36 protein-coding genes and 1 pseudogene are annotated in these 44084 nt (G+C 43.3%); 10 read left to right on the forward strand and 27 right to left on the reverse strand.

Translation table 11 applies throughout. The features are described 5' to 3' along the window. The 8 genes and pseudogenes from ABFY09_RS14325 to ABFY09_RS14360 all read right to left on the reverse strand — a co-directional run. A pseudogene (locus tag ABFY09_RS14325) lies at positions 1 to 504 on the reverse strand (energy transducer TonB); the annotation flags it as partial. Next, the gene (locus ABFY09_RS14330) at positions 501 to 932 is read right to left on the reverse strand and encodes a biopolymer transporter ExbD (RefSeq protein ID WP_347984960.1); all 432 of its coding nucleotides are present in this window, start codon (positions 930 to 932) and stop codon (positions 501 to 503) included. The gene ABFY09_RS14330 and the pseudogene ABFY09_RS14325, both read right to left, overlap by 4 nt. Continuing rightward, complete coding sequence (locus tag ABFY09_RS14335) at positions 929 to 1351, reverse strand: biopolymer transporter ExbD (RefSeq protein ID WP_347984961.1); 423 nt, start codon at positions 1349 to 1351, stop codon at positions 929 to 931. Before ABFY09_RS14335 ends, ABFY09_RS14330 begins: the two co-directional genes overlap by 4 nt. Then, positions 1341 to 2018, reverse strand: a complete 678-nt coding sequence (locus ABFY09_RS14340) for a MotA/TolQ/ExbB proton channel family protein (RefSeq protein WP_347984962.1) — start codon at positions 2016 to 2018, stop codon at positions 1341 to 1343. Before ABFY09_RS14340 ends, ABFY09_RS14335 begins: the two co-directional genes overlap by 11 nt. A gap of 180 nt (positions 2019 to 2198) precedes the next feature. Further along, on the reverse strand, positions 2199 to 3758 hold the full coding sequence (locus ABFY09_RS14345) for a hypothetical protein (RefSeq protein WP_347984963.1): 1560 nt from the start codon (positions 3756 to 3758) through the stop codon (positions 2199 to 2201). A gap of 43 nt (positions 3759 to 3801) precedes the next feature. Next, on the reverse strand, positions 3802 to 4683 hold the full coding sequence (locus ABFY09_RS14350) for a carbohydrate ABC transporter permease (protein ID WP_347984964.1): 882 nt from the start codon (positions 4681 to 4683) through the stop codon (positions 3802 to 3804). A gap of 11 nt (positions 4684 to 4694) precedes the next feature. Then, the gene (locus tag ABFY09_RS14355) at positions 4695 to 5609 is read right to left on the reverse strand and encodes an ABC transporter permease subunit (protein ID WP_347984965.1); all 915 of its coding nucleotides are present in this window, start codon (positions 5607 to 5609) and stop codon (positions 4695 to 4697) included. A gap of 395 nt (positions 5610 to 6004) precedes the next feature. Then, positions 6005 to 7330, reverse strand: a complete 1326-nt coding sequence (locus tag ABFY09_RS14360) for an MATE family efflux transporter (RefSeq protein ID WP_347984966.1) — start codon at positions 7328 to 7330, stop codon at positions 6005 to 6007. 255 nt (positions 7331 to 7585) lie between these two features. Between ABFY09_RS14360 and ABFY09_RS14365 the strand changes: the two genes are divergently transcribed. Further along, positions 7586 to 9160 (forward strand): cation:proton antiporter family protein, encoded by a 1575-nt coding sequence (locus ABFY09_RS14365; protein WP_347984967.1) that lies wholly within the window; start codon positions 7586 to 7588, stop codon positions 9158 to 9160. A gap of 53 nt (positions 9161 to 9213) precedes the next feature. Here ABFY09_RS14365 and ABFY09_RS14370 read toward each other — a convergent pair whose 3' ends face one another. The 9 genes from ABFY09_RS14370 to ABFY09_RS14410 form a co-directional block, all read right to left on the reverse strand. Beyond that, positions 9214 to 9390: a DUF6435 family protein gene (locus ABFY09_RS14370; protein ID WP_317005327.1), complete on the reverse strand. Its 177-nt coding sequence runs from the start codon at positions 9388 to 9390 to the stop codon at positions 9214 to 9216. 161 nt (positions 9391 to 9551) lie between these two features. Then, positions 9552 to 10973, reverse strand: coding sequence for an FAD-dependent oxidoreductase (locus ABFY09_RS14375; protein ID WP_347984968.1), 1422 nt, complete (start codon positions 10971 to 10973; stop codon positions 9552 to 9554). A gap of 108 nt (positions 10974 to 11081) precedes the next feature. After that, complete coding sequence (gene gltB, locus ABFY09_RS14380; protein ID WP_347984969.1) at positions 11082 to 15533, reverse strand: glutamate synthase large subunit; 4452 nt, start codon at positions 15531 to 15533, stop codon at positions 11082 to 11084. A gap of 436 nt (positions 15534 to 15969) precedes the next feature. After that, positions 15970 to 17505 (reverse strand): AAA family ATPase, encoded by a 1536-nt coding sequence (locus tag ABFY09_RS14385; protein ID WP_347984970.1) that lies wholly within the window; start codon positions 17503 to 17505, stop codon positions 15970 to 15972. Positions 17506 to 17552: 47 nt separating this feature from the next. Further along, positions 17553 to 18644 (reverse strand): 3-dehydroquinate synthase, encoded by a 1092-nt coding sequence (gene aroB / locus ABFY09_RS14390; protein ID WP_347984971.1) that lies wholly within the window; start codon positions 18642 to 18644, stop codon positions 17553 to 17555. After that, on the reverse strand, positions 18644 to 19192 hold the full coding sequence (locus ABFY09_RS14395; protein ID WP_347984972.1) for a shikimate kinase: 549 nt from the start codon (positions 19190 to 19192) through the stop codon (positions 18644 to 18646). The genes aroB and ABFY09_RS14395 overlap by 1 nt, the downstream gene beginning before the upstream one ends. Positions 19193 to 19234: 42 nt before the next feature. After that, positions 19235 to 20431 carry a type II and III secretion system protein gene (locus ABFY09_RS14400; protein ID WP_347984973.1) on the reverse strand — a complete coding sequence of 399 codons (1197 nt, stop codon included), beginning with the start codon at positions 20429 to 20431 and terminating at the stop codon, positions 19235 to 19237. After that, positions 20428 to 21132 carry a hypothetical protein gene (locus ABFY09_RS14405; protein ID WP_347984974.1) on the reverse strand — a complete coding sequence of 235 codons (705 nt, stop codon included), beginning with the start codon at positions 21130 to 21132 and terminating at the stop codon, positions 20428 to 20430. Before ABFY09_RS14405 ends, ABFY09_RS14400 begins: the two co-directional genes overlap by 4 nt. After that, positions 21101 to 22090 carry a hypothetical protein gene (locus ABFY09_RS14410; RefSeq protein ID WP_347984975.1) on the reverse strand — a complete coding sequence of 330 codons (990 nt, stop codon included), beginning with the start codon at positions 22088 to 22090 and terminating at the stop codon, positions 21101 to 21103. Before ABFY09_RS14410 ends, ABFY09_RS14405 begins: the two co-directional genes overlap by 32 nt. A 153-nt stretch (positions 22091 to 22243) precedes the next feature. Between ABFY09_RS14410 and ABFY09_RS14415 the strand changes: the two genes are divergently transcribed. Beyond that, positions 22244 to 24688: a penicillin-binding protein 1A gene (locus ABFY09_RS14415; RefSeq protein ID WP_347984976.1), complete on the forward strand. Its 2445-nt coding sequence runs from the start codon at positions 22244 to 22246 to the stop codon at positions 24686 to 24688. 63 nt (positions 24689 to 24751) lie between these two features. Here ABFY09_RS14415 and ABFY09_RS14420 read toward each other — a convergent pair whose 3' ends face one another. The 6 genes from ABFY09_RS14420 to rpmE all read right to left on the reverse strand — a co-directional run bounded on the left by ABFY09_RS14420 (position 24752) and on the right by rpmE (position 30118). Beyond that, a complete protein-coding gene (locus ABFY09_RS14420) occupies positions 24752 to 25183 on the reverse strand; it encodes a hypothetical protein (protein WP_347984977.1) in 432 nt (143 codons plus the stop codon). A 24-nt stretch (positions 25184 to 25207) separates the two neighbouring features. Beyond that, a complete protein-coding gene (locus tag ABFY09_RS14425) occupies positions 25208 to 26821 on the reverse strand; it encodes a CRTAC1 family protein (RefSeq protein WP_347984978.1) in 1614 nt (537 codons plus the stop codon). After that, positions 26821 to 27492, reverse strand: coding sequence for a DUF6796 family protein (locus tag ABFY09_RS14430; protein WP_347984979.1), 672 nt, complete (start codon positions 27490 to 27492; stop codon positions 26821 to 26823). The genes ABFY09_RS14425 and ABFY09_RS14430 overlap by 1 nt, the downstream gene beginning before the upstream one ends. Positions 27493 to 27668: 176 nt before the next feature. Continuing rightward, complete coding sequence (locus tag ABFY09_RS14435) at positions 27669 to 28937, reverse strand: malic enzyme-like NAD(P)-binding protein (RefSeq protein WP_347984980.1); 1269 nt, start codon at positions 28935 to 28937, stop codon at positions 27669 to 27671. A 183-nt stretch (positions 28938 to 29120) separates the two neighbouring features. Further along, complete coding sequence (locus tag ABFY09_RS14440) at positions 29121 to 29894, reverse strand: thermonuclease family protein (protein ID WP_347984981.1); 774 nt, start codon at positions 29892 to 29894, stop codon at positions 29121 to 29123. An 8-nt stretch (positions 29895 to 29902) separates the two neighbouring features. After that, positions 29903 to 30118, reverse strand: coding sequence for a 50S ribosomal protein L31 (gene rpmE / locus ABFY09_RS14445; RefSeq protein ID WP_347984982.1), 216 nt, complete (start codon positions 30116 to 30118; stop codon positions 29903 to 29905). 268 nt (positions 30119 to 30386) lie between these two features. Here rpmE and ABFY09_RS14450 point away from each other — a divergent pair, with 268 nt between their 5' ends. From ABFY09_RS14450 to ABFY09_RS14475, 6 genes are all read left to right on the forward strand, one after another. After that, entirely contained in the window at positions 30387 to 32618 is a 2232-nt protein-coding gene (locus ABFY09_RS14450) for a primosomal protein N' (RefSeq protein ID WP_347984983.1), read from the forward strand. A gap of 67 nt (positions 32619 to 32685) precedes the next feature. Beyond that, a complete protein-coding gene (locus ABFY09_RS14455; RefSeq protein ID WP_347984984.1) occupies positions 32686 to 33291 on the forward strand; it encodes an SPOR domain-containing protein in 606 nt (201 codons plus the stop codon). A gap of 111 nt (positions 33292 to 33402) precedes the next feature. Continuing rightward, positions 33403 to 33954 carry an ATP-dependent protease subunit HslV gene (hslV, locus tag ABFY09_RS14460; RefSeq protein WP_347984985.1) on the forward strand — a complete coding sequence of 184 codons (552 nt, stop codon included), beginning with the start codon at positions 33403 to 33405 and terminating at the stop codon, positions 33952 to 33954. 55 nt (positions 33955 to 34009) lie between these two features. Beyond that, a complete protein-coding gene (hslU, locus tag ABFY09_RS14465) occupies positions 34010 to 35332 on the forward strand; it encodes an HslU--HslV peptidase ATPase subunit (RefSeq protein WP_347984986.1) in 1323 nt (440 codons plus the stop codon). Between the two features lie 9 nt (positions 35333 to 35341). Beyond that, a complete protein-coding gene (locus tag ABFY09_RS14470) occupies positions 35342 to 35725 on the forward strand; it encodes a DUF971 domain-containing protein (protein WP_347984993.1) in 384 nt (127 codons plus the stop codon). Positions 35726 to 35754: 29 nt separating this feature from the next. Next, positions 35755 to 36381 carry an SCP2 sterol-binding domain-containing protein gene (locus ABFY09_RS14475; RefSeq protein WP_347984987.1) on the forward strand — a complete coding sequence of 209 codons (627 nt, stop codon included), beginning with the start codon at positions 35755 to 35757 and terminating at the stop codon, positions 36379 to 36381. Here the strand turns inward: ABFY09_RS14475 and ABFY09_RS14480 are convergent. The 4 genes from ABFY09_RS14480 to ilvA form a co-directional block, all read right to left on the reverse strand. Continuing rightward, a complete protein-coding gene (locus ABFY09_RS14480; RefSeq protein ID WP_347984988.1) occupies positions 36374 to 37240 on the reverse strand; it encodes a DMT family transporter in 867 nt (288 codons plus the stop codon). The genes ABFY09_RS14475 and ABFY09_RS14480 overlap by 8 nt on opposite strands. Before the next feature lie 38 nt (positions 37241 to 37278). Then, on the reverse strand, positions 37279 to 38262 hold the full coding sequence (locus ABFY09_RS14485; protein WP_347984989.1) for an asparaginase: 984 nt from the start codon (positions 38260 to 38262) through the stop codon (positions 37279 to 37281). Between the two features lie 122 nt (positions 38263 to 38384). Next, on the reverse strand, positions 38385 to 40118 hold the full coding sequence (argS, locus tag ABFY09_RS14490; RefSeq protein ID WP_347984990.1) for an arginine--tRNA ligase: 1734 nt from the start codon (positions 40116 to 40118) through the stop codon (positions 38385 to 38387). Between the two features lie 134 nt (positions 40119 to 40252). Beyond that, the gene (gene ilvA / locus ABFY09_RS14495; protein ID WP_347984994.1) at positions 40253 to 41758 is read right to left on the reverse strand and encodes a threonine ammonia-lyase, biosynthetic; all 1506 of its coding nucleotides are present in this window, start codon (positions 41756 to 41758) and stop codon (positions 40253 to 40255) included. 242 nt (positions 41759 to 42000) lie between these two features. Here ilvA and rpiA point away from each other — a divergent pair, with 242 nt between their 5' ends. Together rpiA and ABFY09_RS14505 are read left to right on the forward strand one after the other, a co-directional pair. Continuing rightward, positions 42001 to 42672: a ribose-5-phosphate isomerase RpiA gene (gene rpiA / locus ABFY09_RS14500; RefSeq protein ID WP_347984991.1), complete on the forward strand. Its 672-nt coding sequence runs from the start codon at positions 42001 to 42003 to the stop codon at positions 42670 to 42672. Between the two features lie 222 nt (positions 42673 to 42894). Next, positions 42895 to 43854, forward strand: coding sequence for a class 1 fructose-bisphosphatase (locus ABFY09_RS14505; RefSeq protein WP_347984992.1), 960 nt, complete (start codon positions 42895 to 42897; stop codon positions 43852 to 43854). Positions 43855 to 44084: the final 230 nt, after the last annotated feature.

Here is a 44084-nt window from a genome sequence, read left to right on the forward strand (position 1 = left end):
CTCTGGCTCTGGCTCTGGCTCTGGCTCTGGCTCTGGCTCTGGCTCTGGCTCTGGCTCTGGCTCTGGCTCTGGCTCTGGCTCTGGCTCTGGCTCAACAATAGGCTCTACTTTTTCAATTTCAATAGGCGACTCTTGCTTCACTTCAACCGGCTCTGGCTCAATCACAGGTTCAGGCTCTACAATTGGCTCTGGCTCGGGCTCTGGTTCAATAATAGGCTCAGGCTCGACGACTGGTTCAGGTTCCGGTTCAACAACTAGCTCTGGCTCCACAATAGGATCCTGTTCAACAATTTCTGTCTCTTCGACTTCTTGCACTTCTTCTTGAGCAACACTCGTATCCGAAGCAGCACCTAAGTCACCAACCATCCCAAGACCGAACTCGATCCCTTGGTAACCGACATTCTCGCTGCCTTCTGGAACAGAATAAAAGGCAGCATAAAATGCGCCCGCATGAACAGAAACAGCCAAGCCGCCAGCGATAATCCAATGACGTTTCGAAATCATTCATGACCTCGCGCATGCTGTGTTGCCAAACTGACTTTTGTCAGTCCAGCTAAGCGAACTTGGTTAAAGATTGGACTAAGCTCTTCCAGTGGAATGTCGCCATCCGCTTTAACTTGAACCCAGAAACCATCTTTATCAGCAGAAGCTTCAAAGGCTTCTTCTAAATAGGCTTGTACATTTTCAACGGTTTTCAACTCGTCATCAACATACAGAACGCTGTCTGCACCAACGACAATTTCAACATTCGGATCAGTCGCTGCTCGAGTATCATTCACTGAGTTAGGAGGTACAACCGCAATAGGGTCTGCTTTTTTGATTTGCCCTGCTACCATGAAAAAGACCAACATCAAGAACACAACGTTGATTAAAGGCACCATGTTGTCATCATTGCTCGCCGCTCTCGCTGCGTACTTTTGACCTATCTTCATTGTGACTCCGGCATAGAGAAGGCATTAGCAATTGAGACATTTTCAGCACCGTTCAGTTTTAAACGGTCTGCCAAGTTCATCAGGGTTTGGAGTGTGACACCTTCTTCCGCTTTGATAACAAAAGTTCCTTCATTGTAATCTGCGATAAGTGTTTGGAAATATGTTTGATCCGCAAGATTCACAGCGTGATCTTCAACCCACACTTGATCATCATTCTGCTTTAACGTCAGGATGATGTTTTCTTTCTCTTCTGCCGGTTTTTCATCAGCAGAAGGAACAGATAAAGGTGTGTCTACTATGCGCCAAGGAACAAAACTTGAGGTCAACATAAAGAACAACAATAGAATGAACACCACATCAATAAGTGGTGTCAGACTGATCGCATTCTTGCGTTTGGGTTGAGATAGATTAAGCGGCATGCAGCATCTCTTTTGCTGCTTTTTCGACAAGTTCTTTGGCTTCTTTGCTAGTAAAAACTTGAGTCACTGCGTCATTCATATTATGAGCAATACGTTCTATTTTTCGCTCAAGCCAGCTTTGCAACGTTACGACAGGAATCGCAACAGCCAAACCAACCGCTGTGGTTAAAAGAGCCTGCCAAATACCACCAGATAATACCGAAGGATCTACTTGACTGCCTGCGCCTTCCATTTGTTGGAACGCAGTAATCATACCCAATACGGTACCCAGCAAACCCAGCAATGGACTCAAAGTAGCGATAATTTCTAATGGACGGAGGAAAGAGCGAAACTGGCTAAGTTGGTTCATCGCACGACGTTCAACTTCTTCACGAATCAATTCGACATTGCTTTTTGCTTCTAATACAGCACGCATTGAATAACCAACAAGTGCATCAATTGGACGTTTTTCATCTAATTTTTGCAGGGATTCTTCACGAGCGCCATTGCGCCAATCATCCAGCGCAAATTTCGAGGTTTTCAAGCTTTCTGCGCGCAATGATGAGAACTGCCATAGTTTCAAGAGTACGATGGTTAAGGCAACAACAGAAAAAACCATTAGTATCCATACAACTGGGCCTCCTACTTGCAAAAAATCAATTATTTTTTGCTGTACTGAATCTTCCACAACTCTCTCCAAAATAATAAAAAACAGTGCACAAATGATATTCATTATCAGAAAGATTTTCAATGGATATTTAATGAGTTCATTATTTGAAGAAATATATGAAAATTTAATCTGGATATAAAAATTCAGGCATAAAAAAGCGCCTCACAATGGAGACGCTTTTTAATTTATTATCTGTTATTACTTATATTGACGATCATAAGCAGACTGATAAGCTTTCAGCACTTTGTCGTAACCTAGCTTCTTAATACGTGCGATGTAGTTATCCCACTCTTCATCAACATCGGCACTGCCTAGAATCCAGCGTTGTTGCGCTTCTAACATGTAAGTTAAGATGCCTGGCCAGTACTTGTCATACACTAGACGCTCTGCAACCGTCATAGAGACACCATTGAACTGCTCAATGATGTAATTATTATCGGTGTAAAGCTCAATGCCTTTGGCAGCGATTTCATTCGTCCATTGCCATTCGTAGTTGTAATCCTGGCGGAAGCCGATTGGAATCTGCGCACCTATACTCCACATTTGAGAATTAACAGGTTGAGAATCAGTTAATACTTCTTGTGTATAAGTTGGCTTGCCATCAACCATATTCCAATGAACACCTTCTACACCAAAGTTGGCAATGTTGCGGCCTTTTTCAGTAAAGATGAAGTCCATATATTTGATACTAGCAATCGGATCTTTGTTTGAATAAGTTAACGCCCAGCCATCAGGTTTAACGGTTGTACGGCCGTTTTCTTCCATTCTCACACCAGACGGTGACGCAGGTGGTGCCATTGGAATCCAATCAAAGCCTGGAATGGTTTCTTTCAAACTGTCGTTGTAGCCCGCTGTACTGGCAAACCAGTCATGAGTCATACCGCCAAGATTGTTGCCCAATAAATATTCTCTAGCTTTAGAGCCTCGAGTGAATACTTCTTTATCGATCAGACCTTCTTTGTACCATTTCGCTAGGTTACGAATACCTGTGCGGTAAGTCTCATCAACGTAACCGTGTTTCACTTTATCATGACCTTCAATGTAGAACTGGTGGTAGCTGTCTGTACCTGTTGTACGAGCATCCCAAAGCGTAACCATACGAATCATTTCTTCCCAATGACGGAAGAAAGCAGGCACTTCATCTTGCTTGCCGTTGCCATTTGGGTCACGGTCACGGAAAGCTTTTAACACTTCATACAACTCATCAACGGTTTCTGGTTGCTCAAGGCCTAATTTACTCAACCAATCTTGACGAATATAGTATGCTCGAGCGGCCTGACCATCTGGGAAATAAGCCATGTGGTAAATGTTTCCATCTGGCGCGGTAATGGCTTTCTTAATATCAGGGTTCTTTTCAAAATACGCTTTGATATTTGGCGCGTAGGTATCGATCATGTCATTTAAAGGTAAAAATGCGCCTTCCATACCATATTGGATAAAGCTGTCTTTTAGACTGTTACCGCCAACGATGTCAGGCAAGTTGCCAGAAACCAACATTAGATTGAACAGCTCTTGACTGTTGGTACCAATTTTAGACGCCACACCTTTCAGGCGAACCCCCGTATACTTCTCATATTCTTCCGCAACAGGCCAGTTTTCGTCCCATGCATACTTGTTACGGAAGTGCATATGAATACTCAATTCTAACGGTTTATCTGTCACTTTATATTTGTCATCATCACCCGCAGCAACAGATGCTCCTGACGTCGCAGCCAAAGCTAGCGCGATTGCAGTAGACGGTAGTATTTTATTTATCATTTTTTTCTCCATTTATTATATTTATATTTTGAAAAAACAAACCTTACTCTTTAACCCCACCCATCATAATACCTTTATTGAAATGCTTCTGAAGGTATGGATAAACCAGAAGAACTGGAATGATGGAAACTACAATAATCGCAGCAACAATTGTTTCAAAAGAATAACTACTTGATAACAAAGTACTAGCGAATTCATCGTCCATGTTAGCTTCGATAATGATACGCTTTAAATATACCTGTAGAGGAATTTTATCTTCCTCACGAAGCAAAATCATGGCCCAAAAATATCCATTCCAACGAGCAACAATACAAAATAGTGCAACAGTTACAATGGCTGGTTTTGAAAGTGGAATAAACACCTTCCACAGCAAACTAAAATCACCTGCGCCGTCCATTCTTGCTGCTTCTTCAAAAGATTTAGGAATCGCTTCAAAGAAGTTTCTTAAAAGAATGATATTAAATGCCGTACAAGCAAACGCAATTAATATACCGAACCTCGAATCTAATAAATCCAAATCTCTTAAGTTCAAGAAGAAAGGAATCATTCCTGCGTTGAACCACATAGTAAAAGCGATGAAGAAGTTAAAATATCTTCTGCCAATTAATTGAGGTCGGGATAACGCATAAGATCCAGGAATAATAATCGCCAAACTCACCAATGTACCAAAGATGGTATAGAAGAAAGTGTTCGCATAAGACTTCCAAAAAACCACATCGCTCAACACTTTATCGTAGGCTGCAAAGGTAATATCTTTCGGAAAAAACACCACCTGTCCAGACGACACAGCGAAGCCAGAACTAATAGAAGCAGCAGCAATGTAAATAAATGGGTAAAGCGTACTAAGTACAAATAATGCAATAAGGAACATATTGGCATAGCCAAAAATCTTATCGCCTCGTGAATATAAATTAAAATCTGACATTTATTTTACCTCTACCACAAAGAAGACGATGAGTATTTACGGCTTAACCAGTTCGCCGCATATACCATTACGAAAGCAACAACAGCGTTAAATAAGCCAGCAGCAGTTGCAACATCATATTGGCTACCCTGTAAACCTACTCGATAGATATAGGTACTAATGACATCTGCCGTTTCAAAAGTAGATGGTTGGTACAAAAGAATAATATATTCGAAACCTACCTCGACCATGTTGCCTATTTTAATAATAAGCATGATCAAGATCGTTGGTAGAATAGTTGGCAAGGTAATCTTGTACATCATTTGGAAACGCGTCGCGCCATCTACTTTTGCTGATTCATATAAAGATGGGTTAACACTTGCAATGGCTGCAAGATAAACGATGGAGTCAAAGCCAGCTTCTTTCCATATATTACTTCCGATGAAAATAGCTCGAAAATATTCAGGATTTGTTAAGAAATAGATCTTATCAAAGCCTAAAGCGTCCAATGTCAGGTTAACAATACCTGTTGTTGGAGATAGGAAGCTAATTACCAAGCCTGCCACGATAACCACAGAGATAAAGTGAGGTAAATAAGCGATAGTCTGAGCTACTCGTTTGAATACGAAATGATGAATTTCGTTAAACATCAAAGCGAGCATGATCGGAATAGGAAAACCGAAGATTAGCCCATAAAAACTAATCACGAACGTATTTTGGATTGCTCGTAAAAAGTTTTCGTCTTCGAACAGGGTGTAAAAGTGTTCAAAACCCACCCAACTACTGCCCGATATTCCACGGAACAAACTGAAGTCTTTAAACGCTATTTGTAACCCCCCCATTGGGACATATAAAAACACGATGAACCAAATGACCATTGGCGCCAGCAACACATATACTTGCCAATCTGCTTTTATTTTTCCTAATAAAGCAGAGAGAGGACTCATCGAAGAGGGCGCTCCCTGCTTGTTAGTATCTAATTTATTCATATTGAACCTATTATTAGTATATTGAGTTTTCTGTTACGCCATCAAAAATGTGTAATAAATGCGTTTTTTCTTCCTCCATAATCAGATTCTGTCTCTCTAATCACTACCACTAAAAGCAAACTCTTGTTTTGTATGACAAATATAGAAAGACTCAGAATGAAAAATAATTCGATACATCAACTCATCTCGTATTTTTGGTATAAGCACTAAGAAGTGGATTTATATACTGTTACAAAAGAAGCGATCTTTACAGGTCGCTTGATAAGAATTGGAAAAAGAAAATCAGGGATTAAAGAACTGAAAAGTCAATCAAAAGCTTATTTTATATAAGTAAATTCAATATATATTTTCGCTTAATCATTTTTTTCAAGCTTCTCTATAATACGTTGATACATCCACCAAGCAGATATTCCTGCTAGCAAGTTCCCGACTAATACACCAACAAAAAGCCCTTTCAGACCTGCTAACTCTGCTCCTATCCACAAACAAGGAATAAAAAAAGCAAATAAACGCAGTGCAGAAATAGCCAGTGCGGAGTATGAACGCCCCAAAGCATTTGATACAGACACCATCAGCATGCAAACACCTAGCGCGCCTAAACTGATCGGCACCAGCATTAAATGCCAATTTAAGATATTTGATACGGCTTCATCACTCACCATTAGGTGGGATAAAAAACCAGACGCCAAAAGTGTTCCAATCGCAACGAGACACTGAAAAAACAGTATGAAGCGGCAAGCGAGTGTTACGAGCTGGCGAATGCCTCTTATTTCCTTCGCGCCAAGAAGTCGCCCAACCATAGGAGGCATAGACATAGTAAGCGCTAACACCACAACAATCGAAAAGAATTCAAACCTTGACCCTAACGCCCAAGCCGCTACTGCTGCCGTACCAAAGCCAGCAATCAGTTTGGTCGCAAGCATGGAGGAAACCGGCGGCAACAATTGGCTTATCATCGCAGGCCCCATTATATGACCGATCGATAACAGACTCTCTTTTATGTTCAAATCTTCCCAGGAAAAGGTCACCCAATCTCTTCGCTTTACAAGAGGAGCCATAACCAAAACGCCAACACTAAATGCGACTGTGGTCGCCATTGCTGCGCCGTTCAAACCAAGGTCAAACGTAAAAATAAAAATTGGATCGAGCAGTAAATTCAACACACTGGTCAGCACCATCATAATGCCGGGCAATAAGGTGTTTCCATTGGCTCGACATAAGCTGTAATAAAAATATATGAAAGCCCCAATCCAAGCGCTCAATAACCAATGAGGCCAATAAGACTCAACCACAGGAAACACTGCCTCAGGCGCACTTAGCAGAAATAAAATGGGCTCACGCAAAAGCCAAATCAGCACACAAAATAATGCGATACCAACACCGCCAATCATAAGAACCAATCCACCCAACTGCCGACTATAGCGAATATCCCCAGCACCAAGTGCACGCGCGATAATTGCTGTCGTGGCAATCCCCAAACCTACTTGCAACCCAATCACCACCATTTGAATAGGTAAAGTAAAACCTTGAGCAGCAAGCGGCAGAACACCCAACTGACCAATAAAAGCACTATCGACTAGCTGAAAACTCATCATAGACAAAATGCCAAAAAGCATTGGCCAAGTCATGGAGAATAATTGCTTCCCTAAAGAAGCAGATGAAGACACTTGGGAGGACATAAGAAACTCTAGCGGTAAAAATTAGCGGTAATTTTACTCTATTTAAAAAGACTTGGATAAATAAAGTCTATTTCGATTTGATGACGAAAGGAGCGCATCTTCAGCGATAATTGTGTGTATGCAACAGAGAAAAAATACGATGCGAGCTGTATTTTAGTGGCGCTATAAGATATTGAGATAACAAGCTGCACGGCTTGAGTAAATTTCGTATGATAATCTTTCCCCTTGGCCACCTCATTGATTTAGAAGGACAGCATGGAATTTACTTGGATTTTATTTGCGTTTGTCTGCGGCTTAGCAGTCAAAATGATCAATCTGCCACCGCTCATCGGTTTTCTATTAGCTGGCTTCTTACTACATTATCTAGGGTTTGAAGCAAGCAGCACTCTAGATTCTCTTGCAAATATAGGCATTACCTTAATGCTTTTCAGTATTGGCTTAAAGCTGCACGTTAAAGATCTACTCAAACGAGAAGTCTGGGCTTCAACCCTGACTCACATGAGTATTTGGACTCTACTTTTTGGCGGCATCGCACTCACCCTCGGCACACTGAGCTTACCTTATTTCGGTATTTTAGATATCACATCCGCAGCCTTAATCGGTTTTGCTTTGAGCTTCTCAAGTACCGTTTGTGTGATGAAACTGCTGGAAGAAAGTGGTGAGTTAAAAACTCGTCATGGGCAATTATCCCTTGGCATATTAGTTATGCAGGACATAATTGCAGTAATCTTTCTCGTCGCGGCGACAGGTAAAATCCCTTCGATTTGGGCTCTCGGTTTATTCGGTTTGTTACTGGTTCGTCCGCTTATCAACAAAATGGTCGATCGTGTCGGACATGGAGAAATGTTGCCTTTAACTGGAATATTTCTTGCTCTAGGCGGCTACGAGCTATTTTATCTAGTTGGAGTCAAAGGCGATTTAGGCGCATTGATTTTTGGCATTCTCTTAGCGTCTCATCCAAAATCATCAGAAATGAATAAATCCCTAATGAACTTCAAAGACTTATTTTTAATCGGCTTCTTTCTTTCGATCGGCTTTACGGCTCTACCCACGTTTGAAATGATTGGTATGAGCTTAATTATTACACTTGTTATTTTGGCAAAGTTCGCCCTTTTCTTCTTCCTATTAACCAAGTTCAAACTTCGTGGCAGGACATCTTTTTTATCCTCCCTTATCCTCTCCAACTACAGTGAGTTTGGCCTCATTGTCGTAGCACTGAGCGTTGCCAACGGTTGGCTAGAAAAAGAATGGTTAGTCATTCTAGCGCTTGGTGTCTCTTTCTCCTTTGTCATTACCAGCATGATTTATCGTCAGTCTCACAAACTATATCGACAAAACAAAGAAAGCATTCGTCAATTTGAAAGCCCACAATGCTTGCCTGAAGATGTTTTTACTCAACCAAAAGACGCGGAAGTGCTAATTGTCGGTTTAGGTCGAGTTGGGCGAGGTGCTTTCGAGTCAATCAAAAACATCATTGGCAATAACCTTGCTGGAATGGATGCTGACAGAAGTCGAATCAAGCTCATGCAAGAAGCAGGAGAAAACGTCTTTTATGGTGATGGTGAAGATGCCGACCTTTGGGAGCGCTTAGACACAAACGGCATACGCCTAATTATGTTGGCTTTGCCAATCGCAGAAGACAGCACCAACATTGCGATACAACTGCGTAAAGCCAACTATCAAGGTCATATCGCTGCGATTGCACGCTATCAAGATGAGCGAGAAACCTTGTTAGCCGCAGGTATCGACAATGTCTTCAACTTCTACACAGAAGCAGGTACAGGTTTCGCAGAAGAAAGTTTGACCCTCATCCGACCTACAAACGCATAACCCCTTCATCAAAATACAGCATTCAGCCGTATTTTGAAGGCAAAGCTATCAGACTAATTATTTGATAGCTTTGCCTCATCTATCTTAGCTTTCACAGCTTCTGCTTGTTCCGTTAACTCTGAATACCCTTTAATGTCACCGCTACGTTGAGCTTGCATGGCTTTTTCCAATAACGCACCGTATTCTTTATCGAGTTTCTTGATCGGGTCAGATTTCAAAAAATTGAACATATTTAGCCTGCTTTAATGAGTGAATATTGCTTATACGTTAGAAGTAAGTACTTAGATCCTTTCCAAGATAAATAATGCGAACAAAGCATGATTAGGCACAAAAAAAACGCTGATCAGATGTCTCTGACCAGCGTTTTTTATAAAGCGAAGTAAGCTAAGACTTAAACGTCTAAGAAATCCATGATACCTTCAGCCGCTTTGCGGCCTTCATCAATGGCGGTTACCACCAAATCAGAACCACGCACCATGTCACCACCAGCAAAGATTTTTTCGTTCGTAGTTTGGAACATGAATTTACCTTTCTTCGGTGCAATCACGCGACCACGAGAGTCGGTTTCAATACCAAATTTCTCGAACCAAGGCGCTGGACTGGCCTGGAAACCAAAGGCCACCAAGATAGCGTCAGCAGGAATAATCTGCTCGCTGCCTTCAATCACTTCTGCACTGCGGCGGCCATTTTCGTCAGGCTCGCCCATTTGAGTCTCAACCACTTTAATGCCTTCTACTTTGCCATCACCAACAATTTCCACAGGTTGACGGTTGAAGAGGAATTGCACGCCTTCTTCTTTGGCATTCTGTACTTCTTTACGAGAGCCTGGCATATTTTCTTGGTCACGACGGTATACACAAGACACGCTTTTCGCTCCTTGACGAATCGCAGTACGGTTACAGTCCATCGCAGTATCACCACCGCCCAGCACAACCACTTTTTTACCTTTCAGGTTAACGTAATCCGCTTCATCTTCTTCAAAATCTAAACAATGATTTACGTTAGACACAAGATAATCCAAGGCATCATGAACACCAGGAAGATCTTCACCTGGAAAACCGCCTTTCATGTACTTGTAAGTGCCCATACCTAAGAAAACAGCGTCATATTCTTCGAGCACATGCTCAAAAGGAACATCGTCACCAACAGAAGTGCCTAAAACAAATTCAACACCCATTTCTTCAAAAATTTCACGGCGGCGTGTCATCACACTTTTTTCCAATTTGAATTCAGGAATACCAAATGTGAGCAATCCGCCAATCTCAGGATATTTATCAAACACAACAGGCTTAATACCGTTACGAACTAAAACGTCTGCACACGCAAGGCCAGCAGGGCCCGCGCCTACGATTGCGACAGTTTTGTTCACTGGCACAACATTAGACATGTCCGGACGCCAGCCTAAAGCAAATGCAGTGTCAGTAATGTACTTCTCAACAGAACCAATTGTTACTGCACCAAAACCACCTTCACCCAGCGTACAAGCGCCTTCACAAAGTCTGTCTTGTGGACAAACTCGGCCACATACTTCAGGCAAAGAGTTAGTGCGGTGGCTCAACTCCGCCGCTTCTAAAATACTGCCTTCGCTGACAAGTTTCAGCCAATTTGGGATGTAGTTGTGAACAGGACATTTCCATTCACAATATGGATTACCACATTCCAAACAACGGTGTGCTTGGCTCTTTGCACCCGTTTCTTCAAAAGGTCGGTATATTTCGACAAATTGACCTTTACGTGTAATTAAAGGTTTTTTCTTAGGATCCTTACGATCCACTTCAACAAATTGAAATACGTTGTTCAAGCGCTCAGACATAAGCTGCTATCTCCTTGGCTGCTTGTTCACAAGCAGCGCTTCTCTCAAATGGATCAGACTGATTCGTACATGGCACTGAGTGCAAGCTCAGCGCCACAACAGCGTGTTTTATTCCGGACGTTGACGAGTATTAGCCAATAGCGCGCCTATGCTTGCTGCTTTTGGTTTTACTAGCCAGAACTTGCCAATGTAGTCATAGAAATTTTCTAAGAGTTCATGGCCCCATTCGCTGTCAGTTTCTCGTACGTACTCTTCCAGTACAGAGCGAAGGTGTGAACGATATTCTTCTGTTAACTCTGTACCGATACGGTGAATTTCAACCAACTCATGATTGTATTTATCAACAAAGGTACGGTCCAAATCAAGAACGTAAGCAAAGCCACCCGTCATACCAGCACCGAAGTTATAACCCGTATTACCCAGTACCGTTACCATCCCGCCAGTCATATATTCACAGCAGTGATCGCCTGCGCCTTCTATAACCGTATGCGTGCCTGAGTTACGTACTGCAAAACGCTCACCTGCTGTACCTGCTGCAAACAACTTACCGCCAGTCGCACCATACAAACAGGTGTTACCAATAATGGCCGAGTTTTGAGATTTGAAAGATGAGTTTTTCGGTGGACGAACAACCAACTTACCACCTGTCATACCTTTACCGACGTAATCATTCGCATCGCCTTCTAGGTACATATTCAAACCGCCCGCGTTCCAAACACCAAAACTTTGTCCTGCGGTTCCTTTCAGCTTCAAAGTTAAAGGCATATCAGACATACCTTGGTTACCGTAACGTTTAGCGATTTCACCTGATAGACGAGCACCGATAGAGCGGTCGCAGTTGGTAACATTGAATTCGAACTCTCCGCCTTCTTTTTCTTCTACTGCATTTTTCACTGCGTCCCACATACGAATAGCATGCTCACCTTTATCGTGAGGAGGGTTAAAAGGTAAGTCGCAATATTGCGGTTTATCAGCAGGAATCGCGTCATTATTCAAAATCGGGGACAAGTCCAAGTTGCGCTGCTTATCTGTTTCACCCGGTAACGTCTTCAACAAATCCGTGCGGCCAATCAGGTCTTGTAGACGAGACACACCCAATTTCGCTAACCACAGGCGAGTATCTTCCGCCATGAATAGGAAGAAGTTTTTGATCATCTCAACTGTGCCGATAAAGTGATCGTCACGTAGACCTTGATCCTGAGTTGCAACACCTGTCGCACAATTATTTAAGTGACAGATACGTAAGAACTTACAACCCATTGCAACCATTGGCGTCGTACCGAAGCCAAAACTTTCAGCGCCTAGAATTGCGGCTTTCACAACGTCTAGACCAGTTTTTAAACCACCGTCGGTTTGCAGGCGAATCTTGCCACGCAAATCGTTTGAACGAAGTGCTTGTTGCGCTTCTGCCAAACCAAGTTCCCAAGGAGAACCAGCGTGGCGAATAGAAGTAATCGGCGATGCCGCTGTACCACCGTCATAACCAGAAATAGTGATTAAGTCTGCATAGGCTTTCGCTACACCTGCCGCGATCGTGCCTACACCTGGCTCAGAAACCAGCTTCACAGACACCAATGCCTCTGGGTTTACTTGTTTCAAATCGAAGATAAGCTGAGCCAAATCTTCAATCGAATAAATATCATGATGCGGTGGTGGTGAAATCAAAGTCACACCAGGAACTGCGTAACGTAGACGAGCAATCAGACCGTTTACCTTACCACCTGGAAGCTGACCACCTTCACCTGGTTTCGCACCTTGAGCAACCTTGATCTGCAACACTTCTGCGTTAACCAAGTATTCAGGCGTTACACCAAATCGACCAGAAGCGATCTGTTTGATCTTAGAACGACGTTCTGTGCCATGGCGAGCTGGGTCTTCACCACCTTCACCTGAGTTTGAACGGCAACCTAATTCGTTCATTGCTTGAGCAAGTGCTTCATGAGCTTCAGGAGACAATGCACCTAAAGACATACCTGCAGAATCAAAGCGAGGAAGAATGTGCTCAATAGATTCCACGTCATCAATCGAAATTGGCTTAGCTTTGTCAGACAAAGTGAACAAGTCACGAATCATAGAAGCCGGACGCGTGTTCACTAACTCCGCGTATTTTGTGAAGTCTTCGAACTTACCAGAACCCACTGCGGTTTGAAGGTTGCGGACCACATCTGGGTTAAATGCATGGTATTCCGCATCATGTACGTATTTTAAGTAACCACCATGTTGAATCGGTTTACGTAATTTCCAAGCATTGTTTGCAACAGATGCTTGCTCGCGTTGGAAATCTTCAAATCTAGCGCCTTTGATACGGCTAGAAACACCACGGAAACAAAGATCAATAACAGCAGTATCCAAACCAATGGCTTCAAACAATTGAGCACCACGGTAAGACGCCATTGTAGAGATGCCCATTTTAGACAAGATCTTCATCAAGCCTTTGTTGATACCTTTACGATATTTCGCATGGCAAGAAATAGGGTCGCCCATCACTTCGCCTTTATCAACCATATCGTTAATTAAGCGATAAGAAAGATAAGGGTAAACCGCCGTCGCACCAAAGCCTAATAGAACAGCAAATTGGTGAGGGTCACGGGCAAAGCCCGTGTCCGCGATGATGTTAGAATCACAACGTAAACCGGCTCTAGTTAAATGATGATGAACAGCACCAACCGCCATAGGCGCAGGAATTGGCAAGTGCCCTTTCTGCAAATCGCGATCTGTAAGAACCAAGATTACAGCACCATTACGCACTTCGTCTTCAGCCTTAGCTTGCAATGCTTTAATCGATTCTTCTAGAGACATTTCAGCAGGGTTGTAGTTTGTATCCAAACGAACCAAGCGAAATCTATGGTCATTCATTGCTAATAGGCGAGTAAATTTACGTGCCGAAATGATAGGCGAAGATAAGATAATACGATTCGCGTGTTTAGGCGTTTCTTCAAATAAGTTGCGCTCTGAACCAATACAAGTCTCTAAAGACATGACGACAGATTCACGCAATGGGTCGATTGGTGGATTTGTCACCTGCGCAAACTTCTGACGGAAGTAATCACTTATCGGACGAGTTTGGCTGGACATAACCGCCATCGGCGTATCATCTCCCATAGAACCCACTGCTTCATGACCACTTTCTGCAAGTGGACGGAAGATTTGCTCACGCTCTTCAAAAGACACTTGGAACATCTTTTGGTAAGTAGACATTTCTTCTGGCGTGAAGGCAACAAACTCTTGGCTAGATTCAACAAGGATTGTTTCGATACGAATCGCTTCTTGCTTCAACCACTTTTTGTATGGGTGCATCGATTTCAAACGCTTGTCGATATCATCCGTATGAAGAACTTCACCTGTCTGAGTATCAACAACCAACATTTGACCTGGACCAACACGACCTTTAGCCACAACATCTTCAGGTTTGTAATCGTAAGTACCAATTTCAGACGCTAACGTGATGAAACCATTTTTCGTTACAACCCAACGAGAAGGACGCAAACCGTTACGGTCTAACATACAAATCGCATGACGACCATCAGTCATTACCAAGCCTGCGGGGCCATCCCATGGTTCCATATGCATAGAGTTGTATTCATAAAATGCACGCAACTCTGGATCCATGTTTTCTACGTTTTGCCATGCAGGTGGAATGATCAAACGCGCAGCACGGAAAATGTCCATACCACCCGTTACAAGGATTTCCAGCATGTTATCCATAGAAGAGGAATCTGAACCGGTTAAGTTAACCAATGGTTGCAAATCTTGTAATTCAGGAATCAAAGGTGAACGCAATTTGTTGGCACGAGCAAGTGCCCAGTTACGATTACCTTCAATGGTGTTGATCTCACCGTTATGCGCCAACATGCGGAATGGCTGAGCCAATGGCCATCTCGGCAATGTATTGGTAGAGAAACGTTGGTGGAATACACAAATAGCCGTTTCTAGTTTCTCATTGCCTAAGTCTTTATAAAAAGAAGGCAAATCCACTGGCATCATTAAGCCTTTGTAAGACAACACCTTGTCAGACAAAGAACAAATATAGAAGTTTTCATAATGAGCCAATGCCATTTCAGTTTTACGACGAGCAACGAACAAGCGAGTCGCAAAAGTACGAGCATCCATTCGGTTGCTGTCGATGAAAATTTGTTCGATGCGAGGTAAGCATTCTTCAGCAATTCGACCTAAGCAAGAAGAGTCTGTTGGCACATCGCGCCAACCTACAACGTTTACACCTTGGCCTTCTAACTGCTTTGTTAATTCGTCACGTTGTTCTGTTGCCAACGCTTCGTCTTGATCCAAGAAGACCATACCAATACCGTATAAATCCGATAAGGTATGCTTAAACAGTGATTTTGCCTCTGCGCGTAAAAAAGCGTCTGGCTTCTGTATCAAAAGACCACAACCGTCTCCGGTTTTTCCATCGGCCGCGATACCACCGCGGTGCGTCATACATGTCAAAGATTGAATCGCTGTTTTCAACAATTCGTGGCTTGTATTGCCTTCCATATGAGCAATTAGACCAAAGCCACAGTTGTCTTTGAACTCGCCAGGACGATAAAGGCCTGCATTCATACACCAACTCCCAAAGTTGTAACCTAAATAAAATAAGTAAAGATAAAATCAAAATTTTGATGGCGGAATTAAGAAGCTGTACATATTGTTAAATTCGCTTCGAGAATGACTATCATTTATCCAAAGGGCCATCTAAATGGAAGGACATACTACCTCGCAGAAGGGGACTACTCAAATTTACATAAGCCCACTTTCTGTTATTTTGGCGGCTTTTATAGGGTATTTAGCGGTGAATAATCGGAAGTTAGAGAATTATCTATGGCTGGAGTTTTTTGAAACAGAAAATTCCACTGTTCATTCACGTTTTTCAGTGAATTACAGTTAATTTTACTAAATTGTATGTTTTTTTATACGAAAGCCTCACAAAATGAGGCTCTCACAGTCTAATAAAGCACTCTCCACAGTGGATTGACCTAAAAATAATCTACAACGGAGGCTATTGCACTTTCTTTATATCGTCTTGGATGCCACGAGCACTTCTCGCCCATGGATTAAGGTCTCTTATGTCTCGAGGCAAGGTCTCCGATGCCGCAATAGCTTCGCTGCGATTTTGATATAAACCGTATACAACAACATACCAATCTCGACCGTTATGTGTCGATTTAAAGTAACCAAACGCATCAACGCTGCCTTGATCTCGGATGAAGCTTTTGACTGTATTGATATTGTGCGTACCCAAAAGTTGTAAGGTGTAACGATTCGGATTTTGTAATTGCCACCACTGAGTCTTATCGAACGGATCTGGTGCCACAGTCACTGGCTCTGTTTTTGGCTGAACGACTTCAGGAGCAACAGGTGCAGGCTCAGCGGCTGGCACCTGTGTTCGTATCGGCGCCGTTGGCACAACTGGCTGCGAGCTAGGCTCTGCATCTGGCAATGTTTCTGTGTTACCCAATGAACTAGACATACTAATCGCTGGCAAAGAGGTTTCTGTCGTCAGCGCAGGCAAAACAAGTTCACCTTCTTGGCCAATTTTACGCTGCATTGCATCAATACGAGCAATGGTTTCCGCGGAAGACTGCCCTTGTCTAGGGCTCAAAGGAATCACATTACTGGTTCTATCCGCCACCGTATTTTCCTCTGGCTGACCAGAGAAAAGAACCGCCATCAAAATCCCCAACATAACGAGCGAAAGCAGAGCCATGTGCGCAAGAGGAAATCCCATCGCCAAGTTAAAGCGCATCTTTGCTTTCCCTGACTTGCCTTTTCCCATCATGGTTTGAGCAATCGAATTAATGCGCCCTGGGTAACCACCAGACTCAAGATGAATTTGGGTAATTTGTTTTTCGTTAAACGGTAAGTTGATTCCGCCACCTACCGCACGAACTCGATGCAATAAATAGGCACGAGTTTGCTCTAATGAATATGGAGCTAAGGTAAATGAATGACTCAACTGTTCATATCGAGAGCTTTGGAAAGAATCTAAGTTTCGCGCCAGTGAATGCTCACTAAACAGCACGACATGAGGAACGGTTTGGTTCTCCGTTGCCAAAGACATCATGTCTAACAACATGGTCACAGCATCGGTGTTTAACTCTTGTGCATTATCGACCAAAACTAATGCCGCTTGGCCTTTATCTTCCAAGTCATGGGAAAACTTAAGCAGAGGGCCAAAGGTTGTTTCATTGGGAGGCTGAGAAAAGTGACCAGCAAAACCAACGTATATAGCTTGCAGTAGCTGACCAGCCGTCATCAACATAGAAGCTTTAACGTGACTGACAATTGTGGATTCGTCTTGATGGCGAGCAAATTCCATCAAGAATCGACTTTTGCCGCTACCTTGTGGACCTTGTACAACAGAAAGCAAGCTACTGTATCGGCTTAAATGCTCTAGCAAAGCAAGTTGTTGATTACCTTCTTCAGAAGCAAAGTAAACGGACGCATCCTTCGAGCCAAAAGGATCCCTCAGTGTCGATTTTGAGGGCTGATCAAGCGCATCCTCTAGGTCAAACTGAAAATCAGGCTTAGGCATAGTCGTCCTTCCACAATAGTCACTAAGAATAATTAAGTAAAAATCGCCTACTTACTTACTTCGAGTGCATCCAAAATACATGCATTAAAATCGTCCATCGGGAAATCCGATGTCACCATAGCGTCGCCCAAAGCATTCAAAAGCACCAGGCGCAAGCTGCCATCTAACACTTTTTTATCTAAGGCCATTCGCTCTATAAAGCTTTCTAGCGTCATATTTTTAGGGGGTAAAATTGGCAAGTTGGCCGCTTCAAATAAAGCAATAGAACGACTCAAATCGTCATCCGTTACTTTACCCATACGCCATGAAAGATCCAGTGCAAGAATACTACCTGCTGCCACCGCTTCACCGTGCAACCAATTTCCATATCCCATTTCGGTTTCTATAGCGTGACCAAAAGTATGTCCAAGATTGAGAATCGCGCGAATCCCTCCTTCTCTTTCATCTTGGGCAACAACGTTAGCTTTTGCCAAGCAAGAGCGATAAATCGCTTCGCTTATTTTATTATTGTCTAGCGCCATTAATGGCGTCATCTCTTGCTCTAACCAATCAAAGAAAGGCTCATCACAAATCAAACCGTATTTAATGACTTCCGCCATGCCTGCTGACAACTCTCGTTGCGGCAAACTGTCTAGAGTTTCCGTATCAATAATAACGGCCTGTGGCTGATAAAATGCCCCTATCATATTCTTGCCTAGAGGATGGTTTACACCGGTTTTACCACCCACGGAAGAATCTACCTGCGACAACAAGGTTGTAGGCACCTGAATGAAAGGTACGCCACGTTGATAGGTTGCCGCTGCAAAACCAGCCATGTCACCGACAACACCACCGCCTAATGCGATCACAGTCGTTGTTCTGTTGTGTTTTGCTTCTAGTAACGAGGTCATAATCTGACCATATGTTTCTAATGTTTTGTAAACTTCGCCATCCGGTAAAACACAAGTATCCACTTTATAGTCTGCGGACAACATGGACATCATAGACTCCAGATACAAAGGAGCAATGGTCTCATTTGTTACTATCATGACCTGTTTACCATGAATCGCATCATCAAACAGCGCTTTTTGCTGGCGAATACCATGGCCAATATAAATAGGGTAACTACGATCGCCAAGATCAACGGTTAACGTACGCATTAAGATACAGAGGTCTCCATGTCGAGATGTCGCTTGATTGCATCCAGCACCTTATTGGCGACAGATTTTGGATGACGCGAATCAGTTTCTACTACAAGTGTCGCCACTTCTCTATAAAGAGGGTCACGCACTTCAAAAAGTTTTCTTAAGGTTGCCCTTGGATCGCCGGTTTGCAAAAGAGGACGATGAGTACTTTTAGACGTTCGGTAAAGTTGCTGAGCAACAGAAGCGTATAAATATACCACCAAAGCATCATCGCGAAGAATGTTACGATTTTCCTCTCGCATTACAATACCACCACCTGTTGCGACAACAGAATCACTTGTGTCTGATTGAACAATCGACGTAAGCGCCTGTGTTTCTCGCTTACGAAAACCGTCTTCACCTTCCTTTTCAAAAATCCAAGGAATATCAGCACCAGCATTATCTTCTATAACTTTATCAAGATCATAGAACTCTTTGCTCATCGATTGTGAGATCAAACGACCTATCGTGGTTTTTCCTGCGCCCATTGGGCCTACTAAAATAATATTGGGGGCTTTTGTCATTGTATTCAGTTACATCGGAATTAAGCAGAATCAAACTGCGGCCTAGTTATCTGACATTTGTAGCAGCTTTGGAGTAATAAATACAAGTAATTCAACCTTTTCTTGCTGTTCTGAGCGTCTTTTGAACAATGTACCCAGCAAAGGGATGTCACTAAAGAAAGGCACTCGACTTTCAGTTTCGAAGCTTTCCTCTCTGAAAATCCCACCTAAAATAAGCGTTTCTTCATTTTTCACTACCACCTGTGTTTTCAAACGATTCGTTTCAAGGCTCGGAACACCATTGACCAAATCATCAACCGAGTCTTGATGTATTGTTAATTTCAATAAAATACGATTGCCATCTTTCACAAAAGGCGTTACTTCCAGCATTAATGATGCTTGACGAAACTCCACCGTTACCGTTTCATCACTGATGGTTTGATAAGGCACTTCTGTGCCAGATTCTATTTTTGCTACCAAGCCTTCTGAGGTTACTATTTTCGGCTTAGAGATAACTTCTGCAACGCCTTCGCTCTCCATCAGCTCCAATGTAAAATCCAATAACCCAATACTCCCTGAACTGGCAACATTTAAACTTGTGGTGGATACTAATGCGCCTAAGTCGACCGCACCACCAACAGATGACCGAACATTGTCAGACAGTTTAGTTTGCCAATTCACACCGAATTGCGATTGCGCTGTTCGGCTAACTTGTGCAATTTGAGCACTGATTTCGATTTGCCTTAATGGCGCATCTAACCAAGCAAGAGTCTCTTGTAAGCCTTCTGGCAACTCACAGATATGCGCCACAATTGAATTTGTTCGTTCATCAACCACCATAGAAATAGAAGGATACAAAGTTTGTAAGTGCCTACCAACTGAGTCAGCCTTGGCATGCTTGATTAGCCAATAAAACCTTTCGCATTGCGCTCTGCCCTTTTCGTGCTCAGTGACATCCACCGAAATCTCGGGCATTAATACGGCTACTCGGCCTTGCCATTCAAGACGAATACCCGGCTGCTGAGCGACAGCTTCCATAACATCTGCCCAATTAGCATCTTTGACAGATAACGTCAGAAAACCTTCGATATCTGGGCTAATTACCACACTCTCATTCATCTGTGATGCAAGCCACGGCAAAACCTCTTGCAAGGGGCGAGACTCAAAATACACATCCATTGCCGAAGAAGGACGAGACAACAGACATCCCACAAGAACACAAATCGGTATAAAAAACTTATTCATTGTTGGCGTCATCATTGCTCTCTCCTTTCCCTGAATTGCAGCGCAACTTGGTCACCGTCTTTACCTATCAAAGTCACTCGATCAAAGACGACAAGATCGACAGTCAGTCCTGCCGCTGGCAACCAACTCCCTTGACGAACCCAGTGTTGACTGTCCTTATGCTTCAATAAGGCAGAAGCACTCTCACCAATGCGCATAGTCGAAACTAGAGTCCAGTCTTCCTCGATAAAGCGCCCAGCTTTTAGATTCGTCGGCAACCAGTCTTCATAAGCTCGATTTCTTTTCGGTTCTTGGATATCAAACAACAATTGACCATGCCAAGCGCCATCTTGCTCACTTTCCCAAGAGGCAGAGACAAGCCTTAACGCAATTTTTTCCTGAACTTTTTCAAGCAAGACTTGCCACTCTTTTATCAAGGTACGGCCTTCTACCTGCCAAGTCGTGGCAGCACCCTGAACTTTATCCCCCACAGAGTAAGTAGCCCAATCTACTTTGAGAAAATCCTTTTCTTCCATCATTCGAGATTGCGTCTGTATTTTCTGCCAAGATGCACTAAGCTGCGCTTTACGTTTTATCTGACGCTCCACATCAAGATATTTTTCAGACAAAACGGGATACCAAGCCAATGCCTGCACAAAAATCAGCAAGCACACTCTAGAACAGCTCACAGTAAACAAAAAAGCTCTATTCGCTTTCAAAAACTGAGATAAAAACATCCAACACCTCCTTACTAGATTCCGAAAGAGACAACACATCGCTAGATGTTTGATGTAATTCAGAGACTTGCCAACGCCAATTCGGGAAACGCTGTTGCCAGCTTATAAGCAAGGGTTCAAACTCTTCCTGCGTTAAGGTCAATTGGAAATCGGCTTGCTGGTTTTGCCCGTCAAAAGAGACCAAACGAACTGACGTAGGCAGCGCTTGCATCAATCGTAAAGTTGATAATACAAAATCATTTGGCTCTTGATATGACGCCCAAGCTGACTGCCTTTCTAATAGGCTTTGCCGTTCTGTTAAAGACTGATGGATACGCTGTTCTAGCGATAAAAAATATCCATAAGCGATGCTGTGAATCGAGACACTGAAAAGCAACAAACAGAGCCAAAGCCGTTTCATCTGTTGACTCTTTTTATAGTCAGGTTGATAAGAAGAAAGCGCATATTTCGACAGAGCCGACCATGATCGCAAGCTCGGCTTTGTGCTTTGCCAGAGACTAATCGGTACAATCAGGCAGGACACATTCTTCGACTGAAAAGGAGAGACGAGCTGCTTATTCCATTCTGCAGAGCAAGCAAATACGGACAGCTGAATTTGCTTATCTTCTACCAAGGCTTTTCGGAAACTAAACAACACAGTTTCCGGGGCCGAAAAGGTACTTTCCACTGCGTATGATAAAGCCGCTAAAGGCAGTAACGACGATGGTGTTAAAGGCTCTAAAACATGCTTAGAAACAGATAACCAATGATCTGGGACCAGAATCACGGCACGAGATTTCACTTTGCAATCATTAATGAAAAGAGTCTTCTGCATCGCAAAGAGTTGGGAAGAATCAGGAATGAAATCGGATGATTGCAGCGAAGTATCAATCCGTTTTTCTATCTCATTTCTGTCATAGAAAGTGCATTTGTCAGCGCTATACAAAGCGACCGAATAGGGCTTAATTAGCTTCATCATTCATCCTTGAAATAGTAAGCAGAGATACAAGTTTTACTAATTGACTTCCATGCCAATTTTTTAACAAGATAACACGAATTCGTGCAAAGTTAAGCGCCAATTCCATTCGGATTTTAGGTATACTAAACTTTTATCTGCATTCATTGGATTCATATGGGCAAGGCATTCAAGATATTGTTTTTTCTAGGTCTCTTCGGTGCAATTAGCGCTGCAGCAATTACCTATGGAATTTATCACAGTGTGAAGGACCGCATTCCCACCGTAGAGGAACTGAAAGACATAGAACTAAAGATCCCTTTACGTATTTATACCGCTGACAATCAACTTATTGGTGAATTTGGTGACCAACGCCGTACACCAATAAAATATGCCGATATTCCACAAGGCTTAGAACATGCCATCTTGGCCGCTGAAGACACCAATTTTTATACCCATCCTGGCGTTGATATTATGGGCTTGGGACGAGCTGTTTTCCAGTTGGTTACAACAGGGGAAAAGCAAGGCGGTGGCAGTACCATCACCATGCAGGTTTCTAGAAACTATTTCTTATCTTTTGAGCAAACCTTCACTCGTAAATTTACTGAGATCTTCATCTCTTTAAAAATGGAAAAAGAGCTAACGAAGCATGAAATACTCGAGCTTTACGTCAATAAAATTTATCTTGGCAACCGTGCTTACGGCTTTGAAGCCGCCGCTCAAGTCTATTATGGCAAAAGCCTTCCTGAGTTAAATTTAGCTCAATTAGCCATGATTGCAGGCTTACCGAAAGCCCCTTCTCGATACAACCCTGTCGTTAATCCATCACGTGCTTTAATCCGCCGAAACTGGATTCTACAACGCATGCTTTCCCTTGGCATGATAGATAAAACCGAGTACCAAACCGCAGTCGAAGCCCCAATCACTTCTAAGAATCATGGTGTCACACCGGATATCGAAGCTGGCTATATCGCTGAAATGGTTCGAGCTGAGCTCTACAACACCTTTGGTGATGACCTTTACAGCACAGGTATGTCGGTTTACACCACTATAGATTCAGGCCATCAGAAAGCCGCCAATTCCGCTGTTTTTAATGGCGTTTTGAATTATGACATGCGCCACGGCTACCGAGGTTCTATTGAAACTCGCGTGGACCTTGTTGAAGCGCCATTAGAAGAGCAAGAGCAAGCTCTCCAAGACATAGGCCGATTTAAAGACTGGCAGACAGCATTGGTTTTAGAAACAACAGACACAACAGCTGACGTTCGTTTATCTAACGGTGAGCGCACAACACTTTCTTGGGATGCTCTAAAATGGGCAAGACCTTACATTGACGAAAACTATCAAGGCGCTCAACCAAAAGTTGTTGGCGATATACTTGTTCCTGGGGACATCATTCGCTTACGTCCAGACAATAAGCTTAGTTGGATATTAACTCAAAAGCCAACTGTTCAAACCGCTCTGATTTCATTAAACAGCAAAGATGGCGCGGTTCAAGCATTAGTCGGTGGATTCAATTTCTATGAGAATAAATTCAACCGCATTACTCAATCCAAACGTCAACCTGGATCAAACTTTAAACCCTTTGTTTACGCAAGCGCACTGAGCAGCGGTTACACAGCAGCCAGTATTATTAATGATGCACCTGTGGTTTTTAATGATTCAAACTTAGCTTCTGCATGGCGCCCAACCAATGATGGCGGTCGATTCTATGGACCAACGCGATTACGTCAGGCGCTTTATCGTTCACAGAATGTTGTTTCTGTCCGTTTACTTGATGAGCTAGGTATTCGCCCTACTCTAAACTTCTTACGCCGCTTTGGATTTGATCCAAATGAGCTGCCGCATAACTTATCACTGTCACTGGGTAGTGCTAACTTATCACCTTTACAAATTGCGACTGGCTATGCAGTGTTCTCGAATGGCGGCTATCAAGTTCAGCCTTACTTGATTAATAAAGTCATTGATCGAAACAACCAGACCTTATTCCAAGCCAACCCTGTTACCGTTTGTACCACTTGTACTGCGCTCGAAAAAACGAATGATGACGAACCTCAAATAGGGTTGTTCGATACGCCTAACGGCATTCGCAGTTTGCCGATTGCACCGCAAGTACTTGACCCTGAAGTAAACTACATCATTTACGACATGATGCGAGATGTCATTAAGTACGGTACTGGACGTCGTGCATTGGTGTTAAAACGTGATGATATTGCAGGCAAAACAGGTACCACCAATGATGGCCGTGATGCTTGGTTCTCTGGCTTCAATGGCGACATAGTTACTTCGGTATGGAGTGGCTTTGATAACTCTTCGCCACTAGGTCGAGGCGAATGGGGTGGATCAGTTTCTCTACCACCGTGGATAGACTATATGCGTTATGCGTTGAACGGCACACAATCATCGTTTGTCACCAAGCCTTCATCTTTGGTCACTGTCCGTATTGATCCAAAAACAGGTGAACGCGCTTTGCCAGGTCAATCAGATGCCATTTTTGAAATATTCAGACAAAGTAATGTGCCACCTGAACGTGAAACTACCAGCACCTCAGTTCAAAACAGTACGACAAGTGAAACTCAGGAAGCGAAACAAGAAGACAATGCTTTAGAAAACTTGTTCTAAGAAAGAAAGGATAAAAGTGAATACCGATAATGAAAAGCATGATCGGTATTCATAATTTCTAAACTAGCTTGGTAGATTGCATATCTTCTTGTACGGCCCTTTAATAAATAAACCTAGAATCACAATCAATAACGCCAAAGAAATATAACAAGTCGGAATTACCACGCTCAAATCAGAACCGCCTCTCATACCTGCTTGAGCTGTTGGGCATACAGCACCTGCCGAAAAGAACTCCGCAATCGACGCCAACAAAGCAATAATAAAGGCCATTCCCCAACCGACACTGAAAAAGTGATGTTTACAGCCTTTATGTGGAATCAAAAGTGACATCAGCATAAGGCTGTAGGCCGCCAAAACAACATAACATACCGGAATAGAAAACAAATGCGGACAAGCATTGTTTTGAAAATTCTGATAACTGATCGCTAAAGCGCCAAAAAAACCATACAGCACAAGTAATAACAAGCTGATAAAAATCGTTCTATTCTTATTCATAATATTCTTCACTATATTTATTACTTAAGACGCTGGAATATAAGTTTGATTACGGTAATTTCCACTTACTTTTAATTGACGGCCATCTAAGTAATCAATCTGAATCTCTGTTGCTACTGACTGAGCCAAACCAAACACCATGGTATGACTTTGGTCTGAACATAACCCTTCACCCACTATATAAGTCTGCTTTATGACATTGCCGTCTGCTAAGGTTACTGTCACTTTTGCACCAATAGACTCAACCGTATTCGCCAGCATCACTTTTAAGAAGTTATTACGAGGAGAGCGGCTCAAAAAAACCTTCTGTTCACCCAATAAATTGATATGAACCAAGTCCGGCGCACCGTCTTGGTTAAAGTCTGCGGTTAAAGGAGAAATACCGAAAAAACGATTTTGTACGCCAGATTTGTCACCTACTTCACTGAATTCACCAGAGTTGGTTTGTAGCAAAAAGCGACCATCTAAACGCCAGAAAGGCACAGCATGAGTTGGGAAACCAACATAGTTTTCAGAAACGACTAAATCATCTTTTCCATCAAGGTTAAAGTCTTCAAAAATCGCTCCCCATGAGAATTCATAATCAGCAAGTTTGCGCTCTTGAGCAGTATCTTCAAATTCAAACCCGCCTTGGTTTTCAAGCATCATCCATTTTTTGTGTAACACTTGATCATCTCTCAAATCGCCACGAACAATAGCATCTGGCGTTGTTGAACCAACATTAGAAAAGAAGAAGTCAGGCAAACTATTATTACCTAAATCGCTAACAGCAATGCCCATTGGATAAGAAAAGTAGTCACTGGTTGGGTTTGGCATATTGGCAAATTTAAGGTCGCCCAAATTTTTCCAAGTACGTACTTGGCCTGTGTCATGAGCAACAACCAAATCCTCTAAACTGTCATTATCAACGTCAATGAAAATAGCTTGAAACGTATTATGTTGATACTCCAGTCCCGCATCTTTAGTAATATTCTTGAAGCCTGTTCCTGTATTTAAAAACAAGCCACTGATTCCACCGTAGACTTGATTGAAGATGGTTTCCCCTTCAACGTACTCCCGAGCAATATAGCCAGACACATACATATCGAACAAACCATCACGGTTCAAATCCGCAATCGCAACAGAAAGCGGCACCGTCTTGCTATCAAGATCCAAATCCAGCTTAACACCAGTGAAGACGCCTGAGTTATTGGTGTATTGCCATACCCCTGACTGACGAGCAATCAACATATCTGTGTCGCCATCATGGTCTAAATCCATTGTTACAGCGCCATATGTGTCATCAGAAGTATTCTTACGCCATTGAGTAGAAGTCGTTACATCGACAAATTCACCATTTTCATAAGCATAAAAAACATCATTTTGATCCATGCCTCCGCCAATAAACAGCTCTTCCACACCATCGTTGTCAATGTCGATAATGGCACTTGCTGTAAAAGGCAGTGTCAATGTTTCATCATAGCCCGGTACAAAAGGGAGTGTTTTCTCCGTAAATGTTGGAATATCTAAACCGTCACTCGAAATACCATAATCATCCGCTCTATCGTGAACACTTAGCCAAGTCAGCGCAGCAAACAAAAGCGCAATAGCGAGCACCGCATAGCAAAGAATCGATATTAATAATTTTTTAATGTTCATTACTGTGTGTCTCCATCGACTAGGGCTATTGTTGATTTATTTTTTAATGTCACGAGAAGGGATAAAGCAAATACAATAAAAAACGCAACATTTAGAGCGATCGGCATAACATGTTTACCAATTTGTGGAACAGCTAGATACACTAAGAAGCTCATAATGATCAGTAATATTGGATTAAACATCGCCATCCATTTAGGGTAATGAGTGTTGCCTTTTAGAATCAAAACGATGAAAACCACTGATAAAAACAAAGTCGTCAATCGAATCACTTGTAATAAGGTTTCATAACGCAAATCGTATAAAGCCACCAGCGCATCAATTTCAGGGCTTGCTGGTAATTGCATCAACGCAGAGATACTGGCTCTTGAACCAATCCACACGACACCAACCATAAATCCCATTGAGCCAACAATGAAGGCACTGAATGCCCACTTCTTCGAGGCCGGTTTCAACATCAAATATAAGTGATAACAACCAATTGGATAGAGCAAAGCGCCAAATACACCTAGAAAATGACCTAAATTTGTACGTTCAGCACCGATGCCTTTCATAAAATCAAAGCCACCTTCAGCAAAACGAGCCAAAGGATCATAATGCAGTAAGTATTCCCCTGCCCCAACCACGATTGAAGCAAATAACCCCAATATTCCTGTTAACACATACACATTCATAAAGATCCCATTTGATGCTGAATTAAATACATAAGTAATGATTGTAGATACCTATGTGACAACAAAGTTCCTAGCATCCAGATATGTATAGGGAAATAGCTAAATTCTTTCAAATTTTCAAAAAAAAGGGCGATACCTGAATCAGGTATCGCCCTTTTTGAAAAATGTAGTTTTACTTAAGCACCAAAGTGATCAAGGTTTTCAAGTGGATAAAAATCTGGATATGGCAACATGGCAACACCAGAATCCACCGCTGCTTTCGCCACGGCTGCGGATACAGCAGTAAGCAAGCGAGCGTCCATTGGTTTTGGCAAGATGTATTCTTTACCAAAACTTAATGCTGCACCGCCGTATGCTTCAACAACATCTGCAGGCGCCGCTTCTTTCGCAAGATCTTTCAATGCATGAACCGCAGCTACTTTCATTTCTTCGTTAATCTTAGTTGCACGAACATCTAATGCACCACGGAAGATGAAAGGGAAACCAAGTACGTTGTTTACTTGGTTCGGGTAATCAGAACGCCCTGTCGCCATAATCAAATCATTGCGGGTTTTATGAGCTAATTCTGGGCTGATCTCTGGATCAGGGTTTGAACATGCAAACACAATAGGATTTGCTGCCATTTTATTAAGTTGATCAGCGGAGAATAAATCTGGACCAGAGACCCCAATAAATACATCAGCCCCATCAATCGCGTCATCTAAAGTTCGCTTATCTGTATCGATCGCAAACATAGCTTTGAACTGGTTTAAATCGTCACGACCAGAGTGAATCACGCCCTTACGGTCAAGCACAAAAATATTTTCACGCTGAGCACCACAAGCAATAATCAGCTTCATACAAGCCGTTGCCGCCGCACCTGCTCCTAAACAAACAATTTTCGCCGTCGCGATATCTTTGCCTTGTAATTCAAGCGCATTAAGAAGACCAGCAGCCGTTACAATCGCTGTACCATGTTGATCATCATGGAAAACAGGAATAGAACAACGTTCAATTAATTGACGCTCAATTTCAAAGCATTCTGGTGCTTTAATGTCTTCTAAATTAATACCGCCGTAAGTATTAGCAATACGAGCGACCGTATCGATAAAGGCTTGCGGACTTTCAGATTCTACTTCCACATCAACAGAGTTAATACCAGCAAAGCGTTTAAACAACAGACCTTTACCTTCCATAACAGGTTTACTGGCCAATGGGCCTAAGTTACCTAAACCAAGAATCGCGGAACCATCAGAAATAACAGCAACCAGATTGCCTTTACCTGTGTATCGGTAAGCATTTTCTGGGTCTTTTGCGATTTCACGACAAGGTTCAGCAACACCTGGGCTATAAGCTAAAGAAAGGTCACGAGCGGTAGCCGTTGGCTTAGTAATAGTAACGCTCAATTTACCTGGGACTGGATTTTCATGGTAATCCAGTGCTGCTTGCATAATATCTTCTGCCATTATGATGTTTCCGTCTGTTTGGTGTTATTAGTATTGTGTTGGCCACATAGTACCTTACTGATAATCCGACACTACAGAAGTCATAAGATTAAAAGGTGGTACATTATATTTGTGAATGTCGAGCATAATCTATCTGATTGATAGTTTAAAGCGACAAAAGCCTGGATGAGGATAATTTAATTGCTAGTGCTGTTCAATCAACTGCAAATCGTTAGGATGTTTAACAGAAAGTACCCAAGACTTGAATTCAGTATTGCGGTTCTTACGTTGATGCTGCCAGCCTCGAACTTCGACTTCCTTCCCTTCAAGATTGAACACTTTCTGGGCAAGCCAATAGTCCATAGCATTAGGCGGTAGGTTAATCACCAAGTCTTGACCGGTTTCTAACCACCAGCCACCACGGTTTCGAGTAACGGAGGTGATGGTAACGCGAGAGATAGCAAAGCCAGCTTTTGGCTGCCATTGCAAGGAGCCCCTCCACAGTCTTTTTTCAGACTGTCGCGCAAACTCTTCTGCTTGCTGAAAGCACGATTGATATTCTAAATCTGGCGGAACAGCAATACGATAACCTAGCCCTTCCGCCAATAGTTGGCTCGTCAATGACACGCCATTTTTATCAAAAAGATAATATAGGTAACGGCCATAACGGTCTCGACCACTTTTTGAAGTTTGAATATACACTTCTTGATCAAGAAGAGAACGAAGGAAATCTGTCGCTTCTTCAGCATACAGGTCATGACGACCATGTTTGTGGTCAAGCTCTGGCGTATTAAGGCCAACAAAGCGCACTTTCCGACCATCTTCTAGATGCAGTGTATCGCCATCTATAATTCTTTTGATTTTTGCTTCTTCAAGCGACCCGACTGCGATACAGCTTTCTTCTGCCAATACAGAAAAGGACAAAAACAAAAAAAGCGCCAAGGAAACTTGACGCTTTTTTAATAAGATCACTTTCATGCCACCAATTATTTAGTAGTACGACGTGCTCCGAAACGCTTGTTAAAGCGATCAACACGACCACCAGTATCCAACATTTTCTGTTGGCCAGTGTAGAAAGGATGGCAGTTGCTGCATACATCAATGTGCATGTCTTTGCCTGCAGTTGAGTTTAGGTTCAACGTGTTACCACAAGTACAAGTTGCAGTAAGTGCAGAGTAATTTGGATGGATATCTTGTTGCATAGTATTTACCTTCTAGTTAGTGTGCCGCCACTTGATCGAAATGTAACTGGGCTTTCGCCTCGTCAAGCACCGCACGTTTGGTTGTACAGACATTGTACAGTGATACCAAGCTGCGTATTCTAAGAGGCAATTGTACGATCAGCAACCTTTTTTATGGATTTGCACAAAAATTTCTTACTCGCACACCACCAGCTGTCTAACGTACACTAAGGTTATATAGTCTAAACTATTTCTTTTTTGCTTTATAAAACAAGAGTTAATCGAATCTATGCAAGAGGCACTTCTTACTCCCTACGCTTTTATAAAAGTCGCCTTACCTGTGCCGATGAGAACCTTGTTCGACTATAAAATCCCAAGAGCGATTGCTCTGAGACATACGTTACAACCAGGTATGCGAGTTAAAGTACCTTTTGGGAGAGGGAGTCGTCTTGGCGTAATTGTTGCTCTGAGTGAAACCAGTGATTGGAACCCAGAGCAAATCAAACCTCTCACGTCCTTACATGATGAAAGCCCTGTTATCACTGCAGAATTAATGGCGTTATGTGAATGGGCCGCCCGTTACTATCATCATCCTATCGGCGATGTCATTTTCCATTCTTTACCAGTGCTTTTACGCAAAGGTGAAAACGCAGAGTTTCGTACAGAAAATTGGTGGCTAACCACACCTGAAGGGCAAAATCTTCCGCTAGAACAATTAAGTCGAGCACCTCGCCAGCAAGATTTTCTGCGCGCCGTACAACAACATCCAAATGGCCTCAGTCAGCACGCGACTTCAGTTCTCGACCTTGCACCTGCGGCAGGAAAAAGTCTGGAAGAAAAAGGCTTATTATACAGAGAACCTCGCTCCTTTAATAAAAGCGGTGAAAAGCACTCACATCAGACCCAAGTGCCACCAACACTCAATCCAGAACAAGCACTCGCAACAGAAGAATTATTAGACTCTCGCCACCATTTCCATGTTTCATTATTGGATGGCGTTACAGGAAGCGGTAAAACCGAGGTGTTTCTGCGCCTTATGGAACGCCTGATAGAAGAAGGCAAACAAATTCTCGTAATGGTTCCTGAGATCGGCCTCACACCTCAAACTCTCAAACGCTTCGAAGTTCGCTTCAATACTGACATCGTTTTAATGCATTCCAATATGAGCGATAGAGAACGCTTGGATGCTTGGCTATTAGCCGCCAATGGTCATGCGAAAATCATTATAGGCACACGATCTGCTGCTTTTATACCGGCTCCAAACCTTGGCCTGATCGTGATAGACGAAGAACATGATTCTTCCTACAAGCAACACGAAGGCTTTCGTTATCATGCTCGCGATCTGGCGATCAAACGGGCTCAGTCTCTGGACATTCCTGTCTTGTTGGCATCGGCAACGCCATCCTACGAAAGCTTAACCAACGCTCTGCAGAAAAAGTTCTCTTGGATAAAATTGCGTCAACGGGCCGGAAACGCTCACATTCCCGAAATGGAAAGAGTGGATCTGCGAGGCAAAAGCCTTATTCATGGTTTTAGTGAACAAGCGCTTGCCAGCATGAGGCTCTGCTTAGAACGCAAAGAGCAAGTTCTTATCTTCCTAAACCGCCGAGGCTACGCTCCGACCCTGATGTGCCATCAATGTGGCTGGATTGCTGCTTGCGATCATTGTGATGTAAACCTAACGGTTCACAAACGAGCCAACAAACTTCATTGCCATCATTGTGATACGCAAAAAGCATTACTGCACACTTGTCCTGAGTGCCAGTCCGAAGAGCTTTTTACCGTCGGAGAAGGCACAGAACAGATAGAAACTCAGCTGCATACCTTGTTTAAAGATACGCCTATTTTGCGCATAGACAGAGACAGCACTCAGCGCAAATCAGCAATGGCAAAATTGACGCAAAAAATTCACGAACATGACCAAGCTATTTTGATTGGCACACAAATGCTTGCCAAAGGTCATCATTTTCCAAATGTCACCTTGGTGATCATCATGGATGCAGATGCAGGTCTTTTCTCTTCAGATTTTCGCGGCATGGAACGAACAGCACAGCTTATTACTCAAGTTGCAGGTCGTGCAGGTCGAGCGAAAAAACCAGGGCATGTTTTATTACAAACCTACCATCCAGATCATGCAGCGATAGAGTGTTTGTGCAACCTAGGTTACGAGCATTTCGCCATTGATGGATTAGCAGAACGCAAATCTTTGTCTTTGCCGCCCTTCTATCATCAAGTCATTATTCGTGCTGAGTCCACTAACGAGCAAGAGGCGATGCAGCTTCTCGCCGCGATGAGAAACGACTTAGAGCCTTACTTATCGAAAGATGTGTATCTTGTTGGCCCGTATACTGCCATCATTGTCCGTAAAGCAGGACAACATAGAGCGCTCATCTCCCTTAAAGCTTCCCATCGAGCCCCTTTGCATCATGCCGTACAATTAATGAGTAACTGGCTTGAACAATCTGCTCGCCAGTATAAAATTCGTTTCGCAATCGACGTAGATCCACTGGAAACTTACTGATCGAGCAAGCATAATGTGCGCATTACACTCAGTATCCCAACTTATGAAACAATCAAAAGCCTAAACTATGTTTAACCCCATTCAAATTGCAGCAAAAGGCAGTCGCCCTAAAAAGGGTGCAACACGCCGTTCTACACCGCAACCAAAGCGCAACACACCTTGGTGGTTATGGCTTCTGGTTCCAGCGATTCTTGCTCTTTTCATCTATGGATTGACGCAACTCAACCAAGTCAAACCTCAGCCTAAACCTGTTGAAAAAGTAAAAGTCACGCCAAAGCCAGCACCGGCAACAAAAGCACCAGTGAAGAAAGAAGATACGGCCGCGGCACCTAAAAAAGACACGTTTGAGTTTTATCAAATACTGCAAAACAGCGAAGTCGATACAAGCCACGTAGACGCATACCAATCTACACCTCGTGGTGAGCAAGATTTCTATTACATGCTACAAGCAGCGTCATTCCGTAATCCAGAGGATGCAGATCGAATGCGCGCACGATTAATCTTAGCAGGGTTGGTTGAAACCGACATTCGTAAAACCATAGGCGAAAATCAGCAACCTTGGTATCGAGTTGTCCTTGGGCCGTATTTATCTCGTTCAAAAATGAATCGAGCAGAAGACAAACTCGCGTCGATGGAAATCTCCCCTTACTCTTATCGCGTCAACAAAGAGTAATAGCTACCTCTAGATTGCACATAGAAAATGAAAACCATGACTGTGTGCAAGCCTTTCCTTGAAATTCTTTGGCTCGCCCCCACTTTGTTAGTATCGAAACTGGAGTAAACCATGACAACAATTCTTACTGTACGTAAAGGCAACCAAGTCGTTGTAGGCGGCGATGGACAAGTATCTTTAGGCAACACTGTGATGAAAGGCAACGCACGTAAAGTTCGTCGTTTATACCGCGGTGAGGTCATTGCTGGATTCGCAGGCGGCACAGCCGATGCTTTCACTCTGTTCGAACGATTTGAAAGCCAGCTTGAAAAGCACCAAGGCCATCTTGTTCGTGCAGCGGTTGATCTTGCGAAAGACTGGCGTTCAGACAGAGCATTACGCAAACTCGAAGCCATGTTGATTGTTGCGAACAAAGAAAGCACTTTAATTATCACAGGCACAGGCGATGTTGTAGAGCCACAACATGGCGCGTTAGCCATTGGTTCTGGTGGCAATTACGCAGAAGCCGCGGCACGAGCTTTGATTGACAACACTGACTTAACAGCCAAAGAGATTGTCGAAAAAAGCCTAGCTATTGCAGCCGACATTTGTGTTTTCACAAACCATAACCTAACAGTTGAAGAAATCACGATCGGTCCACAGATTGAAGATAAATCGGCTTAACATTGCTGATAACTTTGCAGATTACATCACTCAAGAATATAGAAGAGACTGAATCATGAGCAGTATGACCCCAAGAGAGACGGTTAACGCCCTAGACAACCATATTATTGGTCAGCAAAAAGCCAAACGCGCCGTTGCCGTTGCTTTGCGTAATCGCTGGCGTCGCATGCAATTACCTGAAGATATGCGTGCAGAAGTGACCCCAAAAAACATTCTAATGATTGGGCCAACTGGCGTAGGTAAAACAGAAATCGCTCGCCGTTTGGCGAAGTTGTCAAACGCACCTTTCATCAAGATCGAAGCAACCAAGTTCACCGAAGTGGGTTACGTTGGTCGAGATGTTGAATCCATCATTCGCGATCTAGTAGAGATGGCGATCAAAATGCTTCGTGAGCAAGAAACAGCGAAACTACGCCACAAAGCAGAAGACGCAGCTGAGGATCGAATTCTTGATGTGCTACTGCCACCTGCTCGCGGCGGTGATCCAGAATTAGAGAACAACAGCACTCGTCAAACTTTCCGTAAAAAATTACGCGAAGGCCAATTAGACGACAAAGAAATCGATATCGATGTGTCAGATGCACCAATGGGTGTAGAAATCATGACACCGCCAGGCATGGAAGAAATGACAAGCCAGTTGCAAAACATGTTCTCTAGCTTTGGTTCGGATAAAAAGAAAAAGCGTAAGATGAAAGTCAAAGACGCTTTGCGCCAAGTTCGTGATGAAGAAGCCGCTAAGCTAGTCAATGAAGAAGAATTGAAAGCGCGCGCGGTTGAAGCGGTTGAGCAAAACGGCATTGTTTTCTTAGACGAAATCGACAAAGTAGCGAAAAGCTCTGAGCGTTCAAGCGGTGAAGTTTCTCGTGAAGGTGTTCAGCGCGATCTATTGCCTTTGGTTGAAGGCTGCACGGTTAGCACTAAATACGGCATGGTGAAAACCGACCACATTTTGTTTATTGCTTCTGGTGCTTTCCACCTGTCTAAACCATCGGATTTGATTCCTGAACTACAAGGCCGCTTACCTATTCGTGTTGAGTTAGACGCGTTAACCGTTGAAGACTTCAAACGCATCTTGGTCGAGCCAAACGCTTCTTTGACTAAACAATATGTTGCCTTGGCGAAGACAGAAAACATCAACCTGAATTTCACCGAAGAAGGCATTCACCGTATCGCAGAAATCGCGTTCCAGGTGAATGAGAAAACGGAAAACATCGGTGCACGTCGTTTGCACACAGTACTAGAACGCTTATTAGAAGAAGTGTCTTACTCCGCTAGCGACATGCCAGATGATCAAACGGTTGATATCACTGCAGCTTATGTAGATGAGCAACTCGGTGAAATTGCTGAAAACGAAGACCTAAGCCAATACATCCTATAGGACGCTATGATGGCCACACCAACGCCAACACACATTCATTATCACAAACAGTCTCGTGAGTTGGCGTTGACCTTTTCTGACGGTCAATCTTTTCGCCTTAGTGCCGAGTATTTGCGTGTTCACTCGCCTTCTGCGGAAGTGCGGGGCCACGGAATGCAGGTGCCCATTTTACAATACGGCAAAAAAGACGTGAGAGTGAACAACATCGAAGGCGCAGGCAATTATGCGCTAAAAATCGCCTTTGATGACGGTCACGACACCGGACTCTACACGTGGGAATATTTATACAACCTCGGTAAAAACCATGATGAGCTCTGGCAAATGTATCTAGATCGCCTTGAAAAAGAAGGCCAGAAGCGAGAAACTGCCACTATTCAAATCCATCAGCTTTAAACCTGCCACAACGCATCGGGAAGACTCTTATGAGCTCACTTAGTTTGTCTGCTATCAGCACCATCGAACACGCAATTAACCTCGCACTCAAACAAGACACGCCTTCCCAAGCACGACTCAGCAAGCTCGCAGGGCAGCAAGTATTCCTTTTCATCGAAGACTTCTCTTTCATTCTGCAAGTTCATATCCTTGAACAAGGCGTCATGCTGAATAAACCGGAAAGCTTAGACGAGATCGAATTAGACCCAAAACTCGACACTCTGGTACAAGGCCCAAGTTCTGCCTACAGAAAGCTGCTGGAAGGTGACGGATTCTTTGACGGCGACTTACGCATTCAAGGCAACGCACAAGCCTTAATGACATTGCATAAAGTCATGGAAAACTTTGAATTCGATTGGGAAGGTTTATTGGCCGACTACATCGGAGATTTACCTGCGTCCGCTTTGGCTCGGTTACTACGCGCCAAGTGGTCGTGGAGCAAAGAAATCTCCACCAGCGCACGCATCCAACTGGTTCATCACCTACAAACCGACAGCCAGCTTCTACCAAGTAAAATCGAAATCGAACACCATATCGACAACTTAGAGACATTTAGCACTCAGCTTGATCGCTTTGAAGCCAAATTGAGAATGGCAGAAAAAAAGCTCTCTAATTAGCTTTCGCCCGGCTCAAGTAAACGCCTACAATAGTTACAATAAAGCCAACAATCTGAATGGTGGTCATAGATTCACTAAACAAAAAATAGCTCTCTACTGCGGCTAAAGGTGGCGCAAGTAACAACATAGCCGAGACTTGAGATGCTCTCCTACTCTTTCTCAGCAGTGAAACCATTAAGAAAACCCCACCGCCGGATAACACCAAAATCCCCCATGCAACCAGAGCAAAAGACTGCCATCCGACAACAAATAAACTTTCACCCAGGAAAAGCATAAAACTGCAAGACACCACACTCGCCGCCAAGTTTTGAACCGCCATGGAACTGAAAATATCGGACGATGAGATGGACATTTTTTGGTACGTCACTCCCAGCGAAAGAGCCAATATTGCTGTGCACGCTAACGTAAAAGTCAACAAAGAAACGCCGCCGTGACTTACGTCTAACTCTAATGTTGGGCTCACGACTAAGAGTAAGCCAAACATACCGATGAATATTCCAATAATGCCTTTAAGCGAGGTCTTCTCTTTAATCAACACAAACGCCAACAGTGTCACTAAAGCAGGTTGTAATGCACCAATTAACGCCATAATTCCAGCCGGAAGCCCTTTGGCAATCGCCACATAAGCCAAACCAAGATAGAGTCCATTCATTAAGCAGCCAGCAACAATATGCTTAGGTAGCTCCTTCCACTTAGGAAAAGGGCGGCCCAGCACTAAAGCGATTGCGGCAAATAATAAACCTGCACACAAAAAACGGATGCTCAAATACACGTTCGGATCAATGAGGCCAACAATAAATTTGCCAGTTATAAACCCCATCGACCAGATCAGAACCAAGAGTACGGAGAAAACCGCCATGCACTTTCCTTATGGTTACACTCAAATAGCGAACGTGTTTATCGGTTAAAAATGCCTTTAATCTCTCGACTGTCCATGCCCAAACCGATCAACACATGCAGCCTTACAAAAGCCGCTTCGTAGGTTGAATCTTTACCTGAAACAACGCCCGCATTTGTCAGTGCAGATCCAGCGGCATACGCGCCTTCGGCCACACTTCCCGAGCCACATTGACTGACATTCACAATCACTACACCACGATCACTCGCGGCTTTTAATAGTTCAAGAAGCGCTGGATTTTTATCTGGTGCATTGCCTGCGCCATAACTCAATAACACGGCACCTTTCACTTGGTCGTTTAATAAGCCTTGCCAATGCTCCGCTTGAACGCCTGGAAAAACAGGTAAGATAGTCACAGCGTCTTGTTCCATATCTGGAATGTTAACGGTCATAGGAAGCGCTATTTGAAGCCTTTCTTGCCAGCGCCAATCAATCCCTAATTCACCACACACAGGCGCATTCACTGAGCTGAACGCCTGCCAATCACTGGTGTGTGATTTATGTGCTCTGTCTCCTTCGATAAGACGATCCGCAAAGAACAAGAACACGCCTTGTCTCTTCATGGCAATCAATTGCTCACACGCCGAGATCGCTCCAAAAACATTACTCATCGCGTCTGTCCGCGCTTTGAACATTGGTACTTGTGAACCTGTGACGATGATTGGCTTATCACTATTAACAAACATAAAAGATAAAGCTGCCGATGTATAAGCCATCGTATCTGTGCCGTGCAATACGACAAAAGCGTTGTATTTCTGCCATTTACTCTCAATGTCACGAGCAATCGTTACCCAATCTTTTGGTGTCGCATTAGAAGAATCAATCAGCGTGTCGTAACTTTCGATGACAAACTCATGTTCTATTTCTGAGTGTTGTCCAAGCTTCGTAGAAAGTTGCTCGGCAAATGCGGCATCAGGAACCAGTCCATTGTCTGATGGCACCATACCAATCGTGCCACCAGTGTAAGCGATGTAAATTTTCATCTAATTCTCTTCCTAACTCTTTGCTTCTCTTCTCAATCACAGGTTGGGTGCTGAATGATGATTAAAAAAGGCGCTTATCAAAAAGAAAAAGCGCCTTTCGTTTATCCATCTATAAACACCTATTACATGCGTTCTAGGGTTTCGATACCTAATAATGACAAACCGAGCTTCAAGGTCGACGCGGTATTCAATGCCAATTGAAGACGACTGTTTTTAGTCTCATCTTCTGCATTCAAAATTGGACACGCTTCGTAGAAAGTCATGAAGGTTCCAGCTAAGTCATACAAGTACGCGCATAAGAAATGCGGCATGCCATCGTTGGCGACTTGCTGAATCGCTTCTTCGAATTGACACAGTTTGACAGCCAAAGCACGCTCTTGTGCTTCGATAATATTAATGTCACCCGTTAAGCTCGCTACATCGATTTCAGAACGTTTAACAATACTTGCAACACGAGAATAAGCGTACAACAAGTAAGGTGCTGTGTTGCCTTCAAAGCTCAACATAGTATCCCAGTTGAACACATAATCACTGGTACGGTTTTTCGATAAATCCGCGTATTTAACCGACGCAATACCGACAACTCGACTGATATTGCGCAGCTCTTCTTCGCTCATGTCTTCGTTTTTAGACGTCACTAATTTGTAAGCGCGCTCTTGTGCTTCTTCTAACAAAGAAGACAATTTCGCAACGCCACCAGAACGGGTTTTAAACGGTTTCCCATCACTGCCCATTACCGTACCAAATGGCATGTGTTCCAGTTGTGTTTCTGGCTTCACAAAGCCCGCTTTACGAGACAAAGTAAAGATTTGCTGGAAGTGCAAAGATTGACGCGCATCGACAAAATACAAAACACGATCCGCATTTAATGTGTGCTGACGGAAACGTACCGCCGCTAAATCGGTGGTAGCGTATAAGAAACCGCCGCCTGTTTTCTGCACGATAATTGGCGTAATTTCGCCTTCTTTATTAGCAAACTCTTCCATGAACACACATTGTGCGCCATTGGATTCTTGCAACAAACCTTGCTCAGTCAGTTCATTTACCACGTTTTGCAAGTCATCGTTGTAAGCACTTTCTGGCATCACATGTTGACGCTCAAGAGACACGCCCAACATGTCGTAAGTTTCTTCACAGTGTTTCAAAGAGATCTCAATGAAGTCATCCCAAAGCTTCAAACATTCAGCATCACCAGATTGCAAAGCCACAACCAATTCACGCGCACGTGTGGCAAACGCTTCATCATCGTCAAAACAAGTTTTTGCAGCACGGTAGAAGGTTTCAAGATCAGACAAAACCATACTGATTTCAGCCGATTCTTCACGCAAACGTTCCATGTACGCCAACAGCATACCGAACTGAGTTCCCCAATCACCTACATGGTTTTGGCGAACCACATTATGACCAAGAAATTCTAACGTGCGCACTACCGCATCACCAATTACCGTAGAGCGTAAATGGCCTACGTGCATTTCTTTGGCAAGGTTTGGTGCGGAGTAATCAACCACCACGGTTTCAGGCTTAGACACTTCGCCAATATCCAGACGGTCGCTTGTGCGTAACTGAGCCAACTCTTTACCTAACCAAAGGTCTTTCAAAAAGATATTGATAAAACCCGGTCCTGCAATTTCCACCTTGTCCGCAACATCAGACAAATCAAGCTTTTCTAATGTCGCTTGAGCAAATTCACGCGGGTTCATTTTCAAGGCTTTCGCTGCGCCCATAATACCGTTGGCTTGGTAATCACCAAATTGGACTTTGGCTGATTGACGCACCAATGCTGGCGCAGTTTCTGCGGCGCCGGCGGCGGTCATTGCCGCTTGAATACGTTGGTTTAGAAGAGTTTGAATATTCACAAAATAAGCCTTTAAACTGTGTGCGCTGTTGCTAGAACAGCACATCAAAATCACACAACCCTCTGACCGAATAAACAGTCAGAGGGTTGAATTCGAAAAAATAATGGCGCTAATGATAACCGATTTTCAAGCCTTTAGCGAAAGAACAACTTGCAGGCTTCGTTGTTATTTTCGTCTTGATACGGATACCCTAACTCGTCCAGATAATGGGTCACATCGGTTTCTTCTCCAACCGCCTGTAAGCCAACCAACACACGACCATAAGCGTCACCGTGGTTACGATAATGGAACATGGAAATATTCCATTGTCCGCCCAGCATATTTAAGAATTTCAGCAAAGCACCTGGACGTTCAGGGAATTCGAAACTGTATAGCAACTCGCCTTTTTCACTGCGTAAATGTCCGCCAATCATGTGACGAACATGCACTTTCGCCGTTTCATCGTCGGTCAGATCGGTGATTTCATAGTCTTTTAAGTCCGCTAACAATTCTTCACGGCTGTTCGGGCTGCCACCCAATGCAACGCCAACAAAGATCACGGCTTCTTTGTCATCACCATAACGATAGTTAAACTCTGTAATGCTTCTTCCCACAAGCGCTTGGCAAAAGTCTTGAAAACTGCCTGGCGATTCTGGGATTTTAACCGCAATAATGGCTTCGCGTTTTTCGCCTAATTCTGCTCGTTCAGACACATGGCGAAGGCGATCAAAATTCACATTGGCACCACTGTTGATCGCAATTAAGGTTTGGCCCTTGGCGTCTTCACGCTCAATGTATTTTTTCAATCCAGCCAAGGCACAAGCGCCAGCAGGTTCTGTGATCGCGCGCGTGTCATCGTAAATATCTTTAATGGCTGCACACATTTCATCCGTGGTCACGGTGATCACTTCATCTACCGTGTCTTTGGCTATATTAAAAGTGTTTTGACCAATTTCAGCCACAGCAACACCTTCCGCGAAAATGCCCACTTGCGCCAAACGTGTTGGCTTGCCATTTTCCAAGGCAACTTTTAAACAAGCGGCGTCTTGCGGTTCCACACCAATGATTTTGATTTCTGGACGTAAATATTTGATGTAAGCAGACACCCCCGCGATCAAACCGCCACCACCAACAGGAATAAAAATCGCATCAATGTCACCTTCCAGCTGACGAAGGATTTCCATACCAATGGTACCTTGGCCAGCAATCGTGTCTAAATCATCAAACGGGTGAACGTAGACTTGCCCTGTTTTTTCCATGATTTCACGGGATTTTGCTGAGGCTTCGTCAAAAGCATCACCAAATAAAACCACGTCAGCTCCGTGATTTCGAACGGCACTGACTTTAACTTCCGGTGTGGTCGCAGGCATCACAATCGTCGCTTGTATGCCCATTTTGTTCGCCGCTAGCGCTAAACCTTGAGCGTGATTCCCCGCCGACGCAGCGATCACCCCTTTTGCACGTTCTTCTGCGGTGAGCTGAGAAATTTTATTGTATGCCCCACGAATCTTGAAAGAGAAAACAGGCTGTAGATCTTCTCTCTTCAAAATAATCTCGTTGCCTAATCGATTCGATAATTGATTGGCGCGAGACAGTGGTGTTTCTACGGCAACGTCATAAACGTTCGCCTGTAGAATTTTTTTGATCATGGTGTGAGGCATAGTGTTTCCTAAACGAAATAAAGTCGACAGTACGGTGTATAATAAAGCATCCATACTGACTTGATTGGCCGTAAAAAACCGAACATGAAATATACTCTTTCACCACCTTTCACGCAAAGGCAGATCCCATTTTATCTAAGAGAAAACAGATCAAAATACTGACAAGAGAATGATAAAACAGGGTAACAATCACAAAATGAAGCGCCTATAATATCGCCACCATCAGAGGAGGCACTTTCCCCATGACGCAAGACGAACTCAAACAAGCCGTTGCAGAAGCAGCGGTCAAATACATCCTTCCAATGCTAGAAGACGACACCATTGTTGGCGTTGGCACAGGTTCCACGGCCAATCTATTTATTGATGAACTGGCGAAATATAAAAACGACTTTGATGGCACAGTAGCAAGCTCGAAAGCGTCTGCAGAGCGTTTGAACAAACACGGCATTCCAGTTTATGAGTTAAACGGTGTGGGGAACATTCGTGTCTATGTTGACGGCGCGGACGAAAGTAACGAATACCTACATCTTATAAAAGGCGGTGGCGCAGCATTAACTCGCGAAAAAATTGTCGCCGCATGCAGCGAAGAGTTTGTCTGTATTGCTGACGAATCCAAAATGGTCAAAGTATTAGGTGACTTTCCTTTGCCCGTTGAAGTGATTCCTATGGCACGCGGCTATGTGGCACGAGAGTTAGTCAAACTTGGCGGTGATCCCGTTTACCGTGAAGGTGTTATAACAGATAACGGCAACCAGATTCTTGATGTATACAATTTGGATATTTTAAATCCAGCAGAATTAGAAAAAAGCATCGATGGCATCGTCGGCGTCGTCACAAATGGCTTGTTTGCGAAACGCCCTGCTGATGTTTTATTACTGGCGACAAAAGAAGGTGTGAAAACACTTAAGCGATAAGCCACCTTTTCAAATAGACGATTAACAACACTTGGTCGTCTATTTCATTCAAACCAACAACTTCATCTCATCAGAAAAAGCTAACTTTCTCCTAATACTATAAAGTGCCGTGAAACAACTAAAAAATATGCGGCTTTCTGCTCTCCATCACAACCTTAGCTGACACTGGCAAAAGAGAGTGGCATAATTTCGGCACTACAAATAAAAAGGAAGTGTTACACCATGCAAAACCTATCTGATGTTTTAGCAGTAAGCTCAACTCCGGAAAAGCTCAACACAGTTTTAACAGTAACCACTGACACCTGTATCGCCATTTCTGACGCTCTGAAACAAGGTTCGCTTGCAGGTATTCTTGGCATGGCAGGTAATGAAAACGTTCAAGGAGAAGAACAAAAAAAACTAGATGTCATCTCTAATGACATGCTAAAAAGCGCCTTATTAGAATGCTCTGCCGTTAGAGCCATTGCATCAGAAGAAGAAGATTACATTGTTCCTGCAAACACTGATGGCGAATATTTTATCGCTTTTGATCCTCTAGATGGTTCATCAAATATCGATATCAACGCTATGGTTGGCACTATTTTTTCGATTTACCACCAAACAGGTGATAAGCCAGCAACAGAAGCGGATTTTCTAATCCCTGGAAAAGAACAAGTTGCAGCAGGTTATGTGCTTTACGGACCATCCACTATGTTGGTTCTCACAACGGGTAAAGGCGTAAATATGTTTACTTACGACCCGACGAAGCAAGTTTTTACACTAACTCATGAAAACGTTCAGATTCCAAAGGAAACTCAAGAGTTCGCTATTAACATGTCTAACCAACGCTTTTGGTCAGACAATATTCAAAACTATGTGAACGATTTAGTAAAAGGCAAAGACGGCGCTCGTGATAAAAACTTCAATATGCGCTGGGTTGCCGCTATGGTTGGCGATGTACATCGTATTCTTTGTCGTGGTGGCATCTTCCTTTACCCTTGGGATAATAAAGACCCTTCTAAAGCCGGCAAATTGCGCCTAATGTACGAAGCAAACCCAATGGCGATGTTACTCGAACAAGCCAGCGGTAAAGCTCATACACACACACAACGCATATTAGACATCCATCCAGAAGCGATTCACCAACGCGTCGCCGTCATTATTGGCGCAGCAAACGAAGTGGATAAGTGCCTAAGTTATTAACACTTAAAAAAACGCTCTTTCTGAGTCGTTTTGTGGATAAATAGACTGCTTATTAAAAGGAGCCAAACGGCTCCTTTTTTTGCATTTACACAAACGTAGTTAAGGAGAAGACTTACGAGTCAATAGAGTGACTTGGTTGTCATTTATGCAGATGTGTTGAACTCACGAAACAGGCGCAAGTAAATGGAAGCAAGACGCTCTTATTTCTAAATCAGATCTTCCATTTCTTA

It is taken from the genome of Marinomonas sp. 5E14-1, assembly GCF_039939215.1.
Taxonomy (GTDB): Bacteria; Pseudomonadota; Gammaproteobacteria; order Pseudomonadales; family Marinomonadaceae; genus Marinomonas.

Bases quoted from the DNA above. Each gene is read 5' to 3' on its own strand.
- ABFY09_RS14400 (WP_347984973.1), bottom strand. From the start codon at position 20,431: ATGATGACGCCAACAATGAATAAGTTTTTTATACCGATTTGTGTTCTT.
- ABFY09_RS14405 (WP_347984974.1), bottom strand. From the start codon at position 21,132: ATGTTTTTATCTCAGTTTTTGAAAGCGAATAGAGCTTTTTTGTTTACT.
- ABFY09_RS14345 (WP_347984963.1), bottom strand. From the start codon at position 3,758: ATGATAAATAAAATACTACCGTCTACTGCAATCGCGCTAGCTTTGGCT.
- ABFY09_RS14505 (WP_347984992.1), top strand. From the start codon at position 42,895: ATGCAAAACCTATCTGATGTTTTAGCAGTAAGCTCAACTCCGGAAAAG.
- ABFY09_RS14415 (WP_347984976.1), top strand. From the start codon at position 22,244: ATGGGCAAGGCATTCAAGATATTGTTTTTTCTAGGTCTCTTCGGTGCA.
- ABFY09_RS14385 (WP_347984970.1), bottom strand. From the start codon at position 17,505: ATGCCTAAGCCTGATTTTCAGTTTGACCTAGAGGATGCGCTTGATCAG.
- rpmE (WP_347984982.1), bottom strand. From the start codon at position 30,118: ATGCAACAAGATATCCATCCAAATTACTCTGCACTTACTGCAACTTGT.
- ABFY09_RS14455 (WP_347984984.1), top strand. From the start codon at position 32,686: ATGTTTAACCCCATTCAAATTGCAGCAAAAGGCAGTCGCCCTAAAAAG.
- ilvA (WP_347984994.1), bottom strand. From the start codon at position 41,758: ATGCCTCACACCATGATCAAAAAAATTCTACAGGCGAACGTTTATGAC.
- hslV (WP_347984985.1), top strand. From the start codon at position 33,403: ATGACAACAATTCTTACTGTACGTAAAGGCAACCAAGTCGTTGTAGGC.
- aroB (WP_347984971.1), bottom strand. From the start codon at position 18,644: ATGCGTACGTTAACCGTTGATCTTGGCGATCGTAGTTACCCTATTTAT.
- ABFY09_RS14360 (WP_347984966.1), bottom strand. From the start codon at position 7,330: ATGTCCTCCCAAGTGTCTTCATCTGCTTCTTTAGGGAAGCAATTATTC.
- ABFY09_RS14355 (WP_347984965.1), bottom strand. From the start codon at position 5,609: ATGAGTCCTCTCTCTGCTTTATTAGGAAAAATAAAAGCAGATTGGCAA.
- ABFY09_RS14435 (WP_347984980.1), bottom strand. From the start codon at position 28,937: ATGGCAGAAGATATTATGCAAGCAGCACTGGATTACCATGAAAATCCA.
- ABFY09_RS14375 (WP_347984968.1), bottom strand. From the start codon at position 10,973: ATGTCTGAGCGCTTGAACAACGTATTTCAATTTGTTGAAGTGGATCGT.
- ABFY09_RS14430 (WP_347984979.1), bottom strand. From the start codon at position 27,492: ATGAATGTGTATGTGTTAACAGGAATATTGGGGTTATTTGCTTCAATC.
- ABFY09_RS14410 (WP_347984975.1), bottom strand. From the start codon at position 22,090: ATGATGAAGCTAATTAAGCCCTATTCGGTCGCTTTGTATAGCGCTGAC.
- ABFY09_RS14425 (WP_347984978.1), bottom strand. From the start codon at position 26,821: ATGAACATTAAAAAATTATTAATATCGATTCTTTGCTATGCGGTGCTC.
- ABFY09_RS14365 (WP_347984967.1), top strand. From the start codon at position 7,586: ATGGAATTTACTTGGATTTTATTTGCGTTTGTCTGCGGCTTAGCAGTC.
- ABFY09_RS14330 (WP_347984960.1), bottom strand. From the start codon at position 932: ATGAAGATAGGTCAAAAGTACGCAGCGAGAGCGGCGAGCAATGATGAC.
- ABFY09_RS14440 (WP_347984981.1), bottom strand. From the start codon at position 29,894: ATGAAAGTGATCTTATTAAAAAAGCGTCAAGTTTCCTTGGCGCTTTTT.
- ABFY09_RS14470 (WP_347984993.1), top strand. From the start codon at position 35,342: ATGGCCACACCAACGCCAACACACATTCATTATCACAAACAGTCTCGT.
- ABFY09_RS14350 (WP_347984964.1), bottom strand. From the start codon at position 4,683: ATGTCAGATTTTAATTTATATTCACGAGGCGATAAGATTTTTGGCTAT.
- ABFY09_RS14335 (WP_347984961.1), bottom strand. From the start codon at position 1,351: ATGCCGCTTAATCTATCTCAACCCAAACGCAAGAATGCGATCAGTCTG.
- ABFY09_RS14370 (WP_317005327.1), bottom strand. From the start codon at position 9,390: ATGTTCAATTTTTTGAAATCTGACCCGATCAAGAAACTCGATAAAGAA.
- ABFY09_RS14485 (WP_347984989.1), bottom strand. From the start codon at position 38,262: ATGAAAATTTACATCGCTTACACTGGTGGCACGATTGGTATGGTGCCA.
- rpiA (WP_347984991.1), top strand. From the start codon at position 42,001: ATGACGCAAGACGAACTCAAACAAGCCGTTGCAGAAGCAGCGGTCAAA.
- hslU (WP_347984986.1), top strand. From the start codon at position 34,010: ATGAGCAGTATGACCCCAAGAGAGACGGTTAACGCCCTAGACAACCAT.
- ABFY09_RS14480 (WP_347984988.1), bottom strand. From the start codon at position 37,240: ATGGCGGTTTTCTCCGTACTCTTGGTTCTGATCTGGTCGATGGGGTTT.
- ABFY09_RS14395 (WP_347984972.1), bottom strand. From the start codon at position 19,192: ATGACAAAAGCCCCCAATATTATTTTAGTAGGCCCAATGGGCGCAGGA.
- ABFY09_RS14450 (WP_347984983.1), top strand. From the start codon at position 30,387: ATGCAAGAGGCACTTCTTACTCCCTACGCTTTTATAAAAGTCGCCTTA.
- ABFY09_RS14420 (WP_347984977.1), bottom strand. From the start codon at position 25,183: ATGAATAAGAATAGAACGATTTTTATCAGCTTGTTATTACTTGTGCTG.
- gltB (WP_347984969.1), bottom strand. From the start codon at position 15,533: ATGAATGCAGGCCTTTATCGTCCTGGCGAGTTCAAAGACAACTGTGGC.
- ABFY09_RS14475 (WP_347984987.1), top strand. From the start codon at position 35,755: ATGAGCTCACTTAGTTTGTCTGCTATCAGCACCATCGAACACGCAATT.